This window comes from Mycobacterium sp. IDUB_3 (assembly GCF_055419585.1).
Map to the genome: position 1 here is coordinate 791,991 of NZ_JBVAXZ010000002.1, position 49,415 is coordinate 841,405.

Consider the following 49,415-nt stretch of genomic DNA (forward strand, 5'->3'; position numbering starts at 1 on the left):
GGAAGGACCCCGAGCAGTTGGGGGACGCGCCCGAGCGGCTGCTGGAAACCCCGACGTATGACGGGATTGCGATCCGCGCGCTCTACACCGCGCTCGACGAACTGCCCGAACCGCCGCTGCCGGGCGAGTGGCCTTTTGTGCGTGGCGGCGACGCGCTGCGCGACGTCAAATCCGGCTGGAAGGTGGCCGAGGCCGTCCCGGCCACCCCGGTGCCCGGCGTCGCGGCCAAGGACGTCAACTCCGCGGTGCTGGACGCGCTCGGCAACGGGGCCAGCGCGCTGGTCCTGCGGATCGGGGAGTCGGGCGTGGCGCCCGATCAGCTGCGGGACGCGCTCGAAGGCGTCTACCTGAGCATGGCGCCGCTGATCCTCGAGGCCGGTGCCGATTACCCGGCGGCCAGCGACGCGGTGCTGGCGCTGGCGGACGGCGTGGAACCCGACCAGCGCGCCACCCTGTCGATCGACCTGGGCGGCGACCCGCTGAGCGCGGCCCTGAGCGAGCGGCCCGCGCCGAAGATCGAGGACGTGGTCGCCGTGGCCAAGCGGGCCGCCGGGCACACCGGCGTGCGCGCGATCACCGTCGACGGGCCCGCGTTCCACAACCTCGGTGCCAACGCGACCTGGGAGCTGGCGGCCGGTGTCGCGGCCGCGGTGAGCTACCTGCGGGTGCTCACCGAATCGGGGTTGCCGATCGGCCAGGCGTTGCGGCAGATCAGCTTCCGGTTCGCCGCCGACGACGACCAGTTCATGACGATCGCCAAGTTCCGTGCGGCGCGCAACCTGTGGGCGCGGGTCGCCGAGGTCGTCGGTGACCCGGATGCCGGCGCGGCTGTCATGCATGCCGAGACGTCGCTGCCGATGATGACTCAGCGCGACCCGTGGGTGAACATGCTGCGCTGCACCCTGGCCGCCTTCGGCGCGGGTGTCGGTGGCGCCGACTCCCTGCTGGTGTTCCCGTTCGACGTGGCGATCGACGGTGGATTCCCGGACGTCGCAACGAGTTTCGCCCGCCGCATCGCCCGCAACACGCAGCTTCTGCTGCTCGAAGAGTCGCATGTGGGCCGCGTGTTGGACCCGGCCGGTGGCTCGTGGTTCGTCGAGGACCTCACCCGCCGCCTGGCCGAGCAGGCCTGGGAACAGTTCCAGGCCATCGAGAAGCACGGCGGATTCACCCAAGCCCGCGACTTCATCGCCGGGCAGATCGCCGAGGTGGCCGCCCGCCGCACCGACGACATCGCGCACCGCAGGACCGCGATCACCGGGGTCAACGAGTTCCCCAGCCTCGCCGAAGCGCCGCTGCCGCAAAGCGACTCGACGTATTCGCCGCTGGCCGCCGGGAAACTGGTGCGGTACGCCGCGGAGTTCGAGGCGCTGCGGGACCGGTCGGACGCCTACCTGGCCCGCACCGGCTCACGCCCGCAGGTGCTGTTGCTGCCGCTGGGGCCGTTGGCCGAGAACAACATCCGCGCGACGTTCGCCTCGAACCTGCTGGCGTCCGGCGGCATCGAGGCGGTCAACCCCGGAACGGTCGACGCCGATGGCATCGCGTCGGCGGTGACCGAGGCGGGGTCGCCATCGGCGGCGGTCATCTGCGGCACCGACAAGCGCTACGCGGACGAGGCGTCGGGCGTCGTGCAGGCGGCCCGCGACGCCGGGATCGCGCGGGTCTACCTGGCCGGCCCCGACAAGGCAGTGGCCGACGCCGAGCACCAACCGGACCAATTCCTGACCGCGAAAATCAATGCGGTCGAAGCCTTGTCGGATCTCCTCACCAGGCTGGGGGCATAGACACGATGACGACCACCGCACCCGCTGTCGGCAGTTTCGCCGACGTGCCGCTGCACAGCGAGCGGACCATTGCGCCGGCGACCGAAGCCGCCGTCGACGAACACGTGGCCGCGGCAGCGGCGGCGCACCTGTATACACCCGACCAATTGCAATGGCAGACACCGGAAGACATCGACGTCAAACCGGTCTACATCGGCGCGGACCGTGCGGCCGTCGAAGCCGACGGGTATCCGTTGCACAGCTTCCCCGGCGAACCGCCGTTCGTGCGCGGGCCCTACCCGACGATGTATGTCAACCAGCCGTGGACCATTCGGCAGTACGCCGGTTTCTCCACCGCCGCGGAGTCCAACGCCTTCTATCGGCGCAATCTGGCCGCGGGCCAGAAGGGCCTGTCGGTGGCCTTCGACCTGGCCACCCACCGCGGGTACGACTCTGATCACCCACGCGTGCAGGGTGACGTCGGAATGGCGGGTGTGGCAATCGATTCCATTCTCGACATGCGCCAGCTGTTCGACGGCATCGACCTGTCGACGGTGTCGGTGTCGATGACCATGAACGGCGCGGTGCTGCCGATCCTGGCGCTGTACGTGGTGGCCGCCGAGGAGCAGGGCGTTCCGCCGGAGAGGCTGGCCGGCACCATTCAGAACGACATCCTCAAAGAGTTCATGGTGCGCAACACCTACATCTATCCGCCCAAGCCGTCGATGCGCATCATCTCCGACATCTTCGCCTACACCAGCGCGAAGATGCCGAAGTTCAACTCCATCTCGATCTCCGGGTACCACATCCAGGAGGCCGGTGCCACAGCCGATTTGGAGCTGGCCTACACGCTGGCCGACGGGGTCGACTACATCAAGGCCGGCCTGGACGCCGAGCTGGACATCGACAAGTTCGCGCCCCGGCTGTCCTTCTTCTGGGGCATCGGGATGAACTTCTTCATGGAGGTCGCCAAGCTGCGGGCGGGCCGGCTGCTGTGGAGCGAGCTGGTCTCCCAGTTCGACCCGAAGAACGCCAAATCCCTGTCGCTGCGCACACATTCGCAGACCTCGGGCTGGTCGTTGACTGCGCAGGACGCCTTCAACAACGTCGCGCGTACCTGCATCGAGGCGATGGCCGCAACGCAGGGGCACACGCAGTCGCTGCACACCAACGCGCTCGATGAGGCGCTGGCGTTGCCCACCGACTTCTCGGCTCGCATCGCGCGCAACACCCAGCTGGTGCTGCAGCAGGAGTCGGGCACCACGCGCCCGATAGACCCGTGGGCGGGCTCGTATTACGTCGAATGGCTGACCCATCAGCTCGCGCAGCGGGCCCGCGCCCACATCGCCGAGGTCACCGAGCACGGCGGCATGGCGCAGGCCATCAGCGACGGCATCCCCAAGCTGCGCATCGAGGAGGCCGCCGCACGCACCCAGGCCCGCATCGACTCCGGGATCCAGCCGGTGATCGGGATCAACAAGTACCAGGTCGAAGAGGACCAGGAGGTCGAGGTCCTCAAGGTCGAGAACAGTCGGGTACGGGCCGAGCAGTTGGCCAAGCTGAAAGAGCTGCGGGAGAGCCGCGACCAACGGGCCGTCGAGGCTGCGCTCGCGGAGTTGTCGCGCGCGGCGGCAGCGCACGGCCGCGCGGGCGAGGACGGGCTGGGCAACAACCTGCTCGCGTTGGCCATCGACGCGGCCCGTCACAAGGCCACCGTCGGCGAGATCTCCGACGCCCTGGAGAAGGTGTATGGCCGTCACCAGGCGGAGATCCGTACTATCGCCGGGGTCTATCGCGAAGAAGCTGGAAAGGCCGGAAACATGGCAACCGCGACCGAACTCGTCGAGAAGTTCGCGGAAGCCGACGGTCGGCGCCCCAGGATTCTGGTCGCCAAGATGGGCCAGGACGGCCACGACCGCGGCCAGAAGGTGATCGCGACGGCGTTCGCCGACATCGGATTCGACGTCGACGTCGGGTCGCTGTTCTCCACGCCCGAGGAGGTGGCCCGCCAGGCCGCCGACAACGACGTGCACGTGGTCGGGGTGTCCTCGCTGGCCGCCGGCCACCTGACGCTGGTGCCCGCGCTGCGCGACGCGCTGGCCGAGGTCGGGCGGCCCGACATCATGGTGGTGGTCGGCGGCGTCATCCCGCCGGGTGACTTCGACGAGCTGTACGAGGCCGGGGCCGCCGCCATCTTCCCGCCCGGGACGGTGATCGCCGACGCCGCAATCGGCTTGCTGCACAAGCTCGCCGACCGGCTGGGTTACCCGCTCGACTAGATGGTTTCCCGACGGAACGACTCCGTGGAGCAGTTGGCCGAGGCGGTCCGCAACGGCGACCGCGCGGCGTTGCCGCGGGCCATCACGCTGCTGGAGTCCACCCGCGCCGACCATCGCGAGAAGGCGCAGCAGCTGCTGCTGGAGCTGACTCCGGACTCGGGCAACGCCTTTCGGGTCGGCATCACCGGGATCCCCGGGGTGGGAAAGTCCACCGGCATCGAGGCCCTCGGCATGCATCTGATCGAGCTGGGCCATCGAGTGGCGGTGCTGGCCGTCGACCCGTCGTCGACGCGCACCGGCGGCTCCATCCTGGGCGACAAGACCCGGATGGCGCGGCTGGCAATGCATCCGGATGCATACATTCGGCCGTCGCCGACGTCGGGCACCCTTGGCGGGGTGGCCAAGGCGACCCGCGAAACGGCGGTGCTGCTGGAGGCCGCCGGGTTCGACGTGATCCTGATCGAGACCGTTGGGGTCGGTCAGTCCGAGGTGACGGTGGCCAACATGGTCGACACCTTCGTGCTGCTCACCCTGGCGCGCGGTGGAGATCAGCTGCAGGGCATCAAAAAAGGTGTGCTGGAGCTGGCCGACATCGTCGTGGTGAACAAGGCCGACGGAGATCACCTGGCCGAGGCGCGGTCGGCCGCACGCGAGCTGTCCGGGGCGATCAGGCTGATACATCCGCGCGAAACACTGTGGCGGCCGCCCGTTCTCACGATGAGCGCGGCCGAGGGCACGGGCCTCGAGGAATTGTGGGAAACCGTCGAACGGCATCGGCGGGTCCTCAGTGAGGCGGGGGAGTTCGAGGCGCGCCGCCGGGCCCAGCTGGTCGACTGGACGTGGCAGCTGGTGCGCGACACGGTGCTGGACCGGTTGTTGTCCAGCCCGGCGGTGCGCAAGATCCGCGCTGACGTGGAGCGAAAGGTCAAGGCGGGGGAGCTAACTCCCGCGCTGGCAGCCCAGCAAATTTTGGCCGCCGCGTCAGGCTAACGGATAGGTAAATAATCTCCGATTTCGCTCCGGCCGGATGTGTAATCCAAGTAAATTCAAAGTGTGACGGTGGATACCCGAGTCGATCGCCGCGCGGTCAGTGTCTACGATGACCTTGACGCAGGTCATCGTGTGTCCGGCGCGGCGGACTCACACTTCGGTTGCGTCGTTCGTAGTTTCGCCAGCATGTTCCCGGGCCGCCGGTTCGGTGGCGGGGCATTGGCCGTCTATGTCGACGGCCAGCCCGTCGTCGACGTCTGGACGGGTTGGGCCGACCGGGGCGGCCAGCGGCCATGGACGGAGAACACCGCCCCGATGGTTTTCTCGGCGACCAAAGGGATGGCCGCCACGGTCATCCACCGGCTCGCTGACCGCGGGTTGATCGACTACGAGGCTCCCGTCGCCGAATACTGGCCCGAATTCGCGGCCAACGGCAAGGCCGACATGACCGTGCGCCAGGTGATGCGGCACCAGGCCGGGCTGTCGGGACTGCGGGGCGCCACCAAGGAAGAACTGCTCGATCACGTCGTGATGGAGGGGAAACTGGCCGCTGCCGCTCCCGGACGGCTGATGGGCAAATCGGCGTACCACGCGCTGACTTTCGGCTGGCTAATGTCGGGCCTCGGCCGGGCCGTGACCGGTAAAGGCATGGCCACGCTGATCCGCGAGGAACTCGCCGAGCCGCTGGGTACCGACGGTCTGCACCTCGGCCGGCCGCCGGCTGAGTCGCCGACGCGGGCCGCCGAGATCATCGGCCCGCAAAGCATGATCAGAAACCCTGTTGTCAGCTACGTGACTCGCAAGGTCGCCAACGAGATGTCCGGGGCATACCGGTCGATGTACTTCAAGGGCCTGATCGCCGCCGTCCAGGGTGACACCCCGTTGCTGGACGCCGAGATTCCGGCTGCCAACGGCGTTGCCACAGCGCGCGGCCTGGCACGGATGTACGGAGCCATCGCCAATGGCGGCGAGGTTGACGGCATCCGATTCCTCTCCCGCGAACTGGCCGCGGGTCTGACCGGTGAGCGGAGCCTGCGGCCGGACCGAAACATCTTCGTGCCGTTGGCTTTCCACCTGGGCTATCACAGTTTGCCGATCGGGAGTGTGATGCCCGGCTTCGGTCATGTCGGGCTGGGTGGTTCAGTCGGGTGGGCCGACCCCGCCTCGGGGGTGGCGTTCGCGCTGGTGCACAACCGACTGCTGACACCCTTCGTGATGACCGATCACGCGGCGTTCGTGGGCATTTACGCGCTGATCCGCAGGGCCGCGGAGCAGACGCGCAAAAGCGGATTCCGGCCGGTCACCGAGTTCGGCGCACCGTTCTACGAGCCGGGGGCCGTCGCCCTCTGATGCCGTAACATAACCACTGTGCTTAATTCGACGACCGGATCCGAATAAGCGGAGTTGGTTGCCCTGGTGCGATTGATTTGCGGGCAATGTACTCTGTCCGGATGTTTGCCCCGTCTATTTCCGTGCATTCTCGCGGCATTGCCGCAGAATGCCGGCGGGTCTTCCGCGCTCTGGGGGCGCGCTGATGGCCGGGCGGCGATATTGGCATCCAGGAAAACGGCAAACTCAGTTCGCCTGGTTGAACGCATCGGAACCCCCAGATGAGTGCGCACCCAGAAGTTTCCGGCCCCGACCCGACCGCCAACCGCCGGCCAAGGCGGCCCAGGGCGGCAGGTCCGAGGCTCGCGCAGGTATTCGACACACGGAATAACGCGCTCAACGTCTGGCGCCTGGTGCTGGCATCGGGCGTCATCCTGGAACACTCCTGGCCGCTGACCGGCCGCAAGTTGCACCCCCCGGTCGAGCAGCTGCTCACCCAGGGGTGGGTCGACGGGTTCTTCGTCATCTCTGGATTCCTCATCACGTCGAGCTGGGTCCGCAACCCGCGACTCCGCGAGTACGTCGTGGCGCGCGTTCTGCGCATCTTTCCGGGGCTGTGGGTCTGCCTGGCCGTGGTGGCCTTCGTCATCGCCCCCATCGGGGTGGCGATCCAAGGGGGCTCGGCGATCAGGTTGCTGCTGTCTCCCGCGCCGATCACCTACCTGCTGAACAACGCCGTACTGAACGTGTACCACGCCGGCATCGATGGAACGCCGAAGAATGTCCCGTTCCCCGGAGTGTGGGACGGCGTGCTGTGGACCCTCATATTCGAATTCTTCTGCTATATCGCCGTCGCAGTCGCGGGCGTGGCCGGGCTTGTCAACCGAAGATGGCCAGCTCCAATACTTTTCACGCTGTTCCTGGTGGCCGCAGTGCTAGTGTCCTACCCCGTAAACACGGTGCCGACGCTTATCCAGATGGTGACGCGGTTCGCCCTGGTGTTCGCGGCGGGTGCGGTTCTGCACGAGTTCCGGGACGTGATCCCCGCTCGGTGGTCACTGGTCGCATTGAGCGCCGTCATCGTCCTGGTGACAGGTTTGCTGGTGCCCAACTATCGGATACTCGCCGCGCTTCCGCTGGCCTACGCCGTCGTCGTTTCAGGCGCGCTGCTGCACAACAAACGCCTGCGGTTGCGGACCGACCTTTCCTATGGCGTCTACATCTACGCGTGGCCGATGCAGCAATTGCTGGTCATCTGCGGGCTCGGCTTCTTGCCTCCGCTGGCATTCGCGGTCGTCGCCGCCATCGCCACCCTGCCGCTGGCCGCGCTCAGCTGGTTCCTGGTGGAGAAGCGCGCGCTGTCGCTCAAATCGCGCTTCAAGCGCCGAGCGCGCGGATGGGCTGACACGGGCGTTGGCGCTCCGCCGGCCGCGGACGCCGTCTCGGCCGAGTAACTCAAGGGTTCCGCGCCGCGACGGCTACAAACGCCGCCCGCTCCTGTGCCGCGAATCCGGCAATTTCGCAAATAATCCGCAACCCTCAATCTCACCTTTATGCGGAGACATTGGAAAAGCACCGGATTGACGATCTCTGACCTGCGAATTGACGTTGCCGAAGGCGTGATTCGAATCGCCGGTTTCATCGCCGAAACAAGTAATTGAACATCGCGCGCGAAATTGCAAAGTCATGCATAATGACCCGAGATCCGGGGGCCCGCCAGTGCGAACTGAAAGGTATGGGTTCCGCGATGACGCCTGCCCGGACGAGCCAATCCGCCGAAAGCGCCGACCTGCCGGCGCGCCCCGCCCAACCGGGAACCACTGTCCGTCCCGTGGCGCTGTTCGTGCTGGGCATGGCGCGGTCGGGGACGTCCGCGCTGACCCGGGTGCTGTCGCTGTGCGGGAGCACGCTGCCGGCCGGGATGTGCGGCGCCGACGGGAACAACCCGCGCGGTTATTGGGAACCACGCGCGGCCATCATGCTCAACGAGGCGATCCTGCGTCGCCACGACAGCAACTGGTACGACCCGACGATGCGGCTGCAATCCGAGCTTGCGTTCGGCGCCGAGGAGAAGGCCGCTTGCATTGCGGAGATCACCGCCTACCTGGGCACGCTGCCCGCGGCGCCGGTGGTGGTGATCAAAGAGCCGAGGATTACCGCGCTCTCCGAACTCTGGTTCGAGGCGGCGCGCCAGGTCGGCTTCGACGTCGCCGCGGTCATCGCGGTGCGTCACCCCCAAGAGGTCGTTGCCTCGGCCGCGAAGTACGTGCAAACCTCGCCGGAGCTCTCGAGCGCCTTATGGCTCAAATACAACCTGCTGGCCGAGCGGCACACCCGCGGTACGCCGCGTGTGTTCGTCGACTACGCCAACCTGCTCGACGACTGGCACCGAGAGGTCAAGCGCATCGCCATGACGCTCGAAATCGATCTCGACACCGCCGGAGAGGGTGCGATCGAGGAGTTTCTCAGTCCCGATCTTCGTCGCCAGAGATACCGCGGCCCGGTGGCCGACCACTTCGGTAGCGACTGGATCTCCGCGGTCTACGAAGCACTGCGCGGGGCCGCGCAGGACGATCCGCTGCACGAATCGACACTCGATCGGGTTTTCGAGTCGTATCAGGCCGGCGAGCGTGATTTCCGCATGGCCTTCGCCGAATTCCACACGCGAACCAACAGCGTGGTCCGCCGGGTGTTCAGGCCGTTCATCGTCAAGCCGATCCTGGAGGTCGCCGCGATGGTGCATCGACGCAGGGGAGCCTGGGCTTAGGGAAGGCGTCGCACTGGTCAGCGTCGTCGTGTCCACCAAAACTTTTGGTCTCCGGCGCGGTTCGCGCACGGCGGCTGAGGTTGTTTGTTAGAGTAACCATTCTGTGTTCGGAGGAATGCACGGCCGAACTGTGGAAGGCCGCGGCATAGGTCTGCGGATATGGCTTACCGGGCTCGCTGATGCAATTCGCGCCGGGCATCACAACCGCTGTCGTCATGGCGATCTGCGCGTTGTCATCCAAAAGTTAAGTAAACGAAACGGATTCGTAAAACTAGTGTCCTGATCCGTGGGGCCCGGCTATAGTCCTTAGCGGGCGCAATGATCCGATGAAACTGACCCGGGGGCGAAGTTGACGGTCGCAAGTCAGAGCTGACTCCGCATGAGGAGTTCGGTAAGTAATCTCCTCGTTTTGCCAAAGATGTTGATGCGGCCGCGATTTAGGCCCTTGACTTCGCGGTGCGCACAATCGGGTTGGCTCCGGTGATTGTTGCGCGCCAGTCGGACGAGCCTGCATCAGATCGGAAACGCATGAATATCAAGAGAATTCCCGAAGCTGGTTAGACGCCCGAGAAGTGAAAGGTTCGGATTCGCGATGAGATTGTCCCGGACGAGCAAACCAGCCGACACCGCCTCCAATTCCTTCGGCACCCGTCCGGTTGTGTTGTTCGTGCTCGGGCCGCAGCGGTCCGGAACCTCGGCGCTCACCCGGGTGCTCTCGCTGTGCGGCGGCACCCTTCCGGCTGCGATGTTGGGCGCCGACGCGAACAATCCGCTCGGCTACTGGGAACCGCGGGCAGCCATTTCGCTGAACGAGACAATCCTGCGCCGGCTCGGGACCAATTGGTACGACCCGTCATTGCGGTTTCTGGACGACGGCGCGGTCGATTCCGGCCAGAGCAAGGCCTGCGTCGCGAAGATCGCGGCGTATCTGTCCACCCTGCCCGCGGCGCCCCTGGTGGTGATCAAGGAGCCCAGGATCACCACCCTGTCTGACTTGTGGTTCGAGGCGGCGCGTCAGGCGGGATTCGACCTCGCGTCGGTCATCGCCGTACGTCATCCGCAGGAGGTCATCTCCTCGATTGTGAAGTCCTGGCACGTCTCTCCAGCGCTCGCGAGTGCCTTGTGGCTGAAATGCAACATCCTCGCTGAGCGGAACACTCGCGGCGTGCCGCGCGTATTCGTCGATTACGCGAACCTTCTCGATGACTGGCGCCGGGAAATGAAGCGGATTTCCACCGAGCTGACGGTCGAACTGCTTACCCAGGACGAGGACGCTATCGAGGAGTTCCTCACCCCCGGTCTGCACCGCCAACGGCACTGCGGGCCGGTGACCGACCTTTTCGGCGCCGATTGGATCTCGTTGGTCTACGAAGCGTTACGCGAGGCCGCCCAGGACGATCCGCTCGACATGTCAACGTTGGACCGTGTTTTCGCGTCCTACCGGGAAAGTGAGCGGGATTTCCGTAAGGCGTTCGAGGACTTTCACGGGTTATCGAATAGCGTGCTGTTCCGTGTCTTCCGGCCAGTCATCGCACGCCCGGTGATGGAGGTCCTTGCAATGGCGCATCGGCACCGGGGTACTTGGGCCTAGCCTGTCTCTCCTGCTCGTTTCGCGCGCTTGGTGCGAATTCGCTGCCCCGTCGGTCCGCTTCGCAGAATCCTCTGATGCCGCCGACGGTCCCCGATATGATCGACCGGACCGCGCGGCGATGCGTGCCGGTTGCGTAATTTCCTCTGCACACGAAAGAAAGGCGTCGATTCTTGTCAGCGTCCGTGCTCATCAGTGGTGGGGCAGGATTCATCGGGTCGGCGCTCTCACACCGTCTCGTCGAGGCCGGATGCGACGTCGCGGTGATGGACGTCTTGCATCCCCAGGTGCACGGCGGCGGCCGCCCGATCGAGCTGCCGCCAACCGTGCGGCTGTTCACCGGCGACGTCACCCATGCGCCCGACTGGGACGCCGTGTTGCGGTTGTTCCGCCCTTCCCAAGTCGTCCATCTGGCGGCCGAGACCGGAACCGCACAGTCGCTGTCCGAGGCGACACGCCACGGCTCGGTGAATGTCGTTGGAACCACTCAGCTTCTTGACGCCCTGAGCCGCTCGGGAATCGTGCCCGAGCAACTGGTCTTGGCGTCGTCCCGGGCGGTCTACGGCGAGGGCGCCTGGCAATCCGGCGCGCAGATCTTCTACCCGAAACCCCGCAGCCACGCACAACTGCTCGCCGGTGTCTGGGATCCGCAGGGGCCGACGGGCGAACAGGCGGTGCCGCTGCCGAGCCGCGCCGACCGAACGGAGCCCCGGCCCACCAACGTGTACGCGGCGACCAAGCTGGCCCAGGAGCACCTGTTAGCCGCCTGGACGGCCGCGCACGACACCAATCTCAGCGTGCTGCGGCTGCAAAATGTCTATGGCCCCGGCCAGTCACTGACCAATTCGTACACCGGGATCGTCGCGCTGTTCGCGCGGTTGGCGCGGCAGGGGCTTGCGCTGGAGGTGTACGAGGACGGCCGGATTGTGCGCGACTTCGTCTACATCGACGCCGTCGTCGACGCCCTCTTCGCCGCCGTGCAGCGGCCCGCGACGCAGCCGCGCTGCCTCGACATCGGGTCCGGCAGCGCCACCACCATCCACGAGCTGGCCAACAAGATCGCCGCCATGTGCGGCGCCCCCGAACCGACCGTCGTCCCGAAATTCCGCGACGGCGACGTGCGCGCCGCGAGTTGCGACATCGAGCCGGCGCAGGCCGAGCTGGGTTGGCATCCGAAGGCCACACTCGACGAGGGTCTGGGCGCGCTGCTTGAGTGGATCGGCGAGCAACCCGAGGCTCCGGCGAACGAATCGGGCCCTGCCGCCGTCGAACACGCCGGGCGCCGCTAAGGGCGTCGTCCCGCCCATCCAGCAGCCGAGGCCGCGCAAATTTAACGCCTATGATGGTTGCTACTGCCCGGTAGGGCAGGGATGGTCACCCGGTAGCGGGGGCAGGTCAAGGAGGCCGGGCAGGCGAGCTAGTTGGACAAATGCGACATGCGTTGACGGCCTCGACGTGGTCGAGCGCATCACCGCCAGTACTTCATCTGAACTAAGGGGCACCCTTGACCGTTACCGATCGCGACATGCGATCTCCCTTTCTAGACACCCGTTCCGCCTACCTTGAGCTGCTGCGACGCAATCTCACCCGATACGGCAGCGACGAGCTGGTGCCGGTCGGCTGGCATCACCTCGGGCGTCCCCTCTTCAGCACCCGCAATCTGCTGCTCGTGCGCAAGCGCCCGTTCAACAAGCAGGCGCGTGATCTCGGCCTGGACTGGCCGGCGGATGCCTTGACGATGATCGGCATGAAACGGCTGACCAGTTTGCAGAACTGCGTCGAGACGGTCCTGAAGGACGACGTTCCCGGCGATCTCGTCGAGTGCGGTGTGTGGCGGGGTGGGGCATCGATCTTGATGCGCGCCGTGTTGTCGGCGTATGGCGATGAGAAGCGATCCGTGTGGCTGTGCGATTCGTTCGAAGGGGTGCCGCCGCCAGACACCGAACACTACGAGGCGGACAAGGGCATCAAGTTGCATCGCGCCGCCGGCGTGCTGGCGATACCCCAGGAGCAAGTCAAGGCGAATTTCGAGCGCTATGGGTTGCTCGATGACCAGGTTCGTTTTGTTCCGGGCTGGTTCAAGGACACCCTGCAGGACGCCCCGATCGAACGCATTTCGGTGTTGCGGCTGGACGGCGACCTTTATGAGTCGACAATTCAGGCGCTCGATGCGCTCTACCCGCGGCTGTCGCCCGGGGGCTTTTGCATCATCGACGACTACCACGCCATCGCCGCATGCCGTCAGGCGGTGACGGACTACCGTACGCAACATGGCGTGACCGCCGAGATCGAGGAGATCGACGGCACCGGCGTGCTGTGGCGCAAGCGATGAGGCGCACCTGCGCTTAGTTCGTCCTCGAGGTAGTCGCGCAAACCGGTGCTGTGGAGTTTCGTCGATATTTACAGTGATGTCGGTGCTTCAAATGATGGCGCAACCGAAGGGCGTGGATTCGCGATGAAATGTGTGCTGGCCAGTTATGGGACGCGCGGTGATATCGAGCCTTCCTTGGTGGTGGCGCGCGAACTGCAACGCCGCGGGCACGACATGGTCATGGCAGTCCCGCCCGACTCGGTCAGCTTCACCGAGGCCGCGGGGCTGACGGCAGTCCCGTATGGGCTGGAATCGCAGGCCTGGCTCGACGTGTATCGCGACTTCTGGACATCGTTCTTCCGCGGCTTCTGGAAGATCCAGGAAATGCGTGGCATGTGGCGCGAGATGTGGGATCTCAGCGACCAGTGCTGGGCGCAGATGAACACCACGCTGATGTCGTTGGCGGACGGAGCCGACCTGGTGTTCGCGGGGCAGAGTTACCAGGAGCCGGCCGCCAACGTCGCCGAGTACTACGACCTTCCGTTGGCCACGCTGCATCACGTGCCCATGCGGCCCAACGGCCAAGTCGTCTCGATCCTGCCGTCGCCGCTGGCCCGCTCGGCGATGACGGCGTTCGATTGGTTCTGTTGGCGCCTGAACAAAAAGGTCGAGGACACCCAGCGCCGAGAACTGGGGCTGCCGAAGGCAAAAGGACCGTCGCCGCAGCGCATCGCCAACCGTGAATCGCTGGAAATCCAAGCGTACGACGAGGTTTGCTTCCCCGGTCTGGCCGCCGAGTGGGCGAAATGGGATGGCCTGCGGCCCTTCGTCGGCCCGCTGACGATGGAGTTGACCACCGAAGCCGACGACGAGGTGATGTCCTGGATTCGTGGCGGGACCCCGCCAATCTTTTTCGGCTTCGGCAGCATGCCGGTCGAATCCCCGGCCGACACCGTCGAAATGATCAGCTCGGCGTGCGCGCAGCTGGGGGAGCGGGCGCTGATCGCCGCCGGCCGTAGCGACTTCAGCGGCGTGACCCATGCCGATCACGTCAAAGTGGTGGGCCCGGTCAACTACGCGACGATATTTCCCGTGTGTCGCGCGGTGGTTCACCACGGCGGTTCGGGCACCACGGCGGCGAGCCTGCGTGCTGGGGTTCCCACGCTGATTCTGTCGATGGACGCCAATCAGACAATCTGGGGAGCTCAGCTCAAACGATTGAAAGTTGGTACCACGCGGCGGTTTTCGGCAACGGACCGGGAATCCTTGGGGGAGGACCTGCGCCGGATCCTGGCCCCGGACTACGCTGCGCGCGCCCGCGAGATCGCTGCCCGGATGACCAAGCCGGCCGACAGCGTCGTCAAGGCCGCCGATGTCGTGGAGAATTTCGTCAGCTCGCGCAGCCGCACCCGTTCCAGCTAGCCCGTCACAGTCTGTTGTACAGGGCGAATAGCTGATTCAGCTATCGAAATGGGGGCGTGCGCAGCTATCCGGACCGACTTTGATTTTCCTGAGACACAATGTCAATCGTCTGGCAGACTTACGTAAAATCAGGCGACGACGCTGGGGGCACAGCCATACCGTCCCAGAGTTGTCATACTTCTACGGTCGGGGGAAGGGCCGATGAGGTTGGGTTTGTCGCACTCGACTGCACCGGTGCGTTCTTACGGTCTAGTTTGGCTTCGGGCTGCCAAATCCATTGCGCAACAACTACATACAATGTCTCTGACCGAATCGCAGGGCCAGTGGCGAGCCGCAGGTTACCGAGCGAAAACGCCGCAGTCAAAGTTGCCCATGCCGTCAGAGATTGATTAAGGTATTAATCGCGATGAAATTTGCTGTGGCAAGCTATGGGACGCGTGGGGATATAGAACCTTGCCTCACCATCGGTCGTGAGTTGATGCGACGCGGCCATTCGGTACGGATGGCCGTCCCGCCCAATCTCGTGGGCCTGGCCGAAGCGGCCGGACTTCCGGCGATCGGCTACGGGCCGGATATGCACGACTTTTGGAGCGACGAGTTCATCCGGGACTTCTGGAAGAACTTCGTCAGGGGACCGATCAGCCTAATGCGCGAAGCCTGGGAACCGGTGCTGCGGAACTGGCAGGAAATGAGCTCGGCGCTGATGTCGGTGGGCGCCGGTGCCGATTTGCTGTTCAGCGGCCAGCTTTACCAGGATTTGGCCATCAACGTCGCCGACTACTACGGCATTCCGATGGCCACGCTGCACTACATCCCGATGCGACCCAACGGCAAACTCCTTCCGAAGGTGCCCGGCCCCTTGGTTCGGACCGGGATGTCGATATACGACTGGATGTGCTGGCGGATGAACAAGAAGGCCGAGGATCGGCAGCGCCGCGAGCTCGGGCTGCCGACCGCCACGGTCGCCTCACCGCGACGCATCGCCGAACGCGGTTCGCTGGAGATTCAGGCCTACGACGACGTCTGCTTCCCCGGGCTTGCCGACGAATGGGCGAAGTGGGGCACTCAGCGCCCGTTCGTCGGTTCGCTGACCATGGAACTGACGACGGACTCCGATGACGAGACCCTGTCGTGGATCGCCCAGGGAACCCCGCCGATTTGTTTCGGTTTCGGCAGCATGCCGGTCGCCGAGACTCCCGCCGATACGGTCCGGATGATCGGCGCCGCCTGCGCGGAGCTGGGGGAGCGCGCCCTGATCTGTTCCGGCTGGAGCGACTTCAGCGACGTCCCCCAGTTGGAGCACGTCAAGGTCGTCGGCGTGGTCAACTACACGAAGATCTTCCCCGCCTGCCGTGCCGTCGTGCACCACGGCGGATCAGGCACCACGGCGGCAGGCCTGCGCGCCGGCGTTCCCACGCTGATTCTTTGGACGGCGGGTGATCAGCCGATGTGGGGGTCTCACGTCAAGCAGCTGAAGGTGGGCACGTCCCGGCGGTTCTCGGCCACCACGCCCGAATCCCTGGTCGCGGACCTGCGAAAGATCCTGGCGCCGGAGTACCTCACTCGTGCCCGTGAGCTTTCGACGCGGATGAGCAAACCCGCCGAGAGCGCTGGTCACGCCGTCGATCTGCTGGAAGAGTTCGCTCGCTCGGGGCGTTGCGTCCCGGGCACTCCCGCGGAGCGAAGTCGCTGAGCGGGGCAACCGATACACTGCGAAACGCATTAACGGCGTCCACGCGGCGTCTAGGCTCTACCGGTACTACTGGCTTGCGGATTAAGGGGCAGTTTTGGCCGTGACCGATCACGACACGCGGTTTGCATACCTCGACCTGCTCCGGCGTGACCTCACCAGGTATGGCAGCGACGAGCTGGTGCCGGTCGGGTTATACCGCCTGGGCCGACCGCTGTTCAGTACCCGCAACTTGATGCTCGTGCGGAAACGTCCGTTCAACAAGCAGGCGCGTGATCTCGGCCTGGACTGGCCGGCGGATGCCCTGACGATGATCGGCATGAAGCGGCTGACCAGTTTGCAGAACTGCGTCGAGACGGTGCTGGAAGAAGACGTGCCCGGCGACCTGGTCGAGTGCGGTGTGTGGCGCGGCGGCGCCTCCATCCTGATGCGTGCCGTGCTGGCGGCCCACGGGGACGAGAAGCGGACCGTGTGGCTGTGCGATTCGTTCGCCGGAGTGCCGCCCCCGGACACCGTCAATTACAAGGCGGATAAAGGGATTAGGCTGCACCGTCACGCACGCATCCTGGGTGTGCCGCAAGATCACGTCAAGGCGAATTTCGAGCGCTATGGGTTGCTCGATGACCAGGTTCGTTTTGTTCCGGGGTGGTTCAAGGACACCCTGCAGGACGCCCCGATCGATCGCATTGCGGTATTGCGGCTGGACGGCGATCTCTATGAGTCGACGATTCAGGCGCTCGATGCGCTCTACCCGCGGCTGTCGCCCGGGGGCTTTTGTATCGTCGACGACTACCACGCGATCAAGGCGTGCGCGCAGGCCGTGACCGACTACCGTACACAGCATGGCGTGACTTCAGAGATCGTCGAGATCGACGGTACCGGCGTGCTGTGGCGCAAGTGAGATAGCTGAAACCCTAGGTGTACGAAACGGTTTGCCCTCTAGCGAGGGATGGTCGAAGCACGATCATGGCGCTCCCGTCGCGTTTCCCCGGGACGCCGTGCGCGCCGATGTTATGGTTGCCGCCGTGGCAACAGGGCTGACAGCTGGCACCCGCCTCAGGATGTGGTGGGTGCGCACCGAATACTGGCTCGCGCGTACGCTTCTGCCTGACGTCTACGCCAACGACGCGTTGATCACGTTCAACAATTTCCACGGCTTCCTCGACGATCCCGACTTCCAGCGCGCCTACCGGCGCGGTGCCAAATCCCTCGGCAACGAGGACTGGTACCAGTGGCAATGGCGCGTGCACGTTGGTCTGTGGGCCGCGGCGAGCGCCAGCCAGCTCGAGGGCGATTTCGTCGAGTGTGGCGTCAGTTACGGCTTTTTGAGCAGCGCCATCATGGAATACCTGGACTGGGATCGGCTGGGCAAGACGTTCTACCTGCTCGACACCTTCGCCGGGCTTGACCCGCGGTTCGTCTCCGACGCGGAACGCCAGGCCGGGGCGCTGGAGACGAGCGAGGGGCACCTCCGCAACGGGATGTACGTCAACGGAGTCGACGGCGTCCGCGCGAATTTCGCGCAGTGGAAAAACCAGCGCATCATCGTGGGCGCCGTCCCGGAAACACTCGAGCAGGTCGAGGCGACGTCGGTGGCCTACCTGCACATCGACATGAACTGCGCGCCCCCCGAAGTGGCTGCGCTGCGCTACTTTTGGCCGCGCCTCACCCCCGGCGCTTTTGTGCTGCTGGACGACTACGCGAATCGCGGACGCGACGAGCAGCGCATCGCCATGGATGAGGTTGCCGGCGAGCTGGGCGTGAAGATCTGCTCGTTGCCCACCGGCCAGGGCCTGCTCATCAAACCAGCGCGCTGAGATCTGGCTTCCGGCCTGGCGCGAAGGACTGTGGCGACAGTTGAAAGCTTGGATGTAGAACGACCCGGGCGTAAATGGTCAGACGAGACGAACGTCTTGCGGCGCATACAGTATCCAGCGCCCACCGTTCTCGTGAAACAAGTGCTCCTTCGTCATGATTTCATCAGCATGGTTCCATGCGAACAGCAATGCGTAATCGGGATAGGGATGGGAAAACGCTTCGGGCGAGCACACCGGAACATTTGAGCCGGGCGCGAGGCAACCCTGCTTCTCCGGGGTGGAATCGCACACCATCGGGATAAGATCGGGGCCGATGTGACAGAAGTTCATCACCGTGGCGCTTCTCGAGGTGGCACCATAGCCAACGATGCGTTTGCCGTCGGACCGTAGGTTACGCAGAAGGGCGAGAAGGTTCGCGCGGATGCGTTCGATGTTGGCAGTGAACCGCTCGAACGTCGCGTCTTCAGAAATTCCTTCTGCCCTTTCCTGCGCCAAGAATTCGGCGACGTTGACGGCGGCATGCCTGGTGCCGGCGCGGGCAAGGGTGTAACGAATGGAACCTCCGTGTAATGGAAGATGCTGGGCGTCGATCAACTCGAGGCCGAAACGAGCTGCCAATGATTGCACGGAGCGGACGGAGAATAGATAGATGTGCTCGTCGTAGATCTGATCGAAGTAGACGCACTTTTGGATGTCACCGAGATAGCGGTCCTCGACTACGAATAATCCGTCCGGTGCAAGCAGCAAATCGACTCCACGAAATATTGAGTCGAGATCGGAAATATGGCTGATCGTGTTCGCCGAATAGACGACGTTGGCCGGCCCATGCTCATCGCGGATTTGGCCGGCTGTTAACTCGTTGAAGAAGTCCGTGTGTACGGAGATACCATGCGCACGGGCGACATCGACCGCGCTAGCGGCCGGGTCCACCCCCAAATGTCGAATCCCTGCGTTGCATAGTGTTTTCAGCATAACGCCGTCGTTGCAGCCGATCTCAACTATGAACGGCTCCTCTGGTCCGTTTGCGCACATCTGAATAATGTGGTGGGCAACGTCCTCGCCATGCCTGCGAATCAGGGCGGAACCGGAGGCGCGATAGGGATAATCCACGCGATACATTTCGTTTGGCGGGACCTCGTTTAGCTGCTGGACCATCGTGCAAGACGCACAGATGCCGACTTCAAGTTGATAAAACGGCACCTTAGCGGTCTCTTCGGGCTTGACGAAAGCATTCGAGACCGGCTGGCGCCCGAGGTCGAGGATCTTTTGAAGAGCTCCGCCGCAGAGCCGGCAACTGCGCTCGGTCACCGCGGCCCCCTGTCTCGAATGTGACTGGACTTGTCCAGCGTAAACCTCGATTGAAGGCGCTAAACCTCTTCTGCGTGTTCCACGCACTATTTCGCCGGAATGCTGCCGTCGTTGTCTACTTAATCGATCTCCGGCGGACTGCATCTTCTAGAAGGTTCGCAACGGTGGCTGCGCTTTCGGCGGGTTTAGTCATCCGGCTGGCGAGCTCGAGAGCACGAGCGGCGTACTGGGGAGCCAGGATGGTGCGTAAGTCGGCGACCAGAGATTCTTGGGTGGTGGCCGAAAAGCGTCGCGCAGTCCCAACCTTGAGCCGTTTAACTTGGGCTCCCCAATACGGCTGATCTCCCGAACTCCAGAGAATCAGCGTAGGGGTCCCCGCGCGCAGGCTCGCGGCCGTGGTGCCCGCACCGCCATGGTGAACGGCCGCACGGCAGGCGGGAAAGACAGTCGCGTAATTTACCGTACCGACTACTTTGACATGATCGAAATGCGGTACGTCGCTGAAGTCGGTGCCGCCGAAGCAGATTAGCGCCCGCTCGCCCAACCGTGCACAAGCCGCGCTGATCATTTCGACCGTGGCGGCGGGGGATTCGAGCGGTATGCTCCCGGAGCCGAAGCAAATTGGGGCTGTTCCTGAGGAAATCCACGACGTGACGTCGTCGTCGCCGTCCGTCGGCAATTCCATCGTCAGGGCGCCGACGAAGGGACGACGGTTACCCCATTTCGCCCATTCGTCAGCCAGCCCGGGGAAACACGCCTCGTCGTAGGCCTGTATTTCCAGCGACCCGCGTTCGGCCATCCGTCGCGGCGAGGAACGTACTGCTTTCGACAAGCCGAGTTGCTGCCGCTGAACGTTCTCGGCTTTTTTCGTCGAACGCCAGAACAGCCACTCGACCATCCTCATCGTCGAGCGGACTACAGGCGATGGCATACTCGGGAGAAGCTGGCCATTAGCTCGCATGGGGTAGTGGTGTAGCGCGGCCAACGGAATGTCGTAGTACTCAGCGACATTCGCGGCAGGTTGTTCGAAATTCAAGCCGGTGGACAATAGGTCGGCCCCGTCCGCCAGCGACTTCAATGTCGTGCTTGCGTCGCTCCAGTACCGGATGATGGGCTCCCATACTTTGAGCACCTGCTTGACCGGATTACGGAAAAAGTCCGCCCACATGTTGCGAAGGAATTCCTCGTCTAAAAATTCCTGCACTTTCGGCCCGTACGGAACCGCAGCAAGCCCCGCCGACTCCACGAAGCTGACAAGCTCGGGCGGGACGGCCATGCGAACTTCATGCCCTCTGCGCAGCAGTTCAAGGCCAACGGCAGCAGCCGGTTCGATGTCGCCACGAGTTCCATAGCTCGCCAGGGCAAACTTCACAACACATCCTGCCTTCCAGTTGGCCTGCGTGTAGGCAACGACGGGGCCATTATTGCCGGTTCTATGGACTGGCAGTCAGGGGATCGCCATTGTGCGCGGGTTGGCTGGTCGGCCGGCAGGGGCCAGGGGCTAGCCCGCCAATTCGACAAGGCCCAGCCGTTTGGATACTTCGACCGCCCCCACTACGTCGGGATCGGCGCAGATGTTCCGCCAGGCCTCGCCCATTCCGCGGTTGAAGTCGATGTCGTCGAACAGCACCAAGCCACCCGGAGCCATCCGGGGCTTCAGGATCTGCCATTGCCGGGTCACGAAATCCCGGGTGTGGATCCCGTCCACCAAGGCCAGATCGATCGAGCTGGGGATGTCGCCGACGTGGTCTTCAAAGGCACCTCGCGTGAGGGTGTAGCGGTCGGTGACGGATTTAATGTTCCGCTCAGCGATGTCAGCCCAAGACGGGTTGATCTCGAACGAATACATCCAGCCCCGCCGAAGTTCCGAGGACAGGTACATCCCGGACACCCCGAACGCCGATCCGAACTCCACGACGATTTTCGGGTCGTGCCGGCCCACCAGGTAGGCGTACAGGTCCCCCTGCCACGACGCAGCCCGGACCTGTTTGGGCTTCCGGGTCGCGCCGGGCTGTCCATAGGCTTCGGCCAGGGGCAGGGCGCCGAGCTTGTCTGTTGCCTGTGCTGAAGATTCGATCTCGGTTTTGCGCGCCGCGGCCGGCAAGCGTCGGGGAAGGCCGGCGATGCGGCCGCCGCGTTTGATCCACCTCAGTTCCAACCCTTTTCGCAGCGGTATCACGACGTGAGCCCCAACTGGCGTGCCAGATCCGCGTATTCGCCCTCGAGGCGCTGTTTCAGGCGTGCGACGGCGGTGCGCTTCGTGCTGCGGATGTTTATCGAGTTCGCGATCGCGTCGAACACCCGGTCGACGACGGCAACACTGCTCACCTCGTCGGTGCGAATTAGTGACCGTTCATCATCGATCGCAAGCGCGAAGTCTCGGCATTTCGGTTGGTACTCAAGCGAAACGACGGGCGTATCCGAAAGCGAAGCCAGGACGCTCGCGTGCAGGCGGGTGACGATGGCGGCGGAACAGCGGGCCAGTTCCCGCGCCGCCGCGTCGGGGTTGGCCGGAAGCACCATCTCCGCTTCCGGAATGTCCCTCAGCGCCACTTCGGTCCAGCGTCTGTCTTCCGGATTCATCAGTATCCCGACGAAGCGGTAGCCGTGTGATGACAGTTGCTTGACGGCATCGGCTATCTCGTCTGCCAGCTGCCTCGGGTCGTGCCCCCAAAGGTCGTCGCCGAAGCCGAGATTCACTCCGATGAGGCCGTCTTCGGGAGTGACGTCGGGCCGGGGGAGCAGCAGCGCCGGGTCGCCGGATACCTCGACGTCCAACCCGATGTCGGCTAGGAGCTCGGCGCTGCGCGGCCCTCGCACGGACACGGTACGGAACTTGGAAAGTATGGGCGCCCAGCGTTTCAGCTCGCCTTTGCCCGAGCCGCTATTGCGTCCGCCGAATGCCGGATCTTCGACGCCGACACCGATCGCGTAGCTCCCGTTGTCTTTGGTGAGCGCCAACCCTCGGTTGACCAAGAGCCGCCACTGGCTCCTTCCGACCAGCGTGCCGCCACCCACGACCTGGCTGCTGTGCCGCAGCGATCGGTTCAAACCCAGTGCTGCCGTGACGGTTGCATAGATCAGCTGGTGTGGAAGCCGCGGGAGATCGACGAATGTTGCACCGCGCAGCTGGCCCCGAACCGCGTCGTAGATCGCGTCGTCGCCGAGGTTGCCCAGCCCGTGCCAGCCCAGGTAAGCGACGGTAGGGTCGCCCGTGACATTCATCGTCAGGCGCTCAGTCGCTCGTCGACTCGGCGTCCAGCACCGTCCTTCGGTTGCGCGGCGTTGCGAGTGAGCTTGCGCCGCAACCTCTTCACACGGCCGCCGAGCGTTTTGGTCCAGCGATTTTGCAGCGCGAGCGTCGCGATGCGCGGGTACTCGGCCGTGGTTTGCACCAGGAGTGCCTGACCCTCAGGATCGGGGACCTGTTTGGCGATGGCGCTGAGCACCCAGTTGGCGTTTTTGGCAACGATCGACTCGTGCAGAGGATCACCGGAGACGACATCGAGCATGGCGTCCAATGTCGCCGCATGCGCCGGACCCTGCGTGCGCCAGAAGGTTGCGGGATCGGTGATCGACTTGTACCACATGCCGCGCGGGTGGCGGCGGTACACGGCCATCGTCTCCGGCAGCATGGCGATATCGCCTTCGGCGGCATGACGGACGTGCAGGTACCAGTCTATGGGCATGACGTCGGCCGGGATGTCGTCGTAGCGGGGGAGGCGGCGGTACATCACCGAGTTGGTCTGGATGAAGTTCCGCGAGATCAAGGTCTCGAAGCTGAGGTCGCCGGCCCGAAAGGGTGGCGGAAACTTCGGGAGGAGGGTCTCTTCGAACTTGCGGTACAAGGTGTGTACGAGTTTCTCGTACTCGTCGCGGTCGTGGGTCCAGACCACCTGCACCGGGTGGAAACACACCGCCGTGTTGGGATCGGAGTCCAGTAATGCCACTTGTTTGTGCAGTTTCAACGGGTCGAGCCAGTAGTCGTCGCCCTCGCACAACGCGATGTACTCGCCACGCGCGGCGCACAGCGCGCCCGTCAGGTTCGCGTTGAGGCCGACGTTCTTGGACCGCAGGATCGGCCGGAACAGGTGCGGGTGGCGGTCGGCGTACTCCTGGATGATTCGGGGTGTTGCGTCTGTCGAGGCATCGTCGGCGACGATGACCTCCATCGGAAAGTCGGTCTGCTGGGCGAGGAAGCTGTCTAACGTTTCGCGGACGTAGGCCTGCTGATTGTGGGTGGTCGAGACGACGCTGACCTTGGGGGGAGTCGCTGTTGGCCTTGCAGTCACTGCGAGCCTCTCTTCTGGGCAGTTGCTCGGTCTGCGCGGTCGTCGGAAGTACTGGGCCCGACCAGCAGGGACGCAACTCGAGAGATCTCTTCAGCTAGTTGCCGACCCTAACAGCCCCCGGGCCACAAAAAGCACCGTTACTGACCCGTGCGTCAATAGTAGAGGTCGTGCGGATGATTCGCTTGTCGGACAACAGGCATCCGACAGGGTTTTGGGGAATCTGGTGCTCATACAGCAAACAAAGATGACCGTTCTCGAATGTCGTTGCCGCACGACCTCGTGCGTTGTCACCATCGATCACACGCCCCGGGCAACGGGCGAGCGCTTCAGGAAGGAAAATTCTCCAGTAAGTTGGTGGCGGTGCCGATGCTCTCTACGGGTTTGGTCATGCGCGCCGCGATTTCGCGGGCACGGGTCGCATATTGCGGAGCGAGGATCTCGCCCAGGTCAGCGACCAACGATTCCGGCGTGGTCTCCGAAAAGGGCCGAGCCAGACCAACTTTCAATTGTTGCCTGGCCGGCCCAGACCTCCCTTTTGATCGCTGAGCTCACGGTGGGAACTCCGGCACGCAGCCGCGCGGCCGTGATGCCCGCGCCGCCGTGGTGCACCGCAGTGCGGCAGGCGGGAAAGACCGCGGCGCAATTCACCGGGCCCACCACCTTGACGTGGTTGAACCGTGCGGCACCACTGAAGTCGGTTTCGCCGGAGCGCACCGGCGCCCGCTCGCCCAATTGCGTTAGCGATCGCGTTGAGCATATTGGCCGAGGATTCGACCGGTGCGATGGCGCTCCACGTCCCTCAGCGCATGCGGCGCAGAAACCCGTCGGGCGCCACGGTTATCTGCAACCTGTGCTGGATATCGCGGTCAATCTCGAACTCGGGGTGCGACTCGACAAACTCCCAGACCGCCGTCTTCGGGTTGTCGCCCGGGCCCCAGGGCCGGTTGGGGAACGAGTCGGCGCCCATGTCCTCCACGACCGTGTCGAACACCACGCAATAACTATCCGGTGTCACTAGAGATGCGTAGGCCGACAGTTCGGCGAGAACGTGTTCATGCGTATGGTTGCTGTCGAGGCAGACGAGAGTGGTCTCGTGGCCGCGCGCCGCATCATGAACGTGTTGAATCGTGCCGGGCTCGATGCTCGACCCTTCGATCATCGTGATGTACCGAGATAGCGGATGAGCCTCTATCGCTGCCCGATTATGGGGGCGTATCTCGATATCGACGCCAATGACCCGCCGCTTTGGTGTGCGGATGTCCAGAGGCGTGTCGTTGTTGATGGCGTCGCACATATCGAGCAGAGCAAGCATGGACGCGCTGAGGATCAGCGAACCCCCATGCGCGATTCCGGTTTCGACGATCAGAGTGGGCTTGATGTTCCAGATCAACTCTTGCAGACAGACGATGTCCTGTGGGTATTGAATGATCGGCCGGCCCAGCCACTCAAAGTTGTAGGAGTAGCGACTCTCTGCGCTTCGATTGAGCCATTCGGAGGATAAGCGCGCGAGCTCGTGATCTTGCGCGAGAGCTTGTACATTCTCGCTGACGATCCGGCGATGGTCTTTGTAAGCTTCGTCCGCCACGTTTATGCCTCCCAAGGTGCTTCGATCCGGATGACCCGAGCCGGATTCCCTACAACGACTGCGTAGTCGGGTACGTCTTTGGTAACCACGGCGCCGGCCCCGACTGTGGCAGACCGTCCGATCTTCACTCGCGGAAGCACCGTGGCATTCGTTCCCACCAGCGCGGCATCGCCGACAAGCACGAGGCCACACAGAGTGGCTGCCGGGGCCAAATGCACTCCGGAACCAACTTGGCACTCGTGGTCTATGGAGGCGTTATGGTTCACGATGCAACCCTCTCCGAGTACAGCATCCGCAGAAACCACCGCGCCGGGGAGGACCTGACATCCTCCGCCGATCTTGGCTGTGGCATCGACGCTTGCGCGGGGATCAACCAAAGGGGCGGCTCGCAAGCCTGAAGCGACCATCCGAGCCAAGATGTCGATCCGGTCGCGACCACGGCTTCCCCCAACAGCTACCAGTGCATGGACGTCATGAACGTCGCCACAGTCGGCTCGCCATCGCTCAAAGCCCGCGTCCCCGATATACAGCGGGATTCCGGGTAACGGCGTAGCGGCCGGATCGTTATCGAACGTCGCCAGCACCCGTCCACTCAGTCGTCCGATGATGCCCACCAGCACTTTGGCGTGCCCCGAACTGCCCCAGACGACGTAACTCTCATGCACCGCGAATATCCCGGATGACTTGGACGACTCGGCACTCCTCGTCCTGCGTGATGTCGTGGAAGCTGGGGATGTTGATTGCGCGATGAGGAATCTCGCCGGCCCATTTACCTCCCGGCGATCCCGCGAACGGGGGAATCACCGACAGCGGATGAAAGAAAACCCGGGCATCGATGTTCTCCGCCGCGAATGCCGCCGTGAGACGCTCCGACGTTATTCCGGTTGATTCGTCGAACACGATCGTCGGCATCCAGCATCCATTTTGTGTGCCCGGTGGCTCGGGGTTCATCGATATCCCCTCCACGCCGGCCAGCCCCTCGTTGTAAGCCTGGAAGATCTCGCGCTTTCGCGACGTCAATTCGTCGATGCGCTCCATCTGTCCAAAACCGATGGCTGCCTGGATGTTCGACATTTTGTATTTGAAGCCCACTACGTCCGGCCAGAACTGCTTGGTCTGACTCCGTGAGCGGCCATGGTTGCTTAAAGTGAGCACTCTTTCGTACAAGTCGTCGTCGTTGGTGACGAACATGCCGCCCTCGCCGGTGGTGACAGTCTTGGTGCCGTGAAAGGAGAACGTCCCAAATCGCCCCATCGAGCCGGCGCGCTTTCCGTGATAGATCGAACCGATGGCCTCTGCCGCGTCCTCGATTACCGGGATGCCGTGCTTCTCGCCTATCGCCAACAGATCGTCTATCTCACAGAGGTTGCCGTATAAGTGAACGGCGACAATGGCTTTGGTGCGCGGTGTGATGGCGGCTTCGGCTAATTCCGGGTTGATGCACCAACTTTCGGGCAGGATGTCGACGAAGACAGGCTTGGCGCCGAGGTGAACGATGGGCGCCGCCGTCGCGATCCAGTTGGTGTCGGCCATGATGACCTCGTCACTGGGACCTATTCCGAGCGCAGACATACCCATGTGCAGCGCTCCGGTGCAACTCGACGTTGCGATCGCGTGCTTGACGCCCAGGTGCTCCTTGAACGCACCCTCGAAGCGGCCGATGTATTCGTAGCAACGCTCGCCCCAGCCGTTGGCGGCAGCATCACCGGCGTAGCGCACCTCGAGGTCAGTAATCGAGGGCTTGGTGTAGGCGATGCGGGGCTTCACAGAACGCTCAATTCCGGCACGGCCGTCACGAAGCTCGCGCCTCCCTCGGCAATACCTTTCAACTGCGTCCGCACTTCTTGGGCGATGTTCCTGGGCAAGATCACCAAATAGTCTGGCGGATTTTCCCACAATGCGTCGGGTGGGCGGATCGGAATATGGCTTCCCGGCAGGAATTTCCCCTGCTTGGACTTGGCGGCATCACATACGTAGGGCAAGAGGTCTGGCCTGACACCTGCGTAGTTCAACAAGGTGTTTCCTTTCGCGGCGGCCCCGTATGCCGCCACCCGCCGGCCGGCGTGCTTCTGCTCGATCAGGAAGGCCAGCAGATCGTCTTTCACCCGGTCGGCGCGCTTCTGAAACTCCGTGTAGGTCTCCAGATGCGTCAGCCCGAACCCTTCCTCGCGCGCGAGCAATGCGTCGACGCGATCGGTAGTAGCGAAGGCCGCTTCAGTGTGGCAGCCATACACCCGCAGGCTGTTGCCGTGCGTCGGCAGTTCCTCGACGTCCCATACGCGCAAGCCGGCTTCGGCAAAGATACTCGCCACCGTGGTGAGCGACAGGTAAGAGAAATGCTCGTGGTAAATGGTGTCGAACTGGGTCTGTTCGATCAGCGGGACGAGGTGGGGAAATTCCAGTGTGACGGTACCCTCGGGCTTCAGCGCGGCAGCTAACCCGCGGGTGAAGTCGTTGATGTCGGGCACGTGGGCATACACGTTGTTGCCCGCTATCAGGTCCGCCGAGCGTCCTTCACCAGCCAGTTGACGCCCCAGGGCTTCGCCAAAGAATTCCCGCAAGACGGGAATTCCCAACGCCTCGGCGGCCGCGGCAGTGCTCGCTGTCGGTTCGATGCCGAGGCATGGAATACCTGCTGCTACAAAGTTTTTCAACAGGTAGCCATCGTTTGAAGCAACTTCGATGACAAAGCTGCCGGACCCGAGTTGCAATCGCTCGGTGATCATGTGCACATACCCGGCGGCGTGCTCGAGCCAACTGGTCGAAGTGCTGGAGAAATAGGCGTAGTCGGGGCTGAACAGTTCCTCGGCGCGAGCGTAGTCCTCGGTCTGCACCAACCAGCACCGGTGACACACCTTGACACGCAGCGGGTAGTGCACTTCCGGATTGCGCAGGTCGTCGACCTGCAGGTAGGCGTTGGAAGGGGGCGCGAAGCCCAGGTCCACGAAAGTGTGCTCAAGGGGTGTACCGCAGTGTCGGCACTTCATAATGCGGCTCCGGTGAAATCGGCATCCAAGAGCGGATGGGACAGGTCACGGGGTGACAGGTCCTGTGGCGGTAATGGCCAACCGATGGCGAGCCGGGGGTCGTCATAGCGTAGCCCGCCCTCGGATGGCGGGTGATAGAAGGCCGTGTGCAGGTACAGTAACTCGCTGTCGGGTTCCAAGACCTGAAAGCCGTGGGCGAATCCCTCTGGGATGACGTACATCTGCGCGTCGTCTTGCGCCAGTTCCTCGGCGTGCCACCGCAAGAACGTGGGGGATCCGGCCCGCAGGTCGACCGCCACGTCCCAGACCCGGCCGCGAAGGCAGCGGATCATCTTCATTTCTGCATGCGGCGGCCGTTGGAAATGCATGCCGCGCACGGCCCCGGCGTGGCTGGTTTTGGAGTGGTTGATCTGTGCGATCTGGCGGTGGCCCAATAGGGACTGCAGTTCCTGGGCGCAGAAGATGCGGGAAAACGTGCCGCGGGCATCCTGGTGGGGCGCGGACCGCACGACCTTCAGGTCAGTGATCGGGGTGTCGAGGATGTTCATGCCATCGCCCAAACCTGGCCTGAGTCGGCTGCATCGGCGAGGTAAGAGCCCAGTTGGTCCGCGCTCGACACAGCACCGGCTTCAATGAGCTCGCGATACCAGGTGGCCGTGTGCAAGAGGGTCTTGTCAAGATCCCACACGGGACGCCACCCGAGATGCATTCTCGCTTTGGCGCTGTCGAGATGCAGCAAGCCCGCCTCGTGTGGTTGGGGACTCGAAGTCACTTGCCATCGAAGCTGCGGCCACGTGCGAGCAAGGTGTGCGAGCACTTGCTCGACGGTACGGTTTCCGGCCTCGTCGGGGCCGAAGTTCCACGCATCGGCACATGTGGTGTCGCGCGCCAGGAGTCGCTGACCTAGCAGCAGATACCCGCTGAGAAGATCTAGCACATGCTGCCAGGGGCGTGTGGCGCGTGGCGAGCGAATGATCAGTTGCTCGCCGGCGGTGACCGAACGTGCCAGGTCGGGAACCAAGCGGTCCTCCGACCAGTCGCCACCGCCAATTACGTTGCCGCCCCGGGCGGTTGCGAGCAGCGGGGCCGATGGGTGTTGCAGCAACGCGGCCCGGTAGCTCGCGGCCACCAACTCGGTGGCGGCCTTGGACGCACTATACGGATCGTGGCCCCCCAGCCGGTCTGCTTCCCTGTAGGCCCAAGGCCATTCGCGATTGGCATAACACTTGTCGCTCGTGACCGCTACAACCGCATGCACCTCCGGCGTGTGACGGACGGCTTCGAGTACATGCACCGTGCCCATCACATTGGTGGACCACGTGGTGACCGGCTCACGGTAGGACCGACGAACCAACGGCTGGGCGGCCAGGTGGAAAACGATCTCCGGCTTTTCGGCGGCGAAGACCCTGCGGACTGCCGCTTCATCGCGAATGTCCACGCGGTGATCGTTTATGGCTAGTTTCAACAGATCCCAATGGCTGGGCTCGGTCGATGGGTCCAATGCGACGCCGGTGACCTCGGCGCCCAGCGCCTGCAGCCACATACACAACCAGCTGCCTTTGAATCCCGTATGGCCGGTGACCATGACCCGGCGTCCGCGATAAGCAGCCCCGAAACCGTTCAACACCAGCATTTCCACGGCGCTTTGCCGCTACTCCATAATTCTTCGAGCATGTTCTTATCTCGAAGCGTGTCCATGGGTTGCCAGAAGCCGGAATGCTCGAAGGCCATCATTTCGCCGTCGTCAGCGAGGCGAGTCAAGGGCGCACCTTCCCACGATGTCTGGTCGCCTTCAATGTAGTCGAGCGCCGCGGGCGAGAGCACGAAAAATCCGCCGTTGATGAGGCCGCCATCGCCCCGTGGCTTCTCGACAAAGCGCGTGACCCGTTCGCCCGCGCACTCGATGGCCCCGTAGCGTCCCGGCGGAAGCACCGCTGTAACCGTGGCGTGGCGCCCGTGTTGACGGTGGAATTCGATACTGGCGCCGATGTCCGCGTCGCTGAGCCCGTCACCGTAGGTGAAGCAAAAAGCGTCCTCGTCTTCGATGTAGCTCGCCACGCGCTTGAGGCGGCCGCCGGTCAGGGTGTCTTCGCCGGTATCCACCAAGGTCACCCGCCAGGGTTCTGCGTGGCGTGTGTGGACTTCCATCTTGTTAGCGGACATATCGAAGGTCACGTCCGACATATGCAGGAAATAGTTGGCGAAATATTCCTTGATGACGTAGCCCTTGTAGCCGCAGCACACGACGAAGTCATTGATGCCGTGGTGAGAATAGATCTTCATGATGTGCCACAGGATCGGCCGCCCGCCGATCTCCACCATCGGCTTGGGGCGGAGCGTTGTCTCCTCACTGAGGCGAGTACCCAGGCCACCGGCCAGTAATACGGCTTTCATGAGGTCCGCTTCTCCTTCCGAGGTTCTTCCTCCGATGCATTTCCGGGCCGATCTGTTAATCCATGGGAGTAGTTCGAATCGCCTTCTACTATGACAGTCATGTAGCCGAATATCTCGGCGGGAATGTTGTTCGAGTACTTGTCTTTCAAGTGGCGAAGAAGTAAGTAGGATCCCAGTCTCTCGGAGAGAAACCCAAGCGTTCTTATCTGATACCCTCCGTACGTTTTCAATCGGTAGCCATAGCGATGCAGAAATTCCCTCGCTACGCGCTCGATGTCAGACAAAGTGGTTGTCAACCACCACTTTGGGAAGATGCCAAATTCAGTGCCACCCGGGATGATATGTTTTGTCTCCAGAAAATCCGAAGCCGAAGCGGAATCTAGAACACCCATTTTAACCGCCAGGGAGGTGTAATCAAGAATATCTCTGCGGTAGTGAGATACCGCGTATTGCCCAATCATCGAAATCTCAGAGTACAACGGCTGTGCCACCAAAAACTCAAGGCCATTTAACGGCTCAAATACCGATAGCTCAGGCCTGTCTCCAAGGTCGCGGACGTTAGATTCCCTCATCGTCGGGTAAACTGGCGATTCTATCCCGACGGGGAATGGGAGGAGCCGTTTTCTGTATAAGGAAATCTCGATATGTTCGGCACGACTGGATATTCTCTCGATCGCGATCGGCAACACGTGTGTCCCTGCGGCGCCATACGCAAGAGGTCGGGCGTTATGCCAAAACTGATCAAGCCGGCTTACATGAAGTGGAGAGTCGGGCTGAAAGTCTCCTAGTGAGATGCAGTCGTCATACCAACTATCAGGCAGCAGAGGCTTTTCATGACTAATGCAGAACCTATGGATCATGGGTGTGAGTCAAGTCCTGGGCGATTGCTTGCTGGACACTTTGCACCGTTATTCTCCGCGGTGCGCGTTCGGAAATTCAGGCCAAATCCTTCGTCACAGGGGAGATGCTAGCCCATTCGCAGACCGTGGTCGGGGAAATCGGGGATCCGCAAGGAGTCTGGATTCCGGATACGCTCATGAGGATAGGGTGGTTGAGGACGTCTGGTGATGCTCCCGGTCGTCGTAAGGCCCGTCCCCCACGATTCGATCAACTAAAGGACGGGTATCACCAGCCGAAACCTGGACCTTGTCGACGACCTCAGCCCGGCTTGGCTGGTTCCTGTGCCGCGCACGGCTACCCGGATGAGGGACTGGGGCTAGGCCGCGCGCTACCGCAGCTTTCCGACGCGATCACCGAGTCCACAAGTGTTGCGTGGCAGACCTTCTTGCATTGGTTGACGGGGTAGCCGTGGTCTTATCGCTCAAGATCGGTAGATGCGTTCGGTGAGATTCCGATTAGCTCGGCGCACGACGACTACAGAATCGTAAACCTCGATGCTGCCCAGGATCGGCGTGACGGCCGGGACGGAAATTTCCCGGATGCGGTCTGGATGACCAATCCGAAAGCTAGTTTCGTTGGAGGTGACCTGATACTGGCTGTGCAGGGCATCGATTAAAGCTCTGACGAAGTCGATGAACGAAAGGCGGCTGTCGCGGTAGGCCATCTGATAGTCGCGATGGACATCTTCGACCATGTAAATTCCGCTGTTGCTCAAGGCATTTGCGAACAGGCAACGGAAGGAATCCACCATACGAGAGCTAGTATGACTCCCGTGGTCGAGAACGACGTCGAACGGGCCGAACTCTGCAGCTACTTCTCGCAGGAAGGAAAGGCTTTGGCCGGCACCGAAACGGACGTTAATGCCTTGCGAATCGGCGATTTTCAACAGCTTTGCGTTCATGTCGATACCTACGATCAGCGACTCGCGGTGCAAGTAGCCTCGCCACATCTCGAGCGAATCCTCGTAGAAGCTACCGATCTTCAACATCCGTAGTGGCTTTGTTCGGTCGACCATAGACTCGTAGATCGGCAAGTAGTGTACCGACTTATCCACCCTCGGCGTGCGGTCGAAAGCCTCGGCCATTTCGCCGCCAAGTTCCGTGTTCACTGCCGACCACACGGTCATCGAAGCCAGATCGGGACCTAATGCCCTGAGCATTCGGCGGCGGCCCAGATAGGGGTGGCGCCGACCGATGGTAGTAAACCTGAGAACTACCTTCGCCATGGCTAGGTATCGGTACATGTTGCTCAGGAGCGGCCTTCGCACAAAGAGCCGCCGCAACGTCGGCTCTGCAGGCTTCATCTCACGCCTTCCTGCCGAGATAGGCGGATTGGTCGTGCGTCCCAACCATGTCGGTATGAGTTGCCCGGATGTCTCTCACGCGTCGGCCTCGGCGGCTTTCCTGTAGCCGCGCACTGCGATCGGAATGGACACCACGAGCAGCACGGCCGCCCAGATGACAGTCATCGCCACAGGCCAGGCTATGGGGCCGCCGTAGGCCAGTGCCCGCATCGTCTCGATGGGAGGCGATAACGGTTGCATGCGGACAAGTGGCCGAACCCAGTGCGGGAATGTCCCGATCGGACTGGCGCCGGGATTGACGAACGCCAGCGAGAAAGTCACGCCCACTAGCCAATTCATCGCGGCGCGGCCCTTGGGGCGGATCGCAATTCCCATCACCACAGCGGTGAACCCGGTCACCACGATTGACGGGATCAGCAGGAAGACCAGTGCCGCGAGCCAGCCCTGGGTGAAGCGCAGCCCCATTGCCAGCCCGATGGCGGTGATCAGGACCGTGCCGATGAATGCGCGCACGACCTCGGCGAGGATCCAGCCCACGATCGCACTTGCCCGATGCATCGGCAGTACCCACATCCGGCTGAGCAGGCCGGACTGGCGGTCCATCGTCAGGGCCACCGAGTTACCCAGGGAGCCGAACAGCGCGGATATCACCGCGCACATGGGAACTATTCCGTAAACGCCGTCCACCCCGGTGAGCTTCTGCACCCGCTCGCCCAAGACCACTTCGTACGCAAGCAGTAGGCAGACGGGGAGCAGCAGCGACCCCATAAGCACTGCTTTGTCACGGCGCCACCGCAGAAGGAGTCGCCCGGCATGTACCCAGCTCTCGGTCAGTAGAGACCCCTGCGTCTCGAGCCGATGCGTCACTGGCCGCGCCTTTGCATCCGCACCGTGATCACACCGAAGACCAGCGCCAAGCCCAGACACCAGGCCAGGGTGGCCGCCAGATTACTGAGGATCAGGTGGCCGGTAGCCAAGCCGCGTAGGGTCTCGGCAAACTGGGATACCGGCTGGTTGCGGACGAACGGACGCAACCAGCCGGGGAATGTCTTCTCCGGGGCGAGACCGGTGGAGATCATGAACAGCAACAGCTGTGGGACGAACAGCAGGTGGGCGGCGCCCTGGACGCTCTTGGTGCCCGACCCCAGCGCGTCGGCGCCCAAGGCCACCGCCAGGCACAGCAATAGCGCGATCAGCACGAAAGCCACCCCGTAGGCCGGTCCACCGGTTAATCGAAAACCGAAGGCGTAACCGGTGATCAGTGCGACCACCAGGGAGAGCCCGGCGCGCATCAGAGTGGCCACCACTCGGGCGGTGACGGTCGCGACCGCGGCGACGGGCAGCGTCCGCATCCGCTCGCCGAACCCACACAGGTGGTCACGCGCCGCGCGGTCCGCGGTGAGCAGCCCGACAAAGATCATCGACTGGGCCACCACCGCGGGCAGCAGATACTGCGAATAACTGATGGGTCCGGTGTCGATCAGGCCGTGCAGCGCCACGCCGAAGCCCGCCAAATACGCCGCGGGGGAGACGATCTCGAAGATCATCTCGCCGTCGCGCGCCGCAGACATCAGCGAACGTTCGGTGAGCGCGGTCAGGGCGCTCATGACCGAGCGACGGTCCGTTCGGTGAGGTGCAGGAAAGCCTCGTCGAGCGAGGGCTTGCGCAGCGAAATATCGGCGAGTTCGAGTCCCAGCGCATCGACTCGCCGGAACACCTCGACCAGCGTCGCCACCCCGTCGGGTGCGAACACCGACACTGAATTCGTGTCGCCGTCGATATCAACGCCTTCGAGTCCGTTCAACGCCGCCGCTACCTGAGGCAGATCTGCGGGGTTGGTCGGGGTCACCTGGCAGTAGCTGGTGCCCACCGCACGCTTGAGCTCCTCGGCGGTGCCGCTGGCGATCACCTGGCCATGATCGATGACGACGATCGAATCGCTGAGCACGTCGGCCTCTTCCAGGTACTGCGTGGTGAGGAGCACGGTGATGCCCTGCACGGTCAGCGAACTCACCAGGGCCCACACGTCACGGCGGCTGCGTGGGTCCAGCCCGGTGGTCGGCTCGTCGAGGAAGAGCACCTGCGGCGAAACCACCAGGGCGCTGGCCAAATCGACGCGCCGGAACATGCCTCCGGAGTAGGTCGACAGCCGCCGGTCTGCGGCGGCGACGAGGTCGAACTGTTCGAGCAGTTCATCGGCGCGGGCCTTCGCGCGCTTGCGATTCAATCCGCGCAGCCTGCCGAACAGGACCAGGTTCTCCCGGCCGGTCAGCATGGGGTCCATCCCGGTGAACTGTCCGGCCATCCCGATGCTGGCACGTACCTCGGACGGCTGACGGATGATGTCATACCCGGCGACGCTGGCGCGCCCCGAGCTGGGGCGGATCAGCGTGGAAAGAATGTTGATCGTGGTGGTCTTGCCGGCTCCATTATGGCCGAGTACCCCGCACACCGTCCCGGCCGGAACGGAGAAGTCCACGCCATTCAACGCCAGCGTGTTTCGCCCGAATGTCTTTGTGAGGCCTACAACCTCGATCGCAAGTGGGCTCACGGTATGAGTATTTCACGGTGCGAAGTGGCGTGCGGACGGTATAGGCAGATAGCAATAGGGGAGATGGCCCATGCCTTTCCTCGACGATGGTCGCAGATTGCGCTGACGCGCCCCAAACCTGTTCGCAGCGGGGAAGTTCCGAACGTGCCGGGCAAAATCATTGGCGTCCAATCTTTCTCGTCGCGCTTTTCGCGGAGGGCGCTGACCGCCTCGCTATCCGGCATACGAAACGACGAGGACCACCTAGACGGTCGGCCTGGCGATCGGGATCTCGGCCGTGGGGGCGTCCATGTCGTCGTCGTGGAGCAAGGTGCGTACCGACTGACGCGTTCCCACGGAGCGAAGCAGCCGGCTGGCCGGCCTTTGCCGAACCACTTGCGGCCACCAGAACCACCGCCCGAGCAGGGCGGCGATGGTGGGCGTCATGAAGGAGCGCACGATCAAGGTGTCGAACATCAGCCCCAGGCCGATCGTGGTACCGACCTGACCGATGATGCGCAGGTCGCTGACCACCATCGAAGCCATGGTGAACGCGAACACCAGGCCGGCATTCGTCACGACCTTACCGGTGCCGCCCATCGCGCGAATAATGCCCGTATTGATGCCCCCGGCTAGTTCCTCTTTCATGCGGGATACCAGCAGCAGGTTGTAGTCGGAACCGACCGCCAACAAGACGATCACCGACATCGGCAGCACCATCCAGTACAGCTTGATGCCGAAGATGTACTGCCAAATCAGCACCGACAGCCCGAACGATGCACCCAACGAAAGCGTCACCGTGCCCACGATGACCAGGGCGGCCACAAAACTTCGGGTCAGGATGAGCATGATGATGAAAATCAGGCACAGCGCACCGATGCCGGCGATGAAGAGGTCGTAAGTGGAGCCGTCCCGGAAGTCCTTGAACGTCGACGCGGTACCCGCGATGTAGATCTTGGCGTTCTCCAACGGCGTGTTCTTGAGCGACTCTTCGGCTGCCAGCCTGATCTTGTCGATGCGGTTGACGCTCTCAGAAGTCGCGGGATCGCCTCGGTGCGAAATGATGAAGCGAGCGGCCTTTCCGTCCGGAGACAAGAACTGGGCCATCGCACGCTTGAAGTCCGCATTGTCGAAAATCTCGGGTGGCAGATAGAACGAGTCGTCGTTCTTGGAATCGTCGAACGCCTGCCCCATGGCGGTGGCGTCCTTGCCGTTGCTGTCCATCTGGCCGAGGATGCCGGACATGGTGCTGTGGTTGGTCAGCATCATGCTCCGCATGTCCTCGGCCATCGCGATCATCGGCGGGTATTGCTCGAGCAGCTGAGGCATCAGCTTGTCCATATTGTCGAGGTCTTGGAGCAGAGTGACCATCTTGTCGCTGAGCGTGTCGACGCCGTCAAGAATCTCGAAGATCTGCCGCAACGACCAGCAGATCGGGATGTCGTAGCAGTGCTTTTCCCAGTAGAAATAGCTACGCAGCGGCCGGAAGAAATCCTCGAAATCTGACATCTTGTCGCGAAGCTCCCAAAGAACCGCGGCCATTTCTTTGGTCTTCTGGATGGAGTCGTGCGTGATGTCGGTGAGGCGCTTCTGCAGTTCATAGATGCGCCTCATGATCTCGATCTGTTTGGCCATCATGTCCGCTTGGACAAGCATGTCGTCCATGCGCGCCCGCATGTACTTGATGTCTTCGCCCATCGTCGCCTGCTGCATGCTGAGCAGGAACGGAATCGAGGTGTGCTGGATCGGTGTTCCCTCGGGCCGCGTTATGCCCTGCACGCGAGAGATCCCATGAACCCCGAAGATTGCCTTCGCAAGTCGGTGCAGCAACAGAAAATCTGCCGAGTTCCGCATGTCGTGATCGGATTCGATCATCAAAATCTCGGGCATCATGCGCGATTGATTGAAGTGGCGGTCCGCGGCCGCGTAACCGACGTTGGCCGGAACGTTGTCGGGCATGTAGAGCCGGTTGTTGTAGCTCGTCTGGTAGCCGGGCAGGGTCACCAGGCCGACCAAGGCGACCGCAATGGTCGCGCACAGAATGGGCGCGGGCCAACGGACGATCGCCGTGCCGATCCGCCGCCACCGGCCGAACCCGATCGCGCGCGTCGGATCGAACAACCCGAAACCGCTTCCGACGGTCAGCACCGCCGGGACCAACGTCAGCGCGATCACCACCGAGATCAGCATGCCCACGGAGCAGGGCAAGCCCATGGTCTGGAAGATCGGCATGCGGGTGAAGCTCAGGCACAACATCGCCCCGGCGATGGTCAGACCGGAACCCAAGACCACGGGGGCGACGCTGCGATAGGTGGTGAAGTACGCCGTTTGCCGATCTTCGCCTGCCTGGCGCGCCTCCTGATAGCGGCCGAAGAAGAAGATCGCGTAGTCGGTGCCGGCGGCCATTGCCAGGGCCACCAGGAGGTTGACTGCAAACGTTGAGAGTGCCATCCAATTGTTATTGGCGATAAAGGCGATGACACCGCGGGCGGCGAAGACCTCAACCCCCACGGTGAGCAACAACAAAATGACGGTCGTGATCGAGCGGTACACCATGAGCAGCACGATGAAGATGATCAACGCGCCGATCATGGTCATTTTCAGAATGGATCGGTCGCCGGCGAGTTGCATATCGGAGAACAGCGCCGACGGACCGGTGACGTAGGCCTTGACTCCGGGGGGCGGTGGGGTCCGTGCGATCACGTCGCGGATCGAGGCCACGGACTCCTGGCCCAGGGTCGTGCCTTGGTTGCCGGCCAGATTCAACTGCACATAGACGGCCTTGCCGTCCGGGCTCTGGGCGCCCGCCGCGGTGAGGCGATCGCCCCACAGGTCCTGCACATGCTCGATATGCTTTGTGTCGCTTTTTAATTCAGCAATCAGCTTGTCGTAGTAGGCATGTGCCTGGTCGCCAAGCTGCTGCTGTCCCTCCAGGACCAGCATCGCGAAGCTGTCCGAATCGGATTCCTTGAAGTCGCGGCCCATGCGCTGCATGGCCTGCACCGCCGGTGCGTCCTGAGGGGCGAGCGGCACCGAATGCTGTTGCCCGACAATCTCGAGACGTGGCACACCGAACGTCACCAGCAGGGTCAGCGCCACCCACCCGATGATGATGAACACCGCAAGGTGGCGGATGGACCGCGCGAAGCGCGAAGGCCGGGGTGGATGCGTGGTCATAAGGCCTCCGGCAGGCCGACGACGCTATTGCCCTGTGTCACAGTGTTCCCCACGGTCGCTGCTCCCATCCTGAAGTGGAAAGCCGCCACTTATTGCGGCTGCTTCAGGAGCAGTGAACGCACCAACGGACGGGGGCCGGTGGGCCGCAGCATCGTACTGGCCGGGCGGGGGCGCACCAGCTGTGGCCACCAGAACCAGCGCCCCAGCAAGGCGGCGACGGCCGGCGTCATGAATGCGCGCACGATCAGCGTGTCGAATATCAGGCCCAGGCCGATCGTCGTACCCGTCTGCCCGATGCTGCGCAGGTCGCTGACCACCATCGAAGCCATCGTGAAGGCGAACACCAGGCCGGCGTTCGTCACGACCTTTCCGGTACCGCCCATGGCGCGGATGATGCCCGTGTGGATCCCGGCACCTATTTCCTCCTTCATTCGGGATACCAGCAGCAAGTTGTAGTCCGAACCCACCGCCAACAGCACGATCACGGAGGTGGAAAGAACCGTCCAGTGCAGCTGCATGTGCAACAAGTACTGCCAGACCAGCACGGACAGCCCGACGGACGCGCCAAGTGAAAGCAGAACCGTGCCGACGATCACCATGGCGGCAATGAAGCTTCGCGTCATGATCAGCATGATGATGAAAATGAGGCAGAGCGCGGATACGCCGGCGATCAAGAGGTCGAATTTAGATCCGTCCACCAGATCTTTGGTAATCGCCGCGGTACCGGTCAGATAGATCTTGGCATTCTCCAGGGGAGTGCCCTTAAGCGCTTCCTCGGCGGCCGTCTTGATCGGTTCGACCCGGGAGAGGCCTTCGGGTGTCTGCGGGTCACCCCGCTGCGAGATCAGCAGACGGACGTCCTTGCCGTCCGGCGACATGAACACCTTCTCGACCCGTTTGAAGGAGTCGGAGCCGTTGATGATCCCGGGCGGGAGATAGAACGAATCGTCGTTCTTGGAGGCATCAAACGCCTGCCCCATGATACTGGGATCCTTTGAGCTCGAATCCATTTGACCCATGACGCCGGACATGGTGCTGTGCATGGTCAGCATCATGGTGCGCATGCTCGACATGGTTTCGATCATGGGTGGGATCTGCATGACCAGCTGCGGCAGCAGGGCATCCAGCTCATCCAGGTTCTTCACCAGGTCGCCCAATTTGTCGCTGATCTCGTCGACGCCGTCGATCGCGTCGAAAATGGATCTCAGGGAGAAGCAGATCGGAATGTCGTAGCAGTGCTTTTCCCAGTAGAAGTAGCTGCGGATCGGGCGCCAGAAATCCTCGAAGTCCGAAACGTGATCACGCAATTCCGATGTGATGTCCTGCATTTCATGCGTCGTCTTGACCATGTGGTGCGTTGTGGCGACGAGTTCTTTCATCAGGTCCAGCATGTGCTGCATGATGCCGATCATCTTTCCCAGCTCATTGGCTTGGGTAAGCATGTCGTTCATGCGGTCTTTTTGGAAAGCCATGTTCTGCATCTGGCTCGCCTGACCCATGCTGATGATCCAGGGAATCGTCGTGTGCTGCAGCGGGGTCCCCTCAGGGCGCGTCACCGTCTGCACGGTCGCAATTCCGGGGACCGCCAAAACGCCCTTGGCGAGTTTATTGATGACCAGCATGTCCGTCGGATTACGCAGATCATGATCGGTTTCGACCAAAAGAATTTCGGGCATCAGCATCCGCTGACCGGGGAAATGCCGAGCCGCGGCCGCATACCCCACATTGGCGGGAATATTTTGCGGAATGAATTTCTGGTCGTCATAGCTGGGCTTGTAATTCGGCAGAGTCAACAGCCCGATCAGCGCGACAGCCAACGAGGCGATGAGGATGGGCGCCGGCCACCGCACGATCGCCGTACCGATCCGTCGCCACCTGCGGACCGAGACCGCCCGCCGCGGCTCGAACAGCCCGAACCGGGCGCCGGCGGCGATGAGGGCGGGCCCCAGCGTTATCGCGACCAGGACCGCAATGGAGATACCGACGGCACAGGGGATACCGAGCGGTTGGAAGAAGGGCAGCCGGGTGAAGCTGAGGCAGAGCACCGCGCCGGCGATGGTCAAACCAGAGGCCAAAACGACCTTCGCGACACCGTTGAATGTGGTGTAGAAGGCCTCTTCCCGACTTTCGCCGGCATGCCGCGCCTCTTGATATCGGCCGACGAAGAAGATGCCATAGTCGGTTCCTGTCGCGATGACGGCGGCGACCAATAGGTTGACGGCAAAAGTGGTAAGGCCGATTAGCCCGAGGTGCCCGAGTAGCGCGACCATTCCGCGCGCTATCTGCAACTCCAGGCCGACGATCAGCAACAGCAGAATGACCGTCACAATCGACCGATAAACGAGCAGCAACGTCAAAAAGATCACGGCGAGGCTGGCCAGCGTCACCAGGATGATGGTCTTTTGACCCGCAATATTCATGTCCGCGACGATGGGCGCGGGCCCGGTCACGTAGACCTTCAATCCCGGTGGGGGCGAAGCCTCCTGGACGATCTTTCGAACAACCGCCACGGATTCGTCACCCGCGGCCGCACCCTGGTTACCGTTCAGGTTCACCTGAACATATGCGGCCTTACCGTCCTGGCTCTGCGCGGCGCCGCGGGTAAGCGGATCGCCCCAGAAGTTCTGGACGTGCTGCACATGCTTGTGATCGTCTTCCAGAAGCTTGATCAGGCGGTCGTAATACTTGTGCGCGTCGTCGCCGAGTTGCTGCTGGCCCTCCAGCAGGATCATCGCCAGGGCACCGGAATTGGTCTCGTTGAAGTCCTTGCCGAGGCGCTCCATGGCCTTGAAGGACGGTGCGCCCAACGGACTCAGCGATACGGCATTCTCCGCCTCGACCTGGTCCAGCGAAGGGACGCCGACGCTGATGAGGACGGCGATCGCGAGCCAGCCCAAAATGATGGGAATCGACAGGCGATGGATGATCCGCGCTATGCGTGGTCGCGCGGCCGGCTGGGTCTCCAGTTGCGGGGCACTCATGTGGCCGTCAACACGCAGTAGGTGAATGCATTCAATTCGTGCGAGATCCTCTCGGCTTTGACGACACCGTCGACCACGATGCGGCAGCCGAGACTATCGCTGTTGCCCTGCGCGACCACATTTCCCACGATCGAAGGCAGCGTCGTCGAGATGTCGAACGTCCACGGCAGCTCGATACCGTTGATGTGGTTCGGCTCGCCGTTGGCGTCAAAATAGCTGATGTCGGCCATCGTCCCGGCGGGCCCGAAGACCTCATACTTCACGTGCTTGGGGTTGAACGGCTTGGTGTCTTGTTGCCTGGACTCGGCGTAGGACGGGCGCTTCTCGGAGCCGAAGACGCCGTGCAACCGCGAGACGGTCATACCTCCGGCGACGACGACTGCGACGATGACCAGCGGTATCCACAGCCGGCCCAGGACACCGAAGAGGCCAGGTCCCCTCTTGACACGAGGACGCTGCGCGCCGCTTTGCTGCATGTCCGCAGTTGAAGATCGACGACCAAAGCCTAGGAAACGACGCTGGCTAATGTCTCGTCCTTCCGCGATGGTGTTGTCGGGCCGGGCCCGGACATCCGAATCGACCACTGCACCCCCTTCAGCCGTGTCCATGCCCGCGCAGTCCCAGCCGCTCGGACATGCAACTACACACCGGTCGCGACACGCCAGATTGCAGCGCAGCGGATGTGGTGCACGCGGCCGACCAGTCGTGCCTCGGACACCTCTGCGAGCCCCGCCCCCGGGGAGCGCGACCAGGTCTTGATGAGTAAACCACGCCCGTCGCTTCCGTATCAGTGCTTTGGCAACGCGATACGGGATCGTAATGCCGATCGCGTGCGTAAACGGCATTTTGCTGAGCGTCCGAATGTCCTTCGTTCACTTCATCTTCTTCGCAAAAGCCGCCCACTCACCTAAGCACAGCGGGTGCACGGTGTCACCGGGTGGGGCGACCCCCGGGCGGCGTTGCCAGCACCCTGCCAGGTTTCGCCTCTTGGTGATTTTCCCGGCCCCTAGGACGTCGGCTAGGGTGTCTGGCGACAAGCACAAAAACTTCATCGGCCTGAAGGACGTGCCTGCCCCAATAGCGACCTTTCGCAACCAGCGCCATTGATGCAGGTCACTGCAGCGAATTCCGGGGCATCGGGGCCCCGTCGCACACCAATCACTGGACGGCGTCAACACCTTCTAGGTCACACCAGGAACTTTGTCCAAACCACGGGCGAGCGCCTTGGGGCTCAACTATGGTTTGGACCTGTTCCACTCATGTCCACTATGCATCCTGGAGAATTGTGAGCATCAATCCATTCGACGACGACAACGGCAGCTTTTTCGTCCTGGTGAACGACGAGGAGCAACACAGCTTGTGGCCGGCCTTCGCCGATGTTCCAGCTGGCTGGCGGGTGGTCCACGGGGAAGCCGACCGAGCTGCGTGTTTGGAATACATCGAGCAGCATTGGCCGGACATTCGGCCGAAGAGCCTGCGCGACAGGCTCGCAACGGGTCGGGGTTTTGACCAGTAACGAGTCGGGGTATGGGGCGGGTGGAGACTTGGGGGAGTCGATGGAGAGGGAAGATCGGGCACTTCCGCTCACGCGGGGGCAGCTTGATATCTGGTTGTCCCAAGAGGCCGGGTTCGCCGGCACGCAGTGGCAGCTCGGTCTCCTGGTCAAAATCGACGGCGTCGTCCATCGCGATGAGTTCGAACAGGCGATCACCCAGGCTGTCGACGAGGCCGAGCCGGGCAGGGTCTCGTTCCTCGAGGTCGACGGCCAGGTGGTGCAGAAGCCGGTCCGCTACCCGCTCGTCGAGCTGACGTTCGACGACCTGAGAAGCGCGGCTGACCCCGTGCAGGAAGCCCGTGAAAGGGCTTCGTCAATCCAGCGCACGCCGATGGCGTTGAACGGCCAGCTCTTCAAATTCGTGCTGTTTCAAACAGGGCACGAGGAATTCTATTTGTTTGGTTGCTGCCACCACATCGCCATCGACGGTCTGGGCATGGCCCTTGTCTGCCGCCGGGTTGCAACCATTTACACCGCCATGGTGGCCGGAAAGCCGATTCCCGATGCCTACTTCGGTTCCACGCAGGACTTGGTGGACCTGGAGTCGGAGTACGAAGCCTCCGAGGACTACGCCGAAGACAAGGCCTATTGGAGCGAGCACCTGCCGCCGGAGAGCGGACCGATTGATCGCCTGCCCGAGGCCGCGGGCGAGCGCGACCATTACTCGCCATCCGCGTCCGTTCAGTTGGACCCCGCGGTCGCCAACCGCATCAAGGAGCTGTCGAAAAAGCTTGCCATCCGTCGCTTTTCGGTCACCACCGCCGCGTGCGCCCTTCTGGTGCGCGGGTGGTCCGGTAGTGGCTCCGAGGTGGCGCTCGACTTCCCCGTCAGCCGGCGCGTGCGGCCGGAGTCCAAAACGCTTCCCGCGATGCTCGCCGGCGTGGTGCCGCTGGTCCTGGCGACGGAGCCGCAATCGACCGTCGCCGATTTCTGCAAGCACGTCGACAAGCGGATTCGCGAGCTGTTGCTGCATCAGCGCTTCCCGGTGCACACCCTCGAGGGCGACGGGCTGCGCCAAGCGCCGAATCGGGTCGGCATCAATTTTCTCCCGATGAGGTTGACGCTGGACCTCGCCGGCTCGCCGGCGACCGCGTCGTACACGAATCACGGCCCGGTCGGGCACTTCGGACTGTTCTTCCTCGGCGCCGGTGACCAGCTACACCTCAGCACCGCGGGCCCGGGTCAGCCGTTCGCCAGCTTCGGTGTCGGCGACCTGGCGGGGCGGTTGCAGCAGATCCTGGAAGAGATGACCGCCGACCCGGAGCGGCCGTTGTCGTCGATCGATCTCCTGACCCCCGACGAGCCCGCCCTGCTGGACGAGTGGAGCAACCGGCCGGCGCTGCACGAGCCCGTGCCCGCCCCCGTGTCGATCCCCAAGGCATTCGCCGAGCACGTGCAAAGCACGCCCGAGGCCGTCGCGGTGACCTTCGGCGACCGCTCCCTGACGTTCGCGGAACTCGACGAGGCCTCCAACCGGTTGGGCCATCTGCTCGCCGACCGCGGAGTCGGCCCGGGGGACTGCGTGGCGCTGCTGTTCCCCAGGTGCGCCGACGCCATCGTCTCGATGATGGCGGTGCTCAAGACCGGGGCTGCGTACGTGCCGATCGATCCGGCGCACGCGTCGTCGCGAATGGATTTCGTGCTTGAAGACGCGGCACCCAGCGCGGTGATCACCACGGCGGAGCTGCGCTCGCGGCTCGACGACCATGACGTGCTGGTCGTCGACGTGCGCGACCCGGCCATCGAGAGCCAGCCCAACACCGCCCTGCCGCTGCCGGCGCCCGAGAACACCGCGTACATCATCTACACCTCCGGAACCACCGGAACCCCCAAAGGCGTTGCCATTCCTCATCTCAACGTCACCTGGCTGATCGAGTCGCTCGACGCCGGATTGCCCCAGGGGAACGTGTGGACGCAATGCCACTCCTCAGCCTTCGACTTCTCGGTGTGGGAGATCTTCGGCGCCCTGCTACGTGGTAGGCGGCTGCTGGTGGTGCCCGAATCGGTGGCGTCCTCGCCGGCGGATCTGCACGACCTGCTGGTCGCGGAGAAAGTCAGCGTGCTGACCCAGACCCCGTCGGCCGTGGCGATGCTGCCGGCCGACGGCCTGGAGGCCACGGCGCTGGTGGTGGCCGGCGAGGCCTGCCCGACCGACGTCGTCGATCGCTGGGCGGCGCCCGGCCGAGTGATGCTCGATGCCTACGGTCCGACCGAAACCACCGTGTGCGCGTCGATCAGCACGCCGCTGGTGCCCGGATCGCCGGTGGTGCCGATCGGGTCCCCGATAGAGGGCGCGGCGATGTTCGTGCTCGACAAGTGGCTGCAGCCGGTGCCCGCCGGCGTGGTCGGCGAGTTGTACCTGGCGGGTCGCGGCGTCGGGCACGGCTATGTGCGCCGGGCCGGCCTGACCGCATCGCGGTTCGTGGCCAACCCCTTTGGCGGCCCGGGCGCGCGGATGTACCGCACCGGCGACCTGGTGTGCTGGGGCGCCGACGGGCAGCTGCAGTACCTGGGCCGCGCCGACGAGCAGGTCAAGATCCGTGGCTACCGCATCGAACTCGGCGAAATCCAGGCCGTGCTGGCCGGACTCGATGGAGTGGACCAGGCCGCGGTGATCGCCCGCGAGGACCGCCCCGGCGACAAGCGCCTCGTCGGCTACGTCACCGGAACCGCCGACCCGGCCGCGCTGCGCGCCACGCTGGCCGACAAGCTTCCGCCCTACATGGTCCCGACCGCGGTGATGGTGTTGGACACCCTGCCGCTGACCGGCAACGGCAAGCTCGACAAGCGCGCCCTGCCGTCGCCCGAATACGCCGCGAGTGAGTACCGGGCCCCGGCCGACGCGATCGAGGAGATCCTGGCCGACATCTATGCCCAGGTGCTGGGCGTGGAGCGCGTCGGTGTCGACGACTCCTTCTTCGACCTCGGCGGCGACAGCATCCTGTCGATGCAGGTGGTGTCCCGGGCCCGCACGGCCGGCGTAATCTGCCGCCCGCGAGACATTTTCGTGGAGCAGACGGTCGCTCGCCTGGCGCGGGTGTCCGAGGTGGCGGCCGACGGAGAGTTCGGTGCGGCCGACGAGGGGATCGGGCCGGTGGTGGCCACCCCGATCATGCGTTGGCTGCAGACCATCGACGGCCCGATCGACGAGTTCAACCAGACCATGGTGCTGGCGGCTCCCGCCGGCGTGAGCGAGGCCGACGTGGCGGCGGTGCTTCAGGCGCTGCTGGATCGCCATCCCATGCTGCGGCTCCGTGTGCAGGACGACGGTGCCGGCGGTTGGTCCCTGGAGACACCCGAGGTGGGTTCGGTGCAGGCCGACGACTGCCTGCGCGTGGTCGACACGTTGTCCGACGCGGCGCTGATCGAGGCGCGCCGCCGGCTCAATGTGGCCGACGGTGCGATGGTGAGCGCGGTATGGGCAAGTACGACAAGCCAATTGGCGTTGGTCATTCACCACCTGGCCGTGGACGGCGTGTCGTGGCGGACCCTGATTGAAGACCTCAACATCGCCTGGGCCCAGCTTCACAACGCCCAGCCGGTGGCCCTGCCCGCACCCGGAACGTCTTTCGCCCGTTGGTCTTCGCTGCTCGCCGACTACGCGCAGAGCTCTGCGGTGACTGCGCAGGCCGACACTTGGCGGCAGGTGGCCGCCACCCCGGCGGCACTGCCGGCGGTGCAGGCCGAGGACACCTACGCGACCGCCGGGCAGTTGACGGCGTCGCTGGACGTCGAGACGACCCGGCTGCTGCTGGGGGAGGTGCCCGCGGCGTTTCACGCTGGGGTGCAAGACATTCTGCTGATCGCGTTCGGGCTGGCGTTCACCGAATTCTTGGGTGAAGCCGCTTCGATCGGTATCGACATCGAGGGGCACGGCCGCCACGAAGAGGTGGCCTCCCGCGTGGACCTGTCGCGCACGGTGGGCTGGTTCACCACCAAATACCCTGCGGCGCTGAAGATCAACGGCACCCTGGACTGGTCGAAGGTGGTCGCCGGTGAGGCCGCGCTAGGCGCGGTGATCAAGGACGCCAAGGAGCAACTGCGCGCCCTGCCCGACGGGCTGACCTACGGGCTGTTGCGTTACCTGAACACCGAAGTCGACCTCGACGGCCCCGACCCGGTGATCGGGTTCAACTACCTGGGTCGGTTGGCCGCGGGAGCCGACCTCTCCGAGGACATGTGGCGGGTCAGCGAGGACAGTCTGTCGTCGGCCGGCGTGGCCACCGCGGTGGCAATGCCCTTGGCGCACACCGTGGAACTCAACGCCGGCACCATGGACACCGAGGCCGGGCCGAACCTGCACGCCAACTGGCGCTGGGCGCCGTCGGCGCTGACCGACGAGCAAGTAAACCGGTTGAGCCAGTTGTGGTTTGAGGCCCTGACCGGGATCTGCGCGCACGTGCGCAACGGCGGCGGCGGGTTGACCCCGTCCGATATCGCCCCCGCGCGCCTGGACCAGCAGCAGATCGACGAGCTGTGCCGGCAGTACCAGATAGCCGACGTCTTGCCGCTCAGCCCCGTCCAGCAGGGGCTGCTCTTCCACACCAGCTTCGCGCAGGAACTCGAAGACCTCTACGCGGTGCAGCTCGGCATCACCGTGAGCGGTTCCCTTGACCCGCAACGGCTTCGCGACGCGGTGCAGGCCGTCGTCAACCGCCACCCCAACCTGGCGGCCCGGTTCCTCGACGAATTCGGCGAGCCGGTGCAGATCATCCCGGCCAAGCCGGTGATGGCGTGGAACTACGTCGAGCTGAACGGCGGCGACATCGACGAACAGGTCGAGCAGCTGTCCGCGGCCGAACGCACCGCCGTCTGCGATCTGGCCGGCCAGCCGGCCTTCCGGGCCGCGTTGATCCGCACCGCACCCGACCGGCACCGATTCCTGCTCACCATTCACCACATCGTCATCGACGGCTGGTCGCTCCCGGTCTTGATGCGCGAGGTGTTCGCCGGCTACTACGGCGAGCGGCTGCCCGCGCCCCCGTCGTATCGCAGCTACCTGATGTGGCTGGCCGCTCAGGATCGAGCGGGCGCCCAAACGGCCTGGGCCGAGGCGCTCGAGGGATTCGAAGCACCCACACTGGTGGCACCGCCGGGCAAGATCGGCCGGCGTGCCGTTGCCGCCTATACGGTTTCGGCTGACACCACGCGCGCCCTGGGCGAATTGGCCCGCTCCAGCCGCACCACCGTCAGCACCGTGCTGCAGGGTGCGTGGGCGCAACTGCTGACCTGGTTGACCGGCCAGCACGACGTGGCCTTCGGCACCGCGGTGTCGGGCCGGCCCACCGAACTGCCCGGCGCGGACGCCATGGTCGGTTTGTTGATCAACACCGTTCCGGTGCGGGCCAACATCGCCGCCGCGACCACCGTCGCCGACCTGCTCGAGCAGCTGCAACGCGTCCACGCCGAGACCCTCGAGCATGAACACTTGGCGCTCAACGAGATTCACCGCGTCACCGGTCACGACCAACTGTTCGACACGCTGTTCTTGTACGAGAACTACCCGATCGATGCCGGTGCGTTGCTGGGCGTCCAGGAGTTGGCCGTCACCGAATTCAGCAGCCGCGAATTCAACCACTACCCGCTTTCCGTGGTGGCCACGCCGGGACACGAACTGAGCCTGCGCGTCGAGTACGACACCGAGGTGTTCGACGCGTCCGGCGTCGAGACGCTGATCGAGCGGCTGCGTCAGGTCATGACCGCCATGACGGCCGATCCAGCACAACGGCTTTCGTCGATCGATCTGCTCGACCCCGCCGAGCACGAGCGGCTCGACGCCTGGGGCAACCGGGCGATGCTGGCGCGCCGGCCGCGCGGGCAGGCGTCCATTCCGGCGTTGTTCGCGGCGCAGGTGGCCCGCGCCGCCGACGCGGTGGCGATCACCTGCGGCGAGCGGTCGTGGACCTACCGTGAGGTCGAAGAGTCGGCAAACCAATTGGCGCACTTGCTCGCCGAGCAGGGTGCCGGTCCGGGTGAGCGGGTAGCCGTGGTGATCCCGCGGTCCGCCGAAGCGGTGATGGCGATCTTCGCCGTGCTCAAGACCGGGGCGGCCTACGTGCCGATCGACCCGGGCGTGCCCGAGGCACGGTTACAGTTCGTGCTCGGCGACGCCGCGCCGGTCGCGGCGGTGACCACCGCCGAGGTGCGCTCCCGGCTGGACGGGTTCGACGGCCTGATCGTCGACATCGACGACCCCGCCGTGCGTACCCAGCCGACGACGGCCCTGCCGGTGCCGGCTCCGGAAAACATCGCGTACATCATCTACACCTCGGGGACCACCGGAACCCCGAAGGGCGTGGCCATCCCGCACCACAACGTGACGTTGTTGCTCGAGACACTGGATGCTCAGCTCGGGTTGGGCCAGGTGTGGACGCAATGTCATTCGCTGGCGTTTGACTTCTCGGTATGGGAGGTCTTCGGGTCATTGTTGTACGGCGGCCGCCT

At 63.6% G+C, this 49,415-nt stretch carries 34 protein-coding genes and 2 pseudogenes (1 of these 36 only partly in view); 15 read left to right on the forward strand and 21 right to left on the reverse strand.

What is annotated here, in order from left to right:
• The 13 genes and pseudogenes from mutA to ACZYVJ_RS24865 form a co-directional block, all read left to right on the forward strand.
• Positions 1-1,787, forward strand: partial view of a methylmalonyl-CoA mutase small subunit gene (gene mutA / locus ACZYVJ_RS24805; protein WP_463833768.1) — the 3' portion only. The gene continues 91 nt to the left of window position 1, outside the view; the window shows 1,787 of its 1,878 coding nt (coding positions 92-1,878); its start codon lies beyond the left edge, outside the window; the stop codon is at positions 1,785-1,787.
• Between the two features lie 5 nt (positions 1,788-1,792).
• Complete coding sequence (gene scpA / locus ACZYVJ_RS24810; protein ID WP_463833769.1) at positions 1,793-4,045, forward strand: methylmalonyl-CoA mutase; 2,253 nt, start codon at positions 1,793-1,795, stop codon at positions 4,043-4,045.
• Positions 4,046-5,046, forward strand: a pseudogene (gene meaB, locus ACZYVJ_RS24815) (methylmalonyl Co-A mutase-associated GTPase MeaB).
• Between the two features lie 52 nt (positions 5,047-5,098).
• Complete coding sequence (gene lipL / locus ACZYVJ_RS24820; RefSeq protein WP_463833770.1) at positions 5,099-6,385, forward strand: esterase/beta-lactamase LipL; 1,287 nt, start codon at positions 5,099-5,101, stop codon at positions 6,383-6,385.
• Positions 6,386-6,645: 260 nt separating this feature from the next.
• Positions 6,646-7,818 carry an acyltransferase family protein gene (locus ACZYVJ_RS24825; RefSeq protein ID WP_463833771.1) on the forward strand — a complete coding sequence of 391 codons (1,173 nt, stop codon included), beginning with the start codon at positions 6,646-6,648 and terminating at the stop codon, positions 7,816-7,818.
• A 398-nt stretch (positions 7,819-8,216) separates the two neighbouring features.
• A complete protein-coding gene (locus ACZYVJ_RS24830) occupies positions 8,217-9,131 on the forward strand; it encodes a sulfotransferase family protein (RefSeq protein WP_463833877.1) in 915 nt (304 codons plus the stop codon).
• 592 nt (positions 9,132-9,723) lie between these two features.
• The gene (locus tag ACZYVJ_RS24835; RefSeq protein ID WP_463833772.1) at positions 9,724-10,722 is read left to right on the forward strand and encodes a sulfotransferase family protein; all 999 of its coding nucleotides are present in this window, start codon (positions 9,724-9,726) and stop codon (positions 10,720-10,722) included.
• A gap of 182 nt (positions 10,723-10,904) precedes the next feature.
• A complete protein-coding gene (locus ACZYVJ_RS24840; RefSeq protein ID WP_463833878.1) occupies positions 10,905-12,008 on the forward strand; it encodes an NAD-dependent epimerase/dehydratase family protein in 1,104 nt (367 codons plus the stop codon).
• A gap of 236 nt (positions 12,009-12,244) precedes the next feature.
• The gene (locus tag ACZYVJ_RS24845; protein ID WP_463833879.1) at positions 12,245-13,051 is read left to right on the forward strand and encodes a TylF/MycF family methyltransferase; all 807 of its coding nucleotides are present in this window, start codon (positions 12,245-12,247) and stop codon (positions 13,049-13,051) included.
• A gap of 123 nt (positions 13,052-13,174) precedes the next feature.
• Positions 13,175-14,452 (forward strand): glycosyltransferase, encoded by a 1,278-nt coding sequence (locus ACZYVJ_RS24850; RefSeq protein WP_463833773.1) that lies wholly within the window; start codon positions 13,175-13,177, stop codon positions 14,450-14,452.
• A gap of 406 nt (positions 14,453-14,858) precedes the next feature.
• On the forward strand, positions 14,859-16,145 hold the full coding sequence (locus ACZYVJ_RS24855; protein ID WP_463833774.1) for a glycosyltransferase: 1,287 nt from the start codon (positions 14,859-14,861) through the stop codon (positions 16,143-16,145).
• Positions 16,146-16,239: 94 nt separating this feature from the next.
• Positions 16,240-17,043 (forward strand): TylF/MycF/NovP-related O-methyltransferase, encoded by an 804-nt coding sequence (locus tag ACZYVJ_RS24860; RefSeq protein WP_463833775.1) that lies wholly within the window; start codon positions 16,240-16,242, stop codon positions 17,041-17,043.
• 112 nt (positions 17,044-17,155) lie between these two features.
• Positions 17,156-17,959, forward strand: a complete 804-nt coding sequence (locus ACZYVJ_RS24865; RefSeq protein ID WP_463833880.1) for a TylF/MycF/NovP-related O-methyltransferase — start codon at positions 17,156-17,158, stop codon at positions 17,957-17,959.
• 78 nt (positions 17,960-18,037) lie between these two features.
• Here the strand turns inward: ACZYVJ_RS24865 and ACZYVJ_RS24870 are convergent, their stop codons facing one another.
• From ACZYVJ_RS24870 to ACZYVJ_RS24970, 21 genes and pseudogenes are all read right to left on the reverse strand, one after another.
• On the reverse strand, positions 18,038-19,267 hold the full coding sequence (locus ACZYVJ_RS24870; protein WP_463833776.1) for a methyltransferase domain-containing protein: 1,230 nt from the start codon (positions 19,265-19,267) through the stop codon (positions 18,038-18,040).
• Between the two features lie 115 nt (positions 19,268-19,382).
• Positions 19,383-20,639 carry a glycosyltransferase gene (locus ACZYVJ_RS24875; protein WP_463833777.1) on the reverse strand — a complete coding sequence of 419 codons (1,257 nt, stop codon included), beginning with the start codon at positions 20,637-20,639 and terminating at the stop codon, positions 19,383-19,385.
• Positions 20,640-20,768: 129 nt separating this feature from the next.
• Positions 20,769-21,425 carry an O-methyltransferase gene (locus ACZYVJ_RS24880; RefSeq protein ID WP_463833778.1) on the reverse strand — a complete coding sequence of 219 codons (657 nt, stop codon included), beginning with the start codon at positions 21,423-21,425 and terminating at the stop codon, positions 20,769-20,771.
• 17 nt (positions 21,426-21,442) lie between these two features.
• On the reverse strand, positions 21,443-22,492 hold the full coding sequence (locus tag ACZYVJ_RS24885; protein ID WP_463833779.1) for a polysaccharide pyruvyl transferase family protein: 1,050 nt from the start codon (positions 22,490-22,492) through the stop codon (positions 21,443-21,445).
• 2 nt (positions 22,493-22,494) lie between these two features.
• Positions 22,495-23,559, reverse strand: coding sequence for a glycosyltransferase (locus tag ACZYVJ_RS24890; protein ID WP_463833780.1), 1,065 nt, complete (start codon positions 23,557-23,559; stop codon positions 22,495-22,497).
• Between the two features lie 326 nt (positions 23,560-23,885).
• Positions 23,886-24,294: pseudogene (locus ACZYVJ_RS24895) on the reverse strand (glycosyltransferase); the annotation flags it as partial.
• A 64-nt stretch (positions 24,295-24,358) separates the two neighbouring features.
• A complete protein-coding gene (locus tag ACZYVJ_RS24900; RefSeq protein ID WP_463833781.1) occupies positions 24,359-25,144 on the reverse strand; it encodes a cephalosporin hydroxylase family protein in 786 nt (261 codons plus the stop codon).
• 2 nt (positions 25,145-25,146) lie between these two features.
• On the reverse strand, positions 25,147-25,809 hold the full coding sequence (locus tag ACZYVJ_RS24905) for an acetyltransferase (protein ID WP_463833782.1): 663 nt from the start codon (positions 25,807-25,809) through the stop codon (positions 25,147-25,149).
• Positions 25,802-26,911: a DegT/DnrJ/EryC1/StrS family aminotransferase gene (locus ACZYVJ_RS24910; RefSeq protein ID WP_463833783.1), complete on the reverse strand. Its 1,110-nt coding sequence runs from the start codon at positions 26,909-26,911 to the stop codon at positions 25,802-25,804. Before ACZYVJ_RS24910 ends, ACZYVJ_RS24905 begins: the two co-directional genes overlap by 8 nt.
• Entirely contained in the window at positions 26,908-28,131 is a 1,224-nt protein-coding gene (locus ACZYVJ_RS24915) for a class I SAM-dependent methyltransferase (RefSeq protein ID WP_463833784.1), read from the reverse strand. Before ACZYVJ_RS24915 ends, ACZYVJ_RS24910 begins: the two co-directional genes overlap by 4 nt.
• The gene (locus ACZYVJ_RS24920; protein ID WP_463833785.1) at positions 28,128-28,679 is read right to left on the reverse strand and encodes a dTDP-4-dehydrorhamnose 3,5-epimerase family protein; all 552 of its coding nucleotides are present in this window, start codon (positions 28,677-28,679) and stop codon (positions 28,128-28,130) included. The genes ACZYVJ_RS24915 and ACZYVJ_RS24920 overlap by 4 nt, the downstream gene beginning before the upstream one ends.
• A complete protein-coding gene (rfbG, locus tag ACZYVJ_RS24925; protein WP_463833882.1) occupies positions 28,676-29,764 on the reverse strand; it encodes a CDP-glucose 4,6-dehydratase in 1,089 nt (362 codons plus the stop codon). The genes ACZYVJ_RS24920 and rfbG overlap by 4 nt, the downstream gene beginning before the upstream one ends.
• Positions 29,752-30,525 carry a glucose-1-phosphate cytidylyltransferase gene (gene rfbF / locus ACZYVJ_RS24930; protein ID WP_463833786.1) on the reverse strand — a complete coding sequence of 258 codons (774 nt, stop codon included), beginning with the start codon at positions 30,523-30,525 and terminating at the stop codon, positions 29,752-29,754. The genes rfbG and rfbF overlap by 13 nt, the downstream gene beginning before the upstream one ends.
• A complete protein-coding gene (locus tag ACZYVJ_RS24935; protein ID WP_463833787.1) occupies positions 30,522-31,211 on the reverse strand; it encodes a hypothetical protein in 690 nt (229 codons plus the stop codon). The genes rfbF and ACZYVJ_RS24935 overlap by 4 nt, the downstream gene beginning before the upstream one ends.
• Positions 31,212-31,846: 635 nt before the next feature.
• Complete coding sequence (locus ACZYVJ_RS24940; RefSeq protein ID WP_463833788.1) at positions 31,847-32,728, reverse strand: class I SAM-dependent methyltransferase; 882 nt, start codon at positions 32,726-32,728, stop codon at positions 31,847-31,849.
• A gap of 75 nt (positions 32,729-32,803) precedes the next feature.
• Positions 32,804-33,595 carry an ABC transporter permease gene (locus ACZYVJ_RS24945; RefSeq protein WP_463833789.1) on the reverse strand — a complete coding sequence of 264 codons (792 nt, stop codon included), beginning with the start codon at positions 33,593-33,595 and terminating at the stop codon, positions 32,804-32,806.
• The gene (locus ACZYVJ_RS24950) at positions 33,592-34,335 is read right to left on the reverse strand and encodes an ABC transporter permease (protein WP_463833790.1); all 744 of its coding nucleotides are present in this window, start codon (positions 34,333-34,335) and stop codon (positions 33,592-33,594) included. Before ACZYVJ_RS24950 ends, ACZYVJ_RS24945 begins: the two co-directional genes overlap by 4 nt.
• A complete protein-coding gene (locus ACZYVJ_RS24955) occupies positions 34,332-35,279 on the reverse strand; it encodes an ATP-binding cassette domain-containing protein (protein ID WP_463833791.1) in 948 nt (315 codons plus the stop codon). Before ACZYVJ_RS24955 ends, ACZYVJ_RS24950 begins: the two co-directional genes overlap by 4 nt.
• A gap of 243 nt (positions 35,280-35,522) precedes the next feature.
• A complete protein-coding gene (locus tag ACZYVJ_RS24960) occupies positions 35,523-38,435 on the reverse strand; it encodes an MMPL/RND family transporter (RefSeq protein WP_463833792.1) in 2,913 nt (970 codons plus the stop codon).
• An 89-nt stretch (positions 38,436-38,524) separates the two neighbouring features.
• Positions 38,525-41,416, reverse strand: coding sequence for an MMPL/RND family transporter (locus tag ACZYVJ_RS24965; RefSeq protein ID WP_463833793.1), 2,892 nt, complete (start codon positions 41,414-41,416; stop codon positions 38,525-38,527).
• Positions 41,413-41,892, reverse strand: coding sequence for an MmpS family transport accessory protein (locus tag ACZYVJ_RS24970; protein ID WP_463833794.1), 480 nt, complete (start codon positions 41,890-41,892; stop codon positions 41,413-41,415). The genes ACZYVJ_RS24965 and ACZYVJ_RS24970 overlap by 4 nt, the downstream gene beginning before the upstream one ends.
• A gap of 809 nt (positions 41,893-42,701) precedes the next feature.
• Here ACZYVJ_RS24970 and ACZYVJ_RS24975 point away from each other — a divergent pair.
• Positions 42,702-42,932 carry an MbtH family protein gene (locus tag ACZYVJ_RS24975; RefSeq protein WP_297600973.1) on the forward strand — a complete coding sequence of 77 codons (231 nt, stop codon included), beginning with the start codon at positions 42,702-42,704 and terminating at the stop codon, positions 42,930-42,932.
• A gap of 40 nt (positions 42,933-42,972) precedes the next feature.
• Positions 42,973-49,415 (forward strand): amino acid adenylation domain-containing protein (locus tag ACZYVJ_RS24980; RefSeq protein ID WP_463833795.1); only part of this gene is annotated, 6,443 nt, incomplete at its 3' end.

Bases quoted from the DNA above. Each gene is read 5' to 3' on its own strand.
- ACZYVJ_RS24845 (WP_463833879.1), top strand. From the start codon at position 12,245: ATGCGATCTCCCTTTCTAGACACCCGTTCCGCCTACCTTGAGCTGCTG.
- ACZYVJ_RS24830 (WP_463833877.1), top strand. From the start codon at position 8,217: ATGGCGCGGTCGGGGACGTCCGCGCTGACCCGGGTGCTGTCGCTGTGC.
- ACZYVJ_RS24960 (WP_463833792.1), bottom strand. From the start codon at position 38,435: ATGACCACGCATCCACCCCGGCCTTCGCGCTTCGCGCGGTCCATCCGC.
- ACZYVJ_RS24850 (WP_463833773.1), top strand. From the start codon at position 13,175: ATGAAATGTGTGCTGGCCAGTTATGGGACGCGCGGTGATATCGAGCCT.
- rfbG (WP_463833882.1), bottom strand. From the start codon at position 29,764: ATGCTGGTGTTGAACGGTTTCGGGGCTGCTTATCGCGGACGCCGGGTC.
- ACZYVJ_RS24885 (WP_463833779.1), bottom strand. From the start codon at position 22,492: ATGAATGTCACGGGCGACCCTACCGTCGCTTACCTGGGCTGGCACGGG.
- rfbF (WP_463833786.1), bottom strand. From the start codon at position 30,525: ATGAAAGCCGTATTACTGGCCGGTGGCCTGGGTACTCGCCTCAGTGAG.
- scpA (WP_463833769.1), top strand. From the start codon at position 1,793: ATGACGACCACCGCACCCGCTGTCGGCAGTTTCGCCGACGTGCCGCTG.
- ACZYVJ_RS24915 (WP_463833784.1), bottom strand. From the start codon at position 28,131: ATGAAGTGCCGACACTGCGGTACACCCCTTGAGCACACTTTCGTGGAC.
- ACZYVJ_RS24920 (WP_463833785.1), bottom strand. From the start codon at position 28,679: ATGAACATCCTCGACACCCCGATCACTGACCTGAAGGTCGTGCGGTCC.
- ACZYVJ_RS24865 (WP_463833880.1), top strand. From the start codon at position 17,156: ATGGTTGCCGCCGTGGCAACAGGGCTGACAGCTGGCACCCGCCTCAGG.
- ACZYVJ_RS24940 (WP_463833788.1), bottom strand. From the start codon at position 32,728: ATGAAGCCTGCAGAGCCGACGTTGCGGCGGCTCTTTGTGCGAAGGCCG.
- ACZYVJ_RS24835 (WP_463833772.1), top strand. From the start codon at position 9,724: ATGAGATTGTCCCGGACGAGCAAACCAGCCGACACCGCCTCCAATTCC.
- ACZYVJ_RS24970 (WP_463833794.1), bottom strand. From the start codon at position 41,892: ATGCAGCAAAGCGGCGCGCAGCGTCCTCGTGTCAAGAGGGGACCTGGC.
- ACZYVJ_RS24950 (WP_463833790.1), bottom strand. From the start codon at position 34,335: ATGAGCGCCCTGACCGCGCTCACCGAACGTTCGCTGATGTCTGCGGCG.
- ACZYVJ_RS24825 (WP_463833771.1), top strand. From the start codon at position 6,646: ATGAGTGCGCACCCAGAAGTTTCCGGCCCCGACCCGACCGCCAACCGC.
- ACZYVJ_RS24855 (WP_463833774.1), top strand. From the start codon at position 14,859: ATGAAATTTGCTGTGGCAAGCTATGGGACGCGTGGGGATATAGAACCT.
- ACZYVJ_RS24965 (WP_463833793.1), bottom strand. From the start codon at position 41,416: ATGAGTGCCCCGCAACTGGAGACCCAGCCGGCCGCGCGACCACGCATA.